Here is a 57671-nt window from a genome sequence, read left to right as displayed (position 1 = left end):
GCGTTTCACATCTTCGTTGGCTCCAAGGCGCCCTGGCACCAGATTGGCGACGACTGCCCGCAATTTGATACCCGCCCGCCGGTCTGATACCCGGTCAAACAGGCCAGGGCCACCGCAACGGAGTCAGGAGGCTATCTCGCCGGCAAACAGATAGCCTTCACCATGGACGGTGACAAACAGCTGGGGATCCCGTGGATCCGCTTCCATCTTGCCGCGCAGCCGCCGGATCAACACATCTATGGTGCGATCGCTCGGGCCATCGCCGCGATGGCTGATGAGGGTCAGGATCCGCTCCCGACTGAGCACCCGCCCGGCATGGGCGACAAAGGCCACCAGCACTTCATATTCGGCCTTGGTCAGGCGCACCGGCACTCCGTCCTTGCTGAGCTGGCGACGGGGGATGTCAAAACGCCAGGGGCCAAAGCGCACCGCATCGTCAGCCACCGCAGGCTCGCTCGACGCAGCGGCCGCCAGCGAGATCCGCCACAGCAGATTCTTGACCCGCACCAGCAACTCCCGTAGCTCGAACGGCTTGGTGACATAGTCGTCGGCCCCCATCTCGAGGCCGACAATCCGGTCCACCGCATCGCTGCGGCCGGTGACCAGAATGATCCCCACCGTGCTGCGCGCCCGCAGTTCACGGGTCAGCAGCAGACCATCTTCCCCCGGCAGGTTGATATCCAGCATCACCAGATCGACCGGCTGCTCCGCCAGCACGGCGCGCATCTCCTGGCCATTTTCGACCGCCGTCACCCGATAGCCCTCCCGCTCGAAATAGCCGGTCAGCTTCTCGCGGGTAACCGCATCATCTTCAACAACCAGAATGTGGTAGCTCATGGGCAGGGTTCACGATGGTCGACAAGGGAGGATTATTCTATTCACATTTTGTCATAAATACCCCTATTTCATTAATTTGTGGCGGCAGCCCTGTTCACAACGCCTCCCTATCATGGCTCCCATCAAAAAAGTGATGTGAGAGAGCATGATGAAAAAACTGTGGCACTTCCTGCGCACCCCCAGCCGCCGCTGGTCGGTACTGGCGCTGCTTCTGGTGGGCGTCGGCGTCACCCTAGCGGGCACCGTCGGCCTGCACTATGGCTTTGAGAAAACCAGCAGCCTCGAATTCTGTATCTCCTGCCACTCCATGAAAGACACCGTCTATCCGGAGTACAAGGAGTCCATCCACTTCAAGAATGCCTCAGGGGTACAGGCGGTCTGTACCGACTGTCACCAGCCGAAGGATTTCGTCGGCAAGGTGGCCCGCAAGATGGAGGCAGCCAACGACCTCTATCAGGAGTACATAGGCCACAGCATCGACACCCAGGAGAAGTTCGAAGACAGGCGCCTGCATCTGGCCGAGAAGGTGTGGGCGCGGATGAGCAGCCAGAACTCCAAGACCTGCAAGTCCTGCCACAGCTACGACAACATGGATCACGCCAAGCAGTCCCCGGCGGCAGCGCTGGCGATGAAAGATGCGGCGGCGAAGAACATGAACTGCATCGAGTGCCACAAGGGCATCGCCCACGAACTGCCCAACATGGCGGGCGGCTTCCGGGCCACTTACGCCACCCTGGTCAACGACGCGCAAGAGGCGCCAGCCGCCGAGACCCTCTACAACCTGGGTGAAAAAGATCTCTATGCCAGCGAACAGAGCACCGACCCGGTCGGCAAACTGCTACCTGCCTCCCGCATCGACGTCGTAGACCGCAGCGGCGATCGCCTCAAGGTGACCATCGAAGGGTGGCGCGAGAGCGATGGCAAGGGCCGGGTGCTGAGTGAATACATGGGCAAGCGGGTCTTCGTCGCCACCATCCGTGATGAACTGAAAGCGAGCGAGAAAGTGCTCAAGCAGGAGACCGACAGCGCCACCCATATCAAGTGGGAGCAGGTTCAGGTGCAGGCCTGGGTCGATGGCAAGGGCTTTGAGTCTTCACTTAAGCCGATCTGGGATTACGCCGGCGAGATGTACAAATCCACCTGCAACTCCTGCCACGGCGCACCGGATCCCGCTCACTTCACTGCCAACGGCTGGATTTCGGGACTCAAGGCGATGTCTGCCTATTACCGTCTGAGCAAGGAAGAGGAGCGCACCCTGCTCAAATACCTGCAAAACCATGCCGCCGATACCGGTGGTCAGGGCAGCCACTAAGTCCGGATTCGAAAGAGGAATAACAAGATGATCAATATTTCCCGTCGTGGTTTTCTGGGTGGCTTGCTGGCCAGCGGTGCCTCTGCCCTGATCGGCCCCTCTCTGCTCGGTCGCGCCGTGATGGCCGCCGAGTCCGGCGACAAGCTGGTGCAGTCCGGCTCCCACTGGGGCGCCTTCCGTGCCCGGGTGGTCGATGGCCGCTGGGTCGAGACCCTGCCGTTCGAGCATGACAAGCACCCCACCGACATGCTCAAAGCCTTGAGTGAGGTGGTCTACAACCCCTCCCGCATCCGCTACCCCATGGTGCGGCTGGACTGGCTGCGCAAGGGGCACCAGTCCGACACCAGCGAACGCGGCCAGAACCGCTTCGTGCGGGTCACCTGGTCCCAGGCGCTCGATTTTTTCTATCACGAGCTGGAGCGGGTGCAGAAAACCTATGGCCCGAGCGCCCTCTATGCCGGCCACTCCGGCTGGCAGTCAGTGGGCAAGCTGCACTCTGCTGGCGCCATGTTGGGGCGTGCCATGAACCTGCACGGCACCTATCTGGCCAAGGCCGGTGACTACTCCACCGGTGCCGCCCAGGTGATCCTGCCCCACGTGGCCGGCGCCATGGAGGTGTATGAACAGCAGACCTCCTGGCCGCTGGTGCTGGAGCACAGCAAGACCATCGTTATCTGGGGCTCCGATCCCATCAAGAACCTGCAGGTTGGCTGGCTGGTGCCGGATCACAGCGTCTACGACTACTGGGCACAGCTGAAAGAGAAGGTGGCCAAGGGCGAGATCCGGGTGATCAGTGTCGATCCGGTCAAATCCAAGACCCAGAAGTACCTCAATTGCGATCAGGTGACCCTGAATCCGCAAACCGACGTGCCGCTGATGCTGGGCATCGCCCACACCCTCTACAGCGAGAAGCGCCACGATGAGGCGTTCCTGAAGAACTACACCACCGGTTTTGACAAGTTCCTGCCCTATCTGCTGGGTACCAGCGACGGTCAGGTGAAGGATGCCGAGTGGGCCGCGGCCATCTGTGGCGTACCAGCCGAGACCATCCGCGAGCTGGCCCGCGCCATGAGCAGCGGCCGCACCCAGCTTATCGGCGGCTGGTGTGTGCAGCGCATGCACCACGGCGAGCAGTACGCCTGGATGCTGGTGGTACTGGCCTCCATGCTTGGCCAGATCGGCCTGCCGGGGGGCGGTTACGGCTTTGGCTGGCACTACAACGGAGCGGGCACCATCACCTCCAGCGGCCCCATCATGTCCGGTTTCAGCTCGGTCATTCCCGGCGTTAAACCACTCCATGACGGCGACTGGAAGGGCTACTCCAAGTACATTCCGGTGGCCCGTTTCGTCGACTGCATCCTCAATCCGGGCAAGCAGATCGCCTTCAACGGCCAGACCATCACCTACCCCCACATGAAGATGGCGGTGTTCTGCGGCAACAACCCGTTCCACCACCAGCAGGATCGCAACAAGATGGTCGCCGCATGGCGCAAGCTGGAAACCGTGGTCAGCATCGATCACCAGTGGACCGCCAGCTGCCGTTTCGCCGATATCGTGCTGCCCGCCACCACCACCTATGAGCGGGACGACATAGAGCAGTGGGGCTCCCACTCCAACGCGGGCATTCTGGCCATGTACAAGGTGGTTGAGCCGCTGTTCGAGGCGCGGGATGACTACGACATCTTCGCCGATCTCTGCCGTCGCTTCGGTCGCGAGGCCGAGTTCACCGGTGGCAAAAGCAAGCTGGAGTGGATCCAGAGCATCTATGACGATGCCCGCCTGCAGGGTCGCGGCATCGGCATCCGTCTGCCCCGTTTCAGCCAGTTCTGGCACGGCGAGGGCTTCGTCACCTTCCCGGCAGGCCAACCCTGGGTGCGCCACGAGTCGTTCCGTCAGGAGCCGGATCTGGAACCACTGGGTACCCCGTCCGGTCTCATCGAGATCTACTCCAAGACCATCGCCGACTACGGCTATGGGGATTGCCCGGGCCACCCGGTCTGGATCGAGCCCTACGAGCGCTCTCACGGCGGGCCGGGCAGCAAACAGTACCCGCTGCACTTGCAATCCTGCCACCCGGACAAGCGGCTGCACAGCCAGCTCTGCTCCTCCGACAACTACCGCGCCACCTACACGGTGCAGGGTCGCGAACCTGTCTATATGAATCCGCAGGATGCCAAATCCCGCGGCCTCAAGGACGGCGATCTGGTGCGGGTGTTCAACGGCCGCGGTCAGGTATTGGCCGGTCTGGTGGTGAGCGATGACTACGCTCCCGGCGTGGTGCGCATTCAGGAAGGAGCCTGGTATGGCCCGCAAGAAGGTGGCAAGGTGGGCACTCTCTGTACCTACGGCGATCCCAACGTGCTGACCGCCGACATCGGCTCCTCCAGCCTGGCGCAGGCTACCACGGCCCATACCGCGCTGGTGGAGATCGAGAAGTTCCGCGGGCAGGCACCTGCCGTCACTGCCTTCGGCGCGCCGGAATCGGCCAAAGGCATCGACCCCATGTTCCCGGCACTCTGACCCTGGGGGGATGAAAGCGCCCCCTTGAGTTTCCTTTATTTTTAAAGTCGTTAGAATCGGGAGCCATCAAGGCTCCCGATTGCCATCCACGGAGGAAAAATGCAGGAATTTATGGCTACCAGCGAACGCCGGGCCGAACTCTACTGGTGGTTCTCCACCCTGTTCGCCGCCGAACTCAGTGATGAGCAGATCGCCGAATATGACACCTATGATGTGCGAAGCTTCCTGAAAAGCCTCTCCACCCTGGATCCGATGCGCGAAGCCGTGGCCGAACTCAACGAGGCCATCGCCCGCCTGCTGGTGCGCCCGGATCGCCAACTGGAACTCGCCGCCGACTTCGCCGGCCTGTTTCTGGTGGATCCCAAACAGGGCGCCCTGCCCTACGAATCGCTCTATCGTGGCGAGGCAAAGCTACTGATGCAGGCCCCGATGGCCGAGATGCAGGCCCGCCTCGATCGCCTTGGTATCAATGTCAGCGATAAATACAAAGAGCCTGCCGACCATCTGGCCATCGAGCTGGATCTGATGGGCAATCTCATCATCCGCGCGGCGGAAGCCAAGAGCGCGGCCGAACGGGAACGCTGGCTCGACGAGCAGGAAGCGCTGCTGCACGGCCATCTGCTGGGCTGGTTTGACAAGTTCGAAAGCGCCTGTCGCGCCGCCGACCGGTTTGGCTTCTACGGCGCCAGTGCCCGTCTGCTGGGGGTCTTCCTCAAGATGGATGCCAACTACCTCTCTCTGGTCAAACCGGCACCGTCTGCCGACTGAGGCCGCGATGAAGACAGCCCTGCTTCTGATTGCATGCTGGCTGCTGGCCCTGATCCCGCTGGATCAGGGCATTACTCCCCTGATTGCGCTGCTGTTCAACCCGGATCGCGAGCTCTACGGCACCGCCCAGCTCACCGGATTTGCCGGCATCCTGCTCACCCTCTACCTTGCCAATCTCGGCGTCGAGGTGGTGTTGCGCCGCCGCTTCCAGATTGCCGGCATGCTGGCGCTGCTGGCCGCCTGGATCGACTTCATCAACAGCAGCGGCAGCGAGTCGCACTTCCTGCTGCTCTATCTGCTTGCCCTCCCGTTCCATCTGCTCGGCTGGCTGGTACTGGTGCGCGGTATTCAGGCATTTGGCCGAGAGAAAGGCTAAAAAATAGCCAATAATATTGCAAATCATGACAGCCAGGTCAGGCACTTCCCAGTCATTACAAGCACATCGGTACAGCTCCCCGTAATATTTGCTTACATTCAGCTCCCGTTCAGTTTTACAAAAGCCGATATAGTGCCGCTCCTTTCGCCACACTACACAGGAGCAATCGTATGCCTCCACAGGATGCGCGCATCACAGGCCTCGATCTGTTGCGCGGGCTTGTCATCTTCATGGCCGTCTTCGAGCACTACACCGGTTACCTCAACTACTGGTACATCGATTTCTTCAATCGGGAACATGCCTTGTGGGACAGCTTCTATGTATCACACAAGGCAATGGCGGGACACCTGCTCCCCATGGATCAGCTGACAGCACACGCATCAGCCTGGTTAATCCCCTGGGTCAGCCAGATCTACCTGGCCTTGGCCGCATTCAACCTGAGCCGCCGCGATCAGGCCAGCTTCAAGCCGCAGCTGGGCAGCAAGCTGGCCCTGTTTGCCAGCATCATACTGATGCTCTATGTCGAAGGGTTGGTCATTGCCCCCAACTTCGGCGAGGCCATCTCGTTCTACCCGGTCATGCTCTGGATGTGCCTGCTGGCGCTCTTCTCCATGGTGTATGCCTGGTTCGGCATCCGCGGCATGCTCCTGCTGACCCTTCTAAGCCTGCTACTGGATCAACTCGGCGTACAGGATCTGCTCGGCCATATCGACAGCTGGATGAAGCTGCACGTTCACCCAGACTATGAGCTGGATGCCCGTCTCGACCTCTTCATGGCCAGTGGCTGTTTCGGCTTTCTCTATGGCTGGTGCTGGCATCAGCGCCCACAATGGCGAGATCGCCTCAACCGTCTGGTACTGACGCTGTCGCTGGTGGCGCTGGCCATCTATCTCATGTTCGGCGAGACAAGCACGGTCGAGCTCAACGACATCTACGCCAACGAACACGAACTGGCGCTGGACATGATCGGCCGAGCCGGGATCTGGGGTATGGAGTTTCTGGTGATCGGTACCGTGCTCTGGCTACACCAACACAATATCCGTCTCTGCTGGCGACCACTCAACTGGATCGGCATGTACTCGCTGACCGTCTTCATCTTCCACAAGAGCATCTTCGTGCACCTGTGGGGCCCCTTGCTACTGTGGTGGACCGCCCGTCAGGGCACCATACTGCCCAACAGTTTTGGCCTTATCATGTTGCTCTGCACCGCCAGCATACTGCTTATTTATGCTTTCCAGCGCTCCGGCATCATCTGTCATCTGATGGGAATGCATCAGGATCGGGACTGGGCGCGGCTATATGGCAAATAAGTATTGGCTGTCGCTGCTAATACTGGTGACGCTACCATTGCAAGCAAAGGAGTTGTTACTGGGCAGCAGCTGGCAACTGGATAGTAACCAGGCCAGTAGTAACGCAACCCAGCACAGCCAACTCTGGTGGGGTTATGAACGGGAGACCCAGGTTGGGCTCCTTTTCACTAACGGAAGCAGTGCCGGGCTGGCACTACCTCTCTATGAAAAGAGTTTTATCGCCTTGGGAGTTGGATCCATGCCAGTGGTTGATAGTACCCGTTTCAGTGCTATGTGGCGCCTGGGATGGCAGCTGGATGATGACCATCAATTGACGTTGTCCCAGCTCGTCGACCTCACTGGCCGTTATGGCCAGCTCTGGTACATGGAGCACAGCCTGCCGCTGCCGGCCGGGCTCTCCCTCAACCTCTGGCTGACCCGGGGCAGTCAGGCACACATGGCCGCTTATGATGCTCATGAAGGTTGGCGAGACTGGGGGCTAACCCTGGAGCACAGTTGGGCTTGGCAAAAGTGGCAACTCGACGCAGAAGCGGGTGCCAAGCAGTGGCTCATCAAGGATCGCGATTGGCAACCCGTCGTGAACCTGACCCTGAGCTATCGCTTCAGCTGGTAACACTCACACCACAGGCAACTTCCACGTTTACCAGCGCCCACCTATCTTGGGTCCAGCCAAATGAAAACGCACAGACAGTCAAACCCATCGCATCATTAGGCTCTACAATGCAACTGCTTCCTGCAATCAGGGGGATATCCTGTTGCTGCGCACTCCAGGTTTCCTGACCAAATGGCAACATGCCAACCATGTTGCCAAATTCCATTACAACAGAGTCAATCATCGTCAGCCCTCTTTGCCAGCAAGCCGCACAGCTCAAGCACTAACGCTCTGATCGCGCATGATAAACATCCTCTGTTAGCGACATAACGCTCTCTCGGGATGTCAAAAGGACCACGGTAGCAAGGGCTTGCAACTCAGGCTGAACATCTGTGCCCACAAGCCCTTAACAGGGGAAAAAGGGATTATCTATTGGTACGCAACGTCAGGTCGACTGCGTTCATCAAAGGATGATGATGTCATTGGTGCCGCAGGGGAAAATCCCCTGGCGATAGATATGACTATCTGCCAAACGTCAGGGTGGGAACACCACCATCATCCCGCTCATTGAGCATGCGTGTGAGCGGTGAGTCGCCAGAGTAACGGGATCCAGGCTCACTGAGGGAAAATTTGGCCCCCGGTTTTTTTGCCTGCCATGCGTTGCCAAGCTGATCGGCAACCCGATCCCGCACGGTCTGTGACGGCTCCTGATGCGTAATCGCAAACTCTTTGGGGGGCTTGTCTGCCAGTACAGGCACATCAAACTGCCAGAGGGATGCACAGAGCAATAGAGAGAACATAACTACCTCCATCCATCAAAGTCCTCCTTTTTACTCACTCACCACCTGAGTGTCACCCATTACCCTGTAACCAAATGTTGCAGTCTATCCAAAAGTCTAATTGCCCCCATCAGCCAAAGGTATAAGTTGTTACTTAATTATTAAAAGTATGTATTCAAAGGAGTGAGTGATGAGCGAGAGCAAGGTCTATCCGGTCAAACCCCATATCAGCAACAGCGCCCTGCTCGACAAGGGCGACTACGCCGCCATGTACCAGGCCTCCGTCGAGGATCCCGATACCTTCTGGGGTGAACAGGGCAAAATCCTCGACTGGATAAAGCCCTACACCAAGGTAAAAAACACCTCCTACGATCCGGGCCATGTCTCCATCAAATGGTTTGAGGATGGCCAGCTCAACGTCTCCGCCAACTGCCTCGATCGCCACTTGGCAGAGCGTGGCGACAAGGTCGCCATCATCTGGGAAGGGGACAACCCTGCCGAAGATCGCAAACTCACTTATCGCGAATTGCACGCCGAAGTGTGCAAGTTTGCCAACGTCTTGAAAGCACAAGGGGTTCACCGCGGCGACGTGGTCTGCCTTTATATGCCCATGGTGCCCGAAGCCGCCATCGCCATGCTGGCCTGTACCCGCATCGGCGCGGTACACAGCATCGTCTTCGGCGGCTTCTCGCCGGAAGCGCTGGCCGGCCGCATCATCGACTCGGGCTCGCGCATCGTCATCACCGCCGACGAGGGACTGCGTGGCGGCCGTCCGGTGCCACTCAAGAAGAATGTGGATGAAGCGCTCACCAACCCGGATACCCAGGTCAACAAGGTTATCGTGCTCAAGCGCACCGGCGGCAATGTCGCCTGGCACAACCACCGCGACATCTGGTGGCATGAAGCAACCGCCGCCGTCAGCAGCGACTGCCCGCCCGAGGCGATGAACGCCGAAGATCCGCTCTTTATCCTCTATACCTCCGGCTCCACCGGCAAACCCAAGGGGGTGCTGCACACCACCGGCGGCTATCTGGTCTATGCCACCCTCACCTTCAAATATGTGTTCGACTACCACGAAGAGGACATCTACTGGTGTACCGCCGATGTGGGCTGGGTCACTGGTCACTCCTATCTGGTCTACGGGCCGCTTGCCAACGGCGCCACTACCATCATGTTCGAAGGGGTGCCCAACTACCCGGCCACCAACCGCATGAGTCAGGTGGTGGACAAGCACCAGGTCACCATTCTCTATACCGCCCCTACTGCCATCCGCGCCCTGATGGCCAAGGGCAACGAAGCGGTCACCGGCACCTCGCGCCAGAGCCTGCGCATCATGGGCTCGGTGGGTGAACCCATCAACCCGGAAGCCTGGGAGTGGTACTACCGCACCATCGGCGACGAACGCTGCCCCATTGTCGATACCTGGTGGCAGACCGAGACCGGCGGCATCCTGATTACGCCGCTGCCCGGCGTCACCGACCTGAAACCCGGCTCAGCCACCAAACCCTTCTTCGGGGTGCAACCTGCGCTGGTCGACAACATGGGCGAACCGCTGGAGGGGGCCACCGAGGGCAATCTGGTGATCACCGACTCCTGGCCGGGTCAGATGCGCACCGTATTCGGCGATCACGAGCGGTTCGAGCAGACCTACTTCTCCACCTTCCCCGGCCGCTACTTCACTGGCGACGGTGCCCGTCGCGATGCCGATGGCTACTACTGGATCACCGGACGGGTGGATGATGTACTGAACGTCTCCGGCCACCGCATGGGTACCGCCGAAATTGAATCGGCGCTGGTGGCCCATCCCAAGATCGCCGAAGCCGCGGTGGTGGGGGTTCCTCACGAGATCAAGGGTCAGGGCATCTATGCCTATGTCACCCTGATCGCCGGGGAAGAGCCGAGCCGTGAGCTGCACAAAGAGGTGAAGGAGTGGGTGCGCAAGGAGATCGGTGCCATCGCCACGCCAGATGTCATTCACTGGGCGGAGGGGCTGCCGAAGACCCGTTCCGGCAAGATCATGCGGCGAATTCTGCGCAAGATCGCCACCGGCGAGACCGACAGCCTGGGGGATATCTCCACCTTGGCGGATCCGGGCGTAGTAGACAAACTCATCCGCGAGAAGTCGGAAGCAGCCTGATCCCGCTTCGTTTGTTGCTCGACAAAGCCGGCCCTGTGCCGGCTTTGCTGTTTCTACAGCGGTACAAACGGCCTGAGCGGCTGAAACTGGGTGCACAGGGAGGTGGAGCTCAATAAATAGCCAGATGTAGAGATTAGACCAGTAAAATGCTGCTAATTTTCACGAAATCAATATAATTGCGAAATCTGTGTGCCAGGGCACACCGATTTGCGCAGAAAATGGCTAGATTTCAGGTAGTCCACAAGATAGCTGACAGATAGCAGCATGATCATCGAGGATGCACTCAATATGTCGCAACATCGCCGAATTCTCCTGCTCAACGGTCCAAACCTGAATCTGCTGGGCAAACGGGAACCGGGTATCTACGGCAGCAAGACGCTCGATGAGATCGTCGCCGATCTGAAGCTCAACGCCAGCGAACTCGGTGTCACTCTGGAACATCTGCAATCCAACGCCGAACATGAGTTGGTCAGCCGCATCCATCAGGCCATGGGTCAGGTGGATTTCATCATCATCAATCCGGCCGCCTTCACCCACACCAGCGTCGCCATCCGCGATGCGCTGCTGGGTGTCGCCATCCCCTTTATCGAGGTTCACCTGTCAAACGTTCATGCCAGGGAGCCGTTTCGTCATCACTCCTATCTGTCTGATGTCGCCAAAGGGGTCATTTGTGGTCTGGGGGCCGATGGCTATCAATTCGCTTTAACCGCGGCCGTGCGCCATCTGCACGCGGCTTGATAATCACTGATCAGATAAAGAAGAAAGAGAATGCTAATGGATATCCGCAAAATCAAGAAGCTGATTGAACTGGTTGAAGAGTCCGGCATCGCCGAACTGGAGATCTCCGAAGGTGAAGAGTCCGTTCGCATCAGCCGCAACTTCGCAGGCCAGGTCACTGCCGCACCGCAGATGATCATGCAGCAAGCAGCCGCTCCGGTTGCCGCTCCAGCCGCCGCCCCGGTTGCCGCTGCGCCGGCCGCAGATGCCGCACCGAGCGGTCACCTGATGCGCTCTCCCATGGTTGGCTCCTTCTACCGCTCCTCCAGCCCGGAAGCCAAGCCGTTCGTGGAAGTGGGTCAGCAAGTCAATGTCGGCGATACCCTGTGCATCGTCGAAGCCATGAAAATGATGAACCAAATCGAGTCTGACAAGGCCGGTGTGATCAAAGCGATCCTGGTTGAAAATGGTCAGGCCGTCGAATTTGACGAGCCGCTGTTCATCATCGAATAAGGGAAATCGCCACCCATGTTGGACAAAGTAGTCATCGCCAACCGCGGTGAAATTGCCCTGCGGATCCTGCGCGCCTGCAAAGAGCTCGGGATCAAGACAGTGGCCGTTCACTCCACCGCCGACCGGGAGCTCAAACATGTGCTGCTGGCCGACGAATCCATCTGTATCGGCAAACCAGCCAGTACCGACTCCTACCTCAACGTTCCGGCCATCATCGCCGCCGCCGAGGTGACCGGTGCCGTGGCCATCCACCCGGGTTACGGCTTCCTTTCCGAGAACGCCGATTTTGCCGAAGTGGTCGAAAAATCCGGCTTCATCTTCATCGGCCCGCGCGCCGAGACCATCCGCCTGATGGGTGACAAAGTCTCCGCCATCGAAGCGATGAAGAAGGCAGGCGTACCGTGTGTACCGGGCTCTGACGGTCCGGTGGACAACGACACCAAGCGCAATGCCGCTATTGCCAAGCGCATCGGCTATCCGGTGATCATCAAGGCTGCCGGTGGCGGCGGTGGTCGTGGCATGCGCGTGGTACGCAGCGAGGCCGAGCTAGCCTCCGCCATTGCCCTAACCAAATCCGAAGCAGGCCAGTTCTTCAAGAACGACATGGTTTACATGGAGAAGTACCTGGAAAACCCGCGCCACATCGAAATTCAGGTGTTGGCAGACGGCCAGGGCAACGCCCTCTATCTGGGCGAGCGTGACTGCTCCATGCAGCGTCGCCACCAGAAAGTGGTGGAAGAGGCGCCGGCGCCCGGCATCACCGCCGAAATGCGCAAGTTCATCGGCGAGCGCTGTGTGCGCGCCTGTATCGAGATCGGCTACCGCGGTGCGGGTACTTTCGAGTTCCTGTACGAGAACGGCGAGTTCTATTTCATTGAAATGAACACCCGTATCCAGGTTGAGCACCCGGTCACCGAGATGGTCACCGGTATCGATCTGATCAAGGAGCAGCTGCGCATCGCCGCCGGTCAGCCCCTGTCGATCACCCAGCAGGATATCCGCATCCGTGGCCATGCCATCGAGTGCCGGATCAACGCCGAAGATCCGGCCACCTTCATGCCCTCTCCGGGTCTGGTGCAGCGCTTCCACGCGCCGGGTGGACTGGGCGTGCGTTGGGACTCCCACATCTATGCCGGTTACAAGGTACCACCCCACTACGATTCGATGATCGGCAAGCTGATCTGCTACGGCGAGAATCGTGACATTGCTATCGCCCGCATGCGTCATGCGCTGGACGAGCTGGTGGTGGAAGGGATCAAGACCAACGTACCGCTGCAAAAAGAGATCATGAAAGACGAAAACTTCCAGCACGGTGGCACCAATATCCACTACCTGCACAAGAAGTTGGGTCTGTAAGGATCGCTGATAGTGACCGGACTTCCGGTGGAAGTCTGCTCCGCAAGGAGCCTCTGCTGAAAAAGGGCCATGGCGACATGGCCCTTTTTTGTTATCCTTGCGCCCCTCAAATTTGTCGGAGGCCAAGGTGAACCGTTTTGCTCTCGCCCGCCGGGAAGCAGCTTTCTGCCTGCTGCTGACCCTGTTCTACTTCTTTGCCTGGTATGGCACCGCCTATTTTATCCCGCCCCAGCTGGAGTTGTGGGGGCTGCCGCTGTGGTTCCTGCTCAGTTGCATGGTGATGCCGCTGCTGTTCATTCTGCTCTGCGCCCTGATGGTGAACCGGCTGTTTGTGGAGATCCCCCTCGATACCCACTCCCCTTCCGGCAAGGAGTCATCCCATGAATCTTGAGTTGATGCTGCCGCTCGTCATCTATCTGGTGCTGGTGCTAGGGGTGGGTTTCTGGGCCAGCCGCCATCGCGCGCAAGGCAACTTCGTGCAGGAGTACTTCATCGGCAACCGCAGCATGGGCGGGCTGGTGCTGGCGATGACGCTAGTGGCCACCTACACCTCGGCCTCCTCCTTTATCGGTGGGCCGGGCGCGGCCTACAAGATCGGTCTGGGCTGGGTGTTGCTGGCGATGATCCAGCTGCCCACCGTCTGGCTGACCCTGGGGGTGCTTGGCAAGAAGTTCGCCATCATCGCCCGCCGGGTCAATGCGGTGACCATCAACGACATGCTGTGGGCCCGCTATCAGAGCAAGGCGGTGGTGATCCTCGGCTCCGTTACTATCATCCTCGCCTTTATCGCGACCATGGTGGTGCAGTTTATCGGCGGCGCCCGCCTGCTGGAGACCGCTACCGGCCTCTCCTACCAGCAGGGATTGATGCTGTTTGCCAGCTGCGTACTGCTCTACACCATCATCGGCGGCTTCCGCGCCGTGGTAATGACCGATGCTCTGCAGGGGATCATCATGCTGATCGGCACCGGTGCCCTGCTGGCGGGCATTCTGGTCGCCGGTGACGGCTTGCCAAACCTCATCCACCAGCTCAGGGAGATCGATCCCAAGCTGGTGAGCCCGCAGGGAGCCGGCGACATGCTGACCCAGCCCTTTATGCTGAGTTTCTGGATCCTGGTCTGTGTCGGAGTGGTAGGGCTGCCCCACTCGGCGCTGCGCTGCTTTGGCTATCGCGACAGCAAGGCGCTCCATCGCGGCATTCTGATCGGCACCGTGGTCAGCGCCCTGCTGATGTTCGGCATGCATCTGGCGGGCGCTCTGGGTCGCGCCATCCTGCCGGGCATGGACAGCCCGGACAAGATCATGCCCTCCCTGATGATGGAAGTGCTGCCCCCCTGGCTGGCCGGGGTCTTTCTGGCGGCGCCGATGGCGGCCATCATGTCCACCATCGACTCCCAGCTGATCCAGGCTTCCGCCACTCTGGTGAAGGATCTCTATCTCAACTATCTGAGTCCAAAGCAGGAGAAACTGGAAGTGCGCATCCCCCGCCTCTCCCTGCTCTGTACCCTGATCCTCGGCACTCTGGTGCTGCTGGCGGCGTTGCAACCGCCCGAGATGATCATCTGGCTCAACCTGCTCGCCTTTGGCGGATTGCAAGCGGTGTTCCTCTGGCCACTGGTGCTCGGCCTCTACTGGTCGCGGGCCAACGGCCCGGGCGCACTGGCCAGCATGGTCAGCGGCATCGTCAGTTATGGGGTACTGAGTCAGTGGGGGATCAAGCTGGCTGGCCTGCACGCCATAGTGCCAAGCCTCACGCTGGCGCTGGTGGTCTTTATCACGGTCAGCCTGCTGACGGCACCGCCCTCGCGGGAAGTGCGCGACCTTTTCGGGCAGAAATAATAAAAATATAAATTATGGGTTCCAAAACTATCCCCAAATAGGTGTTTTCCGGTTAAACTGTGCGCCAAGTCACAGAACGTAGCCGCTGTATGCCCGTTAAAGCCACTCGACAAGTCGTTACTCAAGCCCTGCAGCGGCTCGGTTATGCCCTGCTGCTGCCCGTCTCCATCCTGCCGATGGCGGCGCTGATCTACCGGCTTGGGCAACCCGACGTGCTCGATTTGGCGGTGCTCTCCCTCACCGGTCAGGCGATCTTCAGCCAGATGCCGCTCATCTATGCGGTGGCGATCGCCTTTGGCCTGAGTCGGCAGGAGCTGGGCGGACAGACGTTGGCGGGGGCGGTCAACTTCCTGCTGCTCAGCACCGCCTTCAATACGCTGGCCCCCAACCTGCACGCCGACATGATCTGCGGTCTGCTGGCGGGGCTCACCACTGCCATCATCTATCCATGGGTTCACCAGCAAACGCTGCCCCGCTGGCTGCAGATCGCCAGGGGGGAGTTTCCCAGCCTGCTGGTGTCGGCCTTGGCCTGCCTGCTGATCGCCATCCCCCTCTCGCTGCTGTGGCCACCGCTGGAGCGCGGGCTGACCCTGCTCACCTCGGAGCTGCTTACCACGCCGTTTGGCGCCTTCTGCTACGGCACCCTCAACCGCTTGTTAATCCCGCTCGGGCTGCATCAGGTATTGGGCAGCGTCATCGGCCTTGGCGAGAGCAACCTGCAGGCGCTGGCCACCGCCCAGCCCCTTCATGAAGGATATGTAGCCGGTCTTTACCCCATCATAATGTTCGGCCTGCCGGGCGCCTGTTTTGCCATCTGGCTGCACCGCCAGCGGATGCAGCGGCTGCCACAGGGCGGGCTGCTGCTCACCCTTGCGCTCACCTCGGCACTGGTGGGTATCACAGAGCCTATCGAATTTCTGTTCGCCTTTACCGCCCCCTGGCTGTTTCTCGCCCACGCCCTGCTGACCGGACTGTCGCTGGCGGTCTGTAGCGGGCTGGGGATCAAGGTGGGCAGTTACTTCTCCGCCGGTCTGCTGGATCTGGTGCTGAGCTATCAGGCAGGGGAGCACAGCTTCTGGCTCATCCCGGTCGGTATCCTGTTCTTCGTCGCCTACACCCTGCTGTTCTATCAGCTGCTGGAGCGTGCCCCCCTCAGCATGCCGAGCAAGCCCATCGCGGTGGAGCATCCGCGCCTTGCCAGCGTTGCCCCCTCAGACCCGCAGATGCTGGCGATCCAGTACCTCAAGGTGCTGGGCGGGATGGACAATCTGGTGGCGATGAGTGTCTGTATCACCCGCCTCAGCCTGCGGGTGCGCGATATTTCACTGGTGGATGAATCCCGCCTGCTGGGTCTGGGCTGCCTCTCCTGGATCCAGCTCAACGACCACCAGCTGGTGCTGGTGCTGGGCCCCAGCGCCAGCCTGATTGAAGGGCAGATCCGCATGCTGGCGGAGCGCCAGTCGGTCCCCCTCGGCCTCAAACCCAATCAGGAGTCGGCCAGCCAGAGCAGCTGGTAACTCAGGCGAACGGCAACCGCTCGGCCACGAAATCCATCAGGGTGCGCAGAGCGGGGGCCAGATGCTCCCGACTCGGATAGATTAGGTAGAACGGGTTGGCCGGAATGGGCTGATCCGGCAACACCTTCTGCAGCCGCCCCGCCGCCAAATCCCCTTCACAGACATGGTGGGGCAACAGGGCAATCCCCCCGTCATGAAGCGCCATCTCCCGCAGCGCCAGCAAGCTGTTGCTGACACAGGCCCCCTGCGGCCGCCAGCCCCCCTCCTGCAATGGCCACACCGGCATGGCCGAGTGCACCAGACAGGCATAACGGCCCAGCTCGCTCAACTGCTGCGGCATGCCGTGGGCCGCCAGATAGGCGGGCGCAGCCACCAGATGACGCGCCACCTGACCGATACGCCGACAGATGAGGCTGGAGTCTTTCAGCGGCGCCGCCCGCAGCGCCAAATCATAACCTTCCCCCACCAGATCGAGCTGTTCATCGCTCAGGGTCAGTTCCAGCACCACCTCGGGATAGAGGGCGCGAAACTCGGCGAGGATCCGGCCAAGCAATAGAGTACCGGTCGCCTCGGGGGCAGTGATCCGCACCCGCCCCGCCGGGGCCGAGCGCAGCCGTGCCATCGCCAGATTGGCACTGCGGGCCAGTGCCAGCAGCCCCTGACAGTGCTCCACATAGAGCTCCCCCTGCGGGGTCAGGCTCAACCTGCGGGTGGTGCGCTGCAACAGCCGCACCCCGAGCTGGGATTCGAGCCGCGAGATCTTCTGGCTCACCGATGACTTGGGCATACCGAGCAGCTCGGCGGCCCGGGTAAAGCTTCCCTGCTCCACCACGGTGGCAAACAGCCCCATCAACTCCAGATCGACATTGTTCATATATTCAAACAGTCTTTACCGATTACCCATCTCAATCTTGATAATCAACCAGACTAGAGTGAGTGGCAATCCCGAACACAGCGATTTGAAAGGAAAAACCATGAAAGCCATTGCCCTGACTCACTATCTGCCAAGCGACCACCCCGACTGCTTTATCGCCGCCAACCTGCCCGATCCGGTTCCGGGCCCGCGGGACCTGCTGGTGCGGGTTAGCGCTACCTCCGTCAATCCGGTGGATACCAAGGTGCGCTCCCCCAAGGCCAAAATTGAAAGCTCGCCCCGGGTGCTGGGCTGGGATGCGGTGGGGGAAGTGATCGCCACCGGCAGCGAAATTACCCTGTTCAAGGCGGGCGACCGGGTCTGGTATGCCGGCGACATCAGCCGTCCGGGCAGCAACAGCGCCCTGCAACTGGTGGATGAGCGCATCGCCGCCATCGCCCCCACCAGCTTGAGCGATGTGGAGGCCGCCGCCCTGCCGCTCACCGCCATCACCGCTTGGGAGACCCTGTTCGAGCGCTTCGCTCTTACCCGCGAAAGCCGTGGCAAACTGCTGATCATCGGCGGCGCCGGTGGCGTGGGCTCCATCGCCATCCAGCTGGCCCGCCAGCTCACCGGCATGGAGGTGATTGCGACCGCCTCCCGCCCCGAGAGCCGCGAGTGGTGCCTCGAGATGGGCGCCCATCAGGTCGTAAACCACCACAAGTTGCAGGAGGAGCTGACCGCCCTTGGCATCACTCAGGTCGATGCCATCTTCTGCACCAACGCCACCGCCGAACACTGGGCCACCATGGCAGGGCTGATCCGCCCGTTTGGCCATATCTGTACCATCGCCGAATCGAGCGAGCCGTGGGATCTCTCCCTGCTCAAGAGCAAGAGTGTCACCTTCAGCCAGGAGTTCATGTTCACCCGCTCCCTGTTCCAGACGCCGGACATGATCGAACAGCACCGCCTGCTCGGCCGGGTAGCGGCACTGGTCGATGAAGGAGTACTGCAGACCACTCTGACCAGAACCATCCCGTCGCTGACCCCGGTCACGCTGGCTCAGGCCCATGCCGAGGTGGAGGCGGGACGCATGGTAGGCAAGCTGGTGATCGACATGAGCGGCTTTGCCAACTAAGCCCTCAAACGCACCATGATGGGATAAGTTCACCAAGGAGATGCCCCAAACGGGCACAACCAGCGGCACTCATGACTGCCTGTGGCAGGCCAACGTCCGACAATCAGCCAAAAAAGAGGCCATTTCGCGAGAAATGGCCTGAATACCTGAACATTGGGGTAACAATCACACACATATCCTTATGCAGGACAATCTAGTCTTTGCATCTGGCGTGCCAACAGCAGCATGAATGCGCCAAAACGGCGTCAGCCCGTCCTTGAGCAAGGTGCCGACCTTGCTCTTTTTTTATCTGGCAGACTGTTTACCAGGCAAACAAGTGCAGATAAAAAAATGCCACCCGAGGGTGGCAGTGAAAGATGACGGAACTTGAGCAAAGCGTTCAGCGAAAACCGGTCGTCTTCGCCTGCATAGAGCAATACAGGAACCGTGCCAATCCGGCAAAAGCCCCCGAATCCCTCCACGTCATGGGCAAACCACGACAGCACTGCCCCATGATGGTAGAATCTCGCGGTTTCACATTTATGAAGAGTCAACGCCATGCCCTGGATACAAATTCGAATCAACGCCACTGCCAAGACCGCAGACAAGGTGAGCAACATGCTGCTGGGGCGTGGAGCCCAGGCGGTGACCTTTATGGATGCCAAGGATGTGCCCGTCTACGAACCCATGCCCGGTGAAACCCCGCTCTGGGGCGAGACCGAAGTGATGGGTCTGTTTGATGCCGAAACCGATCCGGCCCCCACCATCGCCTTCTTCCAGCAGATCTTCGGCGAAAACGTCGGCTACAAGGTCGAGCAGCTGGAAGACAAGGACTGGGTGCGCGAGTGGATGGATCACTTCCACCCGATGCAGTTTGGCGAGCGCCTCTGGATCTGCCCGAGCTGGCGCGATGTGCCGAACCCCGATGCGGTCAACGTCATGCTGGATCCGGGTCTGGCCTTCGGTACCGGTACCCACCCCACCACAGCTCTCTGCCTGCAGTGGCTGGATGGGCTGGATCTGACCGGTAAAACCGTGGTCGACTTTGGCTGTGGCTCCGGCATTCTCGGCATCGCCGCCCTGAAACTGGGTGCTGCCCGCGTCATCGGCATCGACATCGACCCGCAAGCCATTCAGGCCAGCCGCGATAACGCCGCGCGCAACGGCGTCGCCGACCAGATTGAGCTCTACCTGCCGGCCGACCAGCCGCAAGATGTCGAAGCGGACGTGGTGGTCGCCAATATCCTGGCAGGCCCGCTGCGCGAACTGGCTCCGCTGATCGCCGGCCACGGCAAGCCGGGCAGCCTGATGGCCCTCTCCGGCGTGCTGGAGAGCCAGGCCCCGGAACTGGAAACTATCTACGGCCAGTGGTTCGAGATGGACCCGACCGCAGTCAAGGAGGAGTGGTGCCGCCTCTCCGGCCGCAAGCACGGCTAAACATAGCTCCCACTCTCAAGGCGGCAAGTCAGCATCTTTATTAAACAAGAGCACCCACGGGTGCTCTTGTTGTTTCTCCCCCCTTTCCTACTCTGGGGGACGGTTCACGCTTCTCTGGCCAATAAGGGATTAACATCGTTCTTCCACATCATTGAGGCCCTGCCATGAGCGAATACCAGAAGATGATTAGCAGCCAACCGTACAACTGCATGACACCCGAGCTGGCCCAGTTGCGCCGGGAGGCGGCACGGCGCTATCGCCGTTTCAATCTGGCGGAAGAGGAGACAGAGCAGCGGGCACTACTGGCGGAGCTGATTGGCGAACTGGCAGAGAATGCCTTCATCTGCCCGCCCCTCTACTGCACCTATGGCCGCCACATCCACCTGGGCAAGGACTCCTACATCAATATGGGAGCGACCCTGCTGGACAATGCCCCCATTCGCATCGGCGCCCATGTGATGATTGGGCCAAACGTGCAGATCTATACCGCGGCCCATGCACTGGAGGCCGACGAACGAATTCAGGGAACAGAGACGGCGCTGCCGGTCACCATTGAAGACAAGGTCTGGATTGGGGGCGGTGCCATCTTGCTGCCCGGCGTAACCATAGGGCGGGAGGCGATCGTCGGCGCGGGCGCCGTAGTCACCAGAGATGTACCGGCCGGTGCTCGGGTAGTCGGCAACCCGGCCCGGATCCTGCCAGCCAAAAACAGGTCATAAGGCTGCCAACCGGGCTGCATCTTGATGCCGCCATCAGTTCACAACAGCCCCTACACCCCATAAAAATAAAGCCCAATGTCACGAAGACGTTGGGCTGTTAAAAGGTGCTACGGAATTGCGACTCTCATCGCAGAAAAATTAGAAGGAGTGCCCTTCTAAACTGGCAGGGAGATATTAGCGAATGCGCAAACGTTTTACATAGTGAAATACAACAGGATTGCGAGGTACATCGCACTATTTAAATAATTACCTGCTATGGCGCGCGAAGCCTCTTTGACCCATTTATTTTCCCCAATTTCTCTGGTTACTATTCACGGTTAAACAGAAAAGCCCCGATTTCTCGAGGCTTTGCTTCTCTCAACCGCAACGTGGCCGAAAAGTCAGAAACGGCGGACAAACTCATCGAGCGGCAGCTCGCGCAGTTTGCGTGCTTCCAGCATGGGGGTGCCGAGATAGAGGAAACCCACCAGCTGATCCTCTGCCGCCAGTCCCAGTCCCTTGTTGATCTGCTCATCAAAGATAAACCAGCCGGAGCGCCAGATGCCGTTGAAACCCTGCGCCTGTGCCGCCATCTGCATCGCCATCAAGGCACAACCGGCAGAGAGCTCCTGCTCCAGTTTCGGCACCTTGGGGTGATCCTGATAACGGGTTGCCACGGCGACGACCAAGGGCGCCCGCAGTGGCGCTTCGCTGCACTTCTTGATGCTCTCTTCATCTTCGCCACGGGCACGGGCCGCCTCGGCTAGCAGCTTGCCCAGCCGCTCACGCCCCTCCCCTTCAAACAGAATGAACTGCCAGGGGGTCAGGGTGCCGTGATCCGGCGCGCGCAGGCCCGCCTTGAGGATATTGTCGAGCACCTCACCGCTCGGGGCGGGATCGGCGAGACGGCCACAGGAGTGGCGATTGAGCAACAGGGTGAGGGCATCCATGGGCAATTCCTTCTCTGGGGCAATGATGGCGCTACCTTAGCACAGCACCGAATGAAGAAAACCCCTGAGGCTCAGGGGTTTATCGCACTATAAAGGACAAGAGGGCACGGTTGGCTAGATGACCGCAGCCAGTTCGGCGCCCTGTCTGATCGCTCGCTTGGCATCCAGCTCGGCTGCCACGTCGGCACCACCGATGATGTGCACCGGCTTGCCTGCTGCCTGCAAACCCGCCTGCAGTTCTTTAAGGGGCTCCTGCCCGGCGCAGACGATAACCTGATCCACCGGCAGACACTGCTTGGTCTCGCCCACCTGAATGTGCAAGCCCTCGTCATCGATCCCCAGATATTGCACCCCGGAGAGCATCTGCACCTTGCGGTTCTTGAGCACGGTACGGTGGATCCAGCCGGTGGTCTTGCCAAGTCCGTCACCCACCTTGCTCTCCTTGCGCTGGAGCAGCCAGATCTGGCGCTCGGGGGCGTCGATTTCAGGAGCCGTGAGGCCACCGCGCTCGCCAAGCTGTTTGTCGATGCCCCACTCCTTGAGCCAGTGATCACGGTGCCCATCGGCATCCATCTCCACCTTCTTCTCGACCAGATACTCGGCTACATCGAAGCCGATGCCGCCGGCACCGATCACCGCCACCTTCTGGCCGACCGGTTTGTGATCCCGCAATACATCGAGATAACTCATCACCTTGGGATGTTCGATGCCCGGAATATTGGGGGTGCGCGGACGAATACCGGTAGCGAGGATCACCTCGTCAAAACCGCCGCCGAGCAGGCTCTCGGCACTCTGGCGCTGGCCGAGATAGAGCTCGACGCCGCACTTCTCCAGCCGTTTGGCAAAATAGCGCAGGGTTTCGTGAAACTCCTCCTTGCCCGGGATCTGCTTGGCGAAGTTGAACTGGCCGCCGATTTCGCTGGCCTGATCGAACAGGCTCACCTGATGACCGCGCTCGGCAGCGTAGCAAGCAAAGGCCAGCCCGGCGGGGCCAGCCCCCACCACCGCCAGCTTCTTGGGCTGGGGCACGCGGCCAAAGGTCAGTTCGGTCTCGAAACAGGCTCGAGGATTGACCAGACAGGAGGCGCGCTTCTGCTTGAACACATGGTCAAGGCAGGCCTGGTTGCAGGCGATGCAGGTGTTGATCTCATCCGCCCGGTTCTCGGCCGCCTTGATGACAAATTCGGGATCCGCCAGGAAGGGGCGCGCCATGGAGACCATGTCCGCCTCGCCCCCCGCCAGAATCCGCTCGGCCACCTCGGGGGTGTTAATCCGGTTGGTGGTGATAAGCGGCACCTTGAGGTGTTTTTTCAGCTCGGCAGTCACCCAGCTGAAGGCGCCGCGCGGCACACTGGTGGCAATGGTGGGAATGCGCGCCTCATGCCAACCGATGCCGGTGTTGATGAGGGTCACCCCCACCGCTTCCAGCGCCTTGCCGAGCGCAATCACCTCTTCCAGGGTCGAGCCCTGCTCCACCAGATCCAGCATGGAGAGGCGGAAGATAATGATGAAGTCGGTGCCGACCCGCTCGCGGATGGCGCGGACAATCTCCACCGGAAAGCGCATCCGGTTTTCGCTGCTGCCGCCCCAGCCATCGGTCCGTTTGTTGGTGCGCTCGCAGATGAACTGGTTGATGAGATAGCCTTCCGAGCCCATCACCTCGACGCCGTCATAACCGGCCGCCTTGGCCAACGCTGCTGTAGCCGCGAAGTCGCGAATAGTGCCGCAGATCTGCCGCTCGCTCATGGCGCGCGGTTTGAATGGGGAGATGGGGGCTTTGAGGGCACTCGGCGCCAGACTAAACGGATGATAGGCGTAACGACCGGCATGGAGGATCTGCAGCGCAATCTTGCCCCCCTCCTGATGCACGGCGTTGGTCACCTTCTTGTGCTTGCTCACCTGCCAGGGAAAGCTCAGCTGGGAGCCGTGAGGCACCAGCCGACCGCGCAGATTGGGGGCAATGCCGCCGGTGACGATAAGGCCAACGCCACCACGGGCGCGCTCGGCGTAAAAGGCGGCCAGCTTGTCAAAACCGCCCTTCTCCTCTTCGAGGCCGGTATGCATGGAGCCCATCAACACGCGGTTGCGCAGCTGGGTAAAACCAAGGTCGAGCGGGGTCAGCAGGGTCGGATAGCGGCTCACGATGCCTCCAGTTAATTTTTTGTTATCAAACTGAGGCTAGAGTAAAGAATCGAAAATTCTTTTTCAAACAAATGTTTGGACAATTTTTCAGCGAACAGCCGTGCCCTGAACGAAGATAGGCGGGATCCGCCAGTCGGAAATGGCAATTTCGCCCGCAACTGGTTAATAATGGCTCTTCTCTACCCATTAACAGGGCGATAACGCGACTATGTCTATTTTCAAAGGTCTGGGTTGGTTGTTCCGCAGCCTGTGGCGCCTGCTCAATTTCACCCGGCTGATGCTGGTCAATCTGCTGTTTCTCATCGTAGTGCTGGTCATCGTCTTCAGCGTCAGCCAGAAAGAGGCCCCCAAGGCGCCCATCGAAGGGGCGCTGACCCTCAATCTCAACGGCGTGCTGGTGGAGCAACGCTCCCAGACAGACCCCACCGTACAACTGCTGCGTCAGATGGACAGCAGCGACGAGCAGCCGAGCGAGATCGTCCTCTCCGACCTGCTATGGGCCATCAAGAATGCCAAGGATGACGAGCGCATCAAGGCGCTGGTGATCAAGCCGCAAGGGCTGCAGGGAGCCAACTTCACCAAACTGCAGGAGGTGGCGAGTGCCATCGACTCCTTCCGGGAGAGCGGCAAACCGGTGATTGCCATGGCCGACTTCTACACTCAAGGCCAGTACCTGCTGGCGGCCCACGCCGATCACGTGCTGCTCAACCAGAGCGGCGCCGTGGTGATCGAGGGGCTTGGTGTCTACCAGACCTACTTCAAGTCGGCGCTGGAGAAGCTCAACATCACCCCGCATGTATTCAAGGTCGGCACCTACAAATCCTTCGTCGAACCCTATACCCGCGACGAGATGTCCCCCGAGAGCAAAGAAGCGAACCAGCGCTGGCTGGATCAGCTGTGGCAATCCTATGTGGCTGACGTAGCCGAGCAGCGGGAGATCGAACCCGATGCGGTCGCACCGGGCAAGGAGCGCTTCCTCGAGCTGCTGCGCAAAGCCGGTGGCAATGCCGCCAACTACGCCCTCGACAACGGGCTGGTGGATCAGCTGGCCACCCGCGACGAGATGACCCAGGCGGTCATTAAAGAGGTGGGTGAAGCGGACGACCACGGCTGGAAAGGGGTCGGCCTGAAAGAGTATCTGGCTGCCATTCCGGAACAATATCCCCAGAGCGGCAAGGATGAGGTGGGTCTGGTGGTCGCCAGCGGCGCCATCATGGATGGCGTCCAGCCTGCCGGCACCATCGGCGGCGACAGCCTCTCCGACCTGCTGGCCGATGCCCGCCGCGATGACAAGGTCAAAGCCGTGGTCCTGCGGGTCGACAGCCCGGGCGGCAGCGCCTTCGCCGCCGAGCAGATCCGCGCCGAGCTACTGGCCCTGAAACAGGCAGGCAAACCGGTAGTGGTCTCTATGGGCAGCTATGCCGCCTCCGGTGGCTACTGGATCTCCGCCGATGCGGACAAGATCTTCGCTTCCCCGACCACACTCACCGGCTCCATCGGGGTATTCGGCATGTTCGCCACCATCGACAAGGCGTTGGCCCAGTTCGGTGTCCATACCGACGGGGTTGGCACCACAGATTACGTCGGTGTCGGCCCGACCCGCGCCCTGCCGGATCACGTCGGTCAGGCCATCCAGCTGAGCGTGGAGGATACCTACCAGCGCTTCATCGGTCTGGTGAGCAAGGGCCGTGGTCTGAGCCCGGAAGAGGCCGAAAAAGCGGCCGAAGGCCGAGTCTGGACCGGCGAAGATGCCAAGGCCCTGGGTCTGGTGGACGAGTTCGGCAATCTGGATGACGCCATCAAGGCCGCCGCCGAACTGGCCAACCTCAAGGAGTGGCAGGTCACCCCCATCGAGCAGGAGGAGTCCACCAAGGACAAGTTCCTGCGCCAGCTGTTTGACAGCAGTGCCCAAGTGCTGGCCCCCCAGTTGCAAAGCTGGCTGCCGGCTGGATTTGGCAAGGCATTGGTGGAAGTGAACCGCAGTCTTGACCCGCTCACCCGCTTCAACGATCCGCAAGGCACCTACGCCTTCTGCCCGGTCTGCGTGCAGTGAGCAAGCGGTGACTCACCCATAAAAAACGGCGACCAGATGGTCGCCGTTTTCTTTATTCAGCCAGTGCGCGCGGCACCGCCAACTTGCTCAATCAGGGATTGAGGCGGGTCGGCATACCGGTACGCTGTTCCAGCACCTGCTTGACCACGTTGGAGTCAGACTCGGCGTGAGCGATGAAGCGGGTGATGGCCGGTGTCATCGGGAGCGGCACGGAGGCGGTGGAGTTGAACTCCTCCTCGGTGCGTGACAGCGGCTCGTGTACTTCCATGTAGCGACCGCCATCCGGCTCGACCGTGGTCTTGACCGGCTGGTTGACGAACTGGACGCGGGTGCCGACCGGCACGTTGTCGAACAGATACTTGATGTCGTCAGCGCGCAGACGCACGCAACCGCTGCTCACCCGCAGACCGATACCGAAGGTGGCGTTGGTTCCGTGGATGGCATAGAGGTTGCCGATGTAAAGGGCGTGCAGACCCATGGGGTTATCCGGACCGGCTGGCCATACTGCCGGCAGGGTCTTGCCCTGGGCGGCATAGCGACGACGGATGTTCTCGGTCGGGGTCCAGGTCGGATTGGCGCGCTTGCGCTCTACCTTGGTGATCCAGTTCTCCGGGGTGTTCACCCCCAGCTGACCGATGCCGATGGGCAATACCTGTACCACGTTCTTCCCTTTCGGATAGTAGTAGAGGCGCATCTCGGCAACGTTGATGACGATCCCTTCGCGGGGCGCGTTGGGCAGGATCAACTGGTGAGGGATGATCAGGGTGCTGCCCGCTTTGGGCAGATAGGGATCAACGCCCGGGTTGGCTTCCATGATATTGGTCAAACCCAACTGAAACTCGGAGGCAATCTGCTCCAGCGGACGATTGTCCGCAGGCACCACATATTCCAGATTCTCACCGATCAGACGGCTGTTGGCCGCAGGCAGACGGTACTCGACGGCGGCAGCCTGCTGGCTGATCAGCGCAAGTGTGCATAAAAGGGCCGAAGCGGCAGTGCGAAGGGGGCTCATAAAATTCCTGTGTGGTTTCCTGTACCAAATGGGCCGGAGGCCATCTTATCTTCGGTCTGCCGGTGGCGGGTCAACCTGCACCACGGCGCCAAATAACCGAGCGCGCATTCTTTCCCGAGTCGGCCAAAATTTCAACTTCCATATGTTGCTTTTCTTGTTAAAAGTGGCCGTTTTCGGTGTGATGCTTATCAACAGAGCAAAAGCCCCCTTGGCAAGTCGCCATTGAAAGAGAGATGTACAGCATAGCCCCCTCTCTGCGGACCAACCCCGCCCCCTTAGACCACAGCGCTGTGCCACCTGGTGTCACGGTTGCAGCCCTGGCTGAAACGTTTGTCACCTCGGAGGAGATAGGCCAATGTTGACTGTGGCACTTTCATTGGAGCGAAAAGGTGGAAAATAGCGCTTCGACTACAGCAGGGACTGGCTGCCACCATAAAAAAACCGCTCCGAAGAGCGGTTAATGGAGCCACCAGGCAACCATAAAAGGGACTTCAAGCGTTGTCATTGGAATTACTGGACGGCCGCCTCCCCCGCCGCACCACTCTGCTCTTTGAGGAAGCTGATCCAGGGGGATGCCCGACCGCTGACGTTGCCATTCTGAGCCGCCTGGGTGAAGGCGTTGAGGGCCTCCTTCGGCTTTTGTTGCTCAAAATAGGCGACCCCGGTCAGGAACTTGAGATCCGCCCGCTGTTCACCATTTGCATTGGCTGCCGGTTTGGCGGCCAGCGCCACCAGATCCTGATAGCGTTTGCTCTGGATCATCATGCGCGCCATTTTCAGCTGCAATTCGGCGCTCGGGGCCAGCTGGTAGGACTTGGCCAGGGTGTCGATGGCCGGATCCAGCTCCTTGGCCTGATGCCAGTAGTTGGCCAGGGTCTTGTAGTTGCCAGCGCTCTGCTCAATCACCCCGTCCTTCATCCCCTTCTCCATCACCCGTGCGGCGCGATGGGGAATGCCGGTGAAGGCGAGGTAGTTGGCGAGACGCTGCAGCTCGGCAGCCTCGGTCAACATGCCGAGGTTGTAGGCCGACTCCAGCGCCGCCAGCGCCTTGCCATCGTTGCCTGCCTGCATATGCATGGCCGACAGCTGGGTCCAGTACTTCTTCTTCTCCGGGAACATATTGACCAGAGAGGTCAGCACCTCGGTCGCCGGTTTGTACTGTTTCAGCTCGTAGTGAGCGCCCATCTTCAGCAGATACCAGGACTCCGGCGCTTTACCTGCCGACAGCTTGATCGCCTGATCCACCGCCGGGATCGCGTCACGGTACTGCTTGAGCTGCACGTGGGCGTTGGCCAGCGTGATATAGGCATGGGAGTTGGGCTTGTCATCCTTGCCCTGGTTGGCAAACCACTCCTTCATGGTCTTGATCGAGCCCTGATAATTACCCTCAGCCATATAGAGCTGGGCCAGGTTGTAGCGCACCTGCTGGGCCACCGGTGGCGGCAGGCCGCCTGTCGCGATGGCATCGGCAAAGTACTTGGTCGCCTGACCGTATTTCTCCTGCTGGGCGGCTACGAAACCGAGAGTCTGCAATATGACCCCCTTGTCGTAGACCCGATCACCCACGCTGGAGAGTGCCTCCTGCAATCTGGCATTCGCCAGACCGTATTGCTTGTCAGTGATCAGCTCCTGCGCCTTGTTGACCGCCCGATAGGCCCGATCCGACAGGGCCGGCTGCTCGGCGGCCCAACTGGCGGTGCTGAGCAGCACCGCCATGGCGACCGGGGCGAGGATCATCTTGTGTAACTTGTTCATCGCCACCTTCCTTAGTTGACCGCAAACTCGATCTCTTGCTGCATACGGCTCGCCTGCGGCTTGCCATCCACCATGGCCGGTTTGAACGTCCACTTGGCGATGGTTTTGCGCGCCTCTTTGCCGAGGTCATAGCTGCGCGGCTCTTCCTTGACGATCCGCACGTTGCTGACGGTGCCGCGCTCGGTGACGGTGAACTCCACCAGCACCTTGCCGGAGGCCAGGCCCGCCAGCGCCGCCTTGCGGGGCATCATGGGCTCGAAGGTTGCCAGCGGAATGGCGCCGTTGTTGCCACCGACTCCGCCACCACCGCCGCCGGTGCTGTAGGCCCCCAGCGCGTTGCCACCACCGATGTTGACCGGGATGTCGAGCTTGGGCATGTCCATCGGCGCGCTCTCCATCTTAGGCCGATCCGTGCTGGCCACTTCCATCTCGGGAGGCGGTGGCGGACGCTTGGGCAGCGGCGGTTTGGGCAGCTCCCGCTGTTTCTCTTGCAGGGTCTCCTGGGGCTTGAGGCGGATGAAATCGGTCATGCTGACGTCTTCCTTCTCCACCAGCTCCCGGTGATCCGGTGTGATCAGCTTGTTCATTCCCAGAAACAGAAAGAACACCACCACACAGGAGACCGCCAACGATATCAGGTATCTCATAGGTCTCTCTCCGGCATCAGCTGCTCTTGTCTGCCGCGATGGAGATGTTCTGGACACCGGCCATGCGGATCTGATCCATGACCTGCACCACCAGACCGGAACGGGATTCGTTATCGGCCTGGATCACCACGGCGCTCTCCGGGTTTTCGGCCCGCAGCCGCTCGATGTTGGCGCGTACCGCCCCCACCTCGACCACCCGCTTGTCGACCCAGACCTGACCGTTTTCGCGCACCGCGACCATGATATTGCCCTTCTTCACCGTCTCGGCCGTGCTGGCACTGGGACGGTTGATCTCGACACCGGACTCCTTGACGAAGGAGGTGGTGACGATGAAGAAGATCAGCATGATGAACACTATGTCCAGCATGGGGGTCAAATCGATAGCCGCCTCGTCAGCACCGCTGTCGCTGTAACGTTTTCTCATAGCAGAAACTCCTTGCTTGTTCTGTGCCCCCGGCAGGCCATGCCTCGCCGGGGGTATGCATCCTGCATCAACCGTGTTTCAGGTTGTCTTCCAGCTTTTGCACCGCCAGTTTGGCCTTGTGATCGAGCTGGTTGACAAAAAACAGGCCGGAAAGGGCGGCGATCATGCCCGCCATGGTCGGTACCGTTGCCTTGGAGATCCCCGATGCCATCGCCCGCGGCGAACCGGTGCCGGTGATGGCCAGGGTGTCAAACACCTGCACCATCCCCACCACAGTGCCGAGCAGCCCCATCAACGGGCAGAGAGCGATCAGCACCTTGATGACCGGCATCCCCTTGTCCACCGCCATGGCAACCCGTGAGACCAGCTCGCGCCGGATCTGCTTGGCAGACCAGGAGAGATGATCGGTACGGGCCAGCCAGGTGGCCTTGGTCTGCTTCACCTGCTTGGGGTAGACCGCCATGAAGTAGAACCAGCGCTCCAGCAACAGGGCCCACATCATCAGAGTCAGGAAGAACAGGGCGACCAGTACATCGCCCCCCAATCCCAAAAACCGGCGGACCGACTCGACTTCTTCAATCAACCAGAACCACATGGGTGACTCCTTACGCTGCGGCTTTGGAGGCGTGCAGACGTTCCTGATAACGGGCAACGAAACCGGCGCTCTGCTCTTCCAGCACCTGGATCAGACGACGGCTCTGGGTCTGCACAATGGTGTAGAGGAACAGCATGGGCACCGCGACGACCAGACCCTGCATGGTGGTCACCAGCGCCTCCGAGATACCGCCCGCCATCAGCTTGGGATCGCCGGTACCGAACAATGTGATGGCCTGGAAGGTGGCAATCATCCCCACTACAGTACCGAGCAGGCCCAGCAGCGGCGCGACGGAAGCGATCAGCTTGATGATGCTGATGCCCTTCTCGAACTTGGGCACGTTGCGCAGGATGATCTCGTCGAGCTTGGACTCCAGATCCTCGATGTTGTCACCGCGATGGCTCTGGTAGGCCCCCAGCATGTCACCAATGGGGTTGCCCTTGATGATCTGATCAGATTTCAGCTGCTTGCGCATGGACGAGCCGATCAGCGACAGGCGGATACCGCAGAAGATGGCCAGCAGGGTACCGAGCACGCCGAGCACCATGATGACGTAACCCACTTCACCACCCTGATCGATCCGCTCCTTGAGAGTCGGTGACTGCACCAGCAGAGAGAGGATCACGCCGCGAGACGGGTCGATAAAGATGGGCTTGACCCCGTCACCGCCCTGTTCAAACTCGGCGATCGGTGCCAGCACCCCCTTGTCAGGTTGACGGGAAAGCTGCTCGAACTTGCCGGTCTCCGGCACGAAGGTGAGGTACTTGCCTTCGGAGACAGTGTTGAACTCACCGATCTGGGTGACCGTCTTCTCGGCCTGGTTGCCTTCGCCGTAGACCACAGTCGCCGGGATCTGGCTCACCTTGCCACCGTCCACCATGCGGCTGAGGGTGGTGGTCCAGAACGCTTCCAGATCGTCGCTGGAGGGGAGCTCTTTACTCTCGGCCAGACGGGTCAGCAGCGCGGTCTGTTCCGGATGCTCGACCCGACGGGCGGAGGCGTTGAAGATCCCCTTGAACTCACCGGCGAACTGACGCAGTACGCCGAACATCTCACCCATGTTGCCGGAACGCTGGCGCAGGGTTTCAGTCAGCTCGGTCAGCTGCTTGTCATTGGCATCGAAGGTCGCCTTGAGCTGCTCGCCCTTGGCGGTTTCGGCAGCCAGCTCGGCCTTGGCCTTGGCCAGCAGCGCCCCCTGCTCGTTCTTGTCAGCCAGGAAGCGGGCTTCCCGCTCCTTGTTGAGTTGGGATTCGCTCAGGCTGGAGGCCTTGACCTGATTCAGCAGCGCATTGAGATCCACCGGTTTTTCGGCGGCGGTCACCGGCAGGGTGACCAGGGTTGCTCCCGCAATCAGGGAGGCAATCGCAAGTTTGATTCCTTTCATGATGCTTTCTCCGCAGTTTGAACCGGCAGCTTGATCAGAGCGGGAGGCGCCTGCTTCTTGGCGATGCGAAGGCCCTGTTCAACCGCACTGCGATACTCCTGGGGCAACTCTTCCCACTGGCGAGTCTTCTTGTTCCACATCCCGGTCTCATTGCCATCCGGGGATTGATAAAGCAGCGCGATGCGGCCAACCCGCAGGAACTCGTAGGTCTTCTCGCTACCATCCTTGTCCAGGCTCGCCTTGTAGGATTCGATGGTGCGGCTGAAGCCCTCCTCGATCTGGTAGGCCTCTAGGATCTTGCGGTACTTCTCGGAGATGGTGACATCGGCACGGTTCATCAGGTCGGTCAGGGCTGCTACGCGGTCCTCGCGCTCGACCTTCTGGAACGGCAGATCCAGCGCCACAAACTGCTCGAGGGAGTCGATCATCTTGAGCATCAGGGGGACAACTTCGGTGCTGGTCTGATCAATCTGGGCGATCTGCTTTTGCATCGACGCCAGCTCGGCACTCTGGGACTCGACCATCTTGCTCACCTGCTCGTTGTAGGTGCGCAGACTGTCGACCTGACGCAGGGCTGCCTTGTACTGAGCCAGTGCGGATTCGGCAGATTCGGCATAGCTGTCGATCTTCTGCTGGGAAACTTTGGATGCGTTGTCGGTGGCGGCTTGAGCGTCCACGGCCTGACCGGCAGTGGCGGCACTCAGATTGAAGCTGGTCAACAAGGCGGCCGAAACCAGGCTGCCAAGGAGCGCTTTCTTCATTGTAATGGTCCTTGTCTTCATAGGATTACCCTATCTCCGTAACTTCCTTGGACGTTGGGCACAGCCGGCCCGACCGGGCCGACTGAGGTTGTATATCAACGGGGTTGATTAGAACTTCTGGGTGTAGTCGATGTAGTAGACCCGTCCGTCAATGCTGTAGAGGTATTCATCGTAGGTGTAACCATCATTTGACAGGGAAGGTCCACGGTTGAACATGTTCTTCACGCCGGTCTGGATCTTGGCATTCCAGCTGGTATCGACCGCAACGTTCAGATTCCAGATGGTGTTGGAAGCAATATGGCCCTCTTCCTTGTCATCCACATAGTCCTGGCTCTGGGAGTCGATATAGTTGGTGCTCAGGTAGGTATCCAGATTCCACAGCTGTGGGAAGTTGGCACCGATCCCGGAGTTGAAACGGAAATCGGGTTTGCCATTCCAGCCCTTCTTGTCAACCATTGGGCCACCAGCAAACAGACCTTCCTCATATTTCAGGATGTAGCTGCTGCCAAAGTCGTAACGCAGGGTGAAGGAGTTGAAGTCGTACTTGTAGTCCGCCTTGAAGTCGATACCACTGGTCTTGAGTTGCCCCAAGTTGACCATGCCGGCATAGACCTTCTCGACATCGCCGTTGGCGTCACGAATGACGTTCGGGTTGCTGCCGGTATTGAGCTCCTGATAGAACTGGGTCTGGGTGGTAGCCAACTGGATCACGTCATCAATCTTGATGTAGTAGTAATCGAGCGACAGGTTCAGATTGTCCAGCGGATTGTAGGCCGCCCCGATAGTGAAGGTATTGGCGGTCTCTTCCTTCAGGTTCTTGTTGGATTGGCGCGTTGTCTCGTACTGCTCTTCGGAACAGTTTGCAATACCATTGGCCTGGCAGTAGACATAGTCCTTGGCAAAGTCCGCTGACTGGGCATCCGCCGCATAGAGATCATTCAGACCCGGCGCGCGGAAAGACTGGGACCAGGAGGTACGGAACATCAGCTGGTCGAGTGGCTGATAACGCAGACTCGCTTTGGGCGAGAAGGCGCTGCCAAAGTCGCTGTACTTGTCGTAACGACCCGCCAGGTTCAGCTCGATCTGCTCGGTGATGGGGATCAGGCTCTCGATGTAGGTGGCAAACACATCGCGCACACCGCTACCGGAGTTGCCGGATGAACCCAGTACGTTACCCGCTTCGGACTGGCTGTCGTAGGTGTCGGAGTAAACCCAATCGTTATACTCGGCACCCAGATACCAGCTGACCGGGCCAGCAGGCAGTTCGCCCATCTCCCAACCCAGACCGCCATACCACTGGAAGAAATCCATCTTGGAGTTGCGGCTGGTGGTATAAGAGAGATCCTTGGTGGCATCAGCGGAGAAGCTGCCGTTGACGAAGTTTCCACTGTTTACCTGAGTCTGAACCGCCGGCTCCAATACATAGCCATTACCAATACTCTGGTTATCTGTCTTGGAGTACATGTAACCGGCGTTCCACTCCAGATCGCCAACCGCCTCGGTCGGAACCACCCCTTCAAAACCCAGGTTCAGAGTACCGGTCAAGTCGGTCACTTCGTTGTCACGGGGACCGACGTTGTTGAAGCGGTAGTAAACCGTCGCAGCCTTGGCGGTGCTGAAGTTGTTGGCAGACAGGACTGCAGCGCTTTCAGGGGTGGAGCCATCCACGGTGAAGGCACCTGCAGCAGGGGCGAAACGACCAAAACTGGTGACCCGGGAACCAATCATCTGTGGCACGAAATCCACATTGTCGTTGATATGGTAGCGGCCGTTGACATAGACGGTGTCGCGAGTACGCGAGGCGGTCTTGGCTGCGACCTGGGCAAAGTCGAAGCGGCAAGCCGTACCCTTGGTGACAAAACCGGCGCCGGTGCTTTCACAGTCGACCCCATTCAGAGTACGGGTTACGGTCTTGCCAGTTGCCGCGTCTACTCCCTTGATATTGCGACCATAGAGGCTAGGAGACTCAGCCCCCTGCTTGGCCAGATAGTCACGATCCTTGTAATAGATCTCGTCTTTCACATCATGCTCGTAGACCATCATCAGGGAACCTTTCTCACCCGAAATACCGCTGACGATGGAACCACTCTGTTCGTCACCACCTTCCTCGGTCGGTGAACCGACGCGCCCCTGGAATGACAAACCTTCAAAACCCTCTTTGAGGATCACGTTGATAACGCCACCGATGGCATCAGAACCATACAGGGCAGAGCCACCGTCCAGGTTCACTTCCACCCGCTCAACGGCCGCCATGGGGATGGTGTTGAGGTTGATGGCGGTGCCCCCCATGGAGGGAGAACCGGCGATACGCTTGCCATTGAGCAGCACCAGTGTGCGATCTTCACCAAGGCCACGCAGCCCTACGGTGGCTTGTGACTGGGCTGAGCTACCGGAGGATGGAGAGAAACCACCAAAGGAGTTGTAGGAGGCCTGTTTCAGATAATCAGCCACAGTCTGCTGGCCAGACTGTTCAATTTGGGCCTTGCTGACAGAGACAACCGGAGTCGCCCCCTCAACATCAACACGAGAGATACGGGAGCCAGTGACTTTGATTTTCTGCAGTTTTTCGACGTTCTGCCCTTCTTCGGCAGATACGGATGGGGCCGCCGCAAGGCTCGCCAAGGCGAACGCAATCGCAGCAGAGATTCTGCTCTTCCTAAGCATCGCTTATATCCTTCCTGGTTGTTTATTGTTTGCTTCCTGATACCGCCCTCTTTGGAGCGATGCGTAAGGCTTATCAATCTTTGACTGGCGACGTCAATGGAGTGGGGGGATCGGGAGGGTGAGATGTGGAATAAGCGGAGTGTATTAATTTTGACCGGCATAATTAGTGAATAATTCTGCCAAAAACATCCCGCGCAATGTGAAATCGTTGTTAAAACATGTAAAAGACGCTGAATTAAAAGTTGATGAACTTATTTGTTTACGTGTTGTCTCTTTATATCTTATTTCGATTTATTGGCAAAAATAAGAATAAAACTCTATTTTAATTATTATTGTGACTGACCACTCCGATGGGGGAGATAGATAAATTTGTCGAGATGATATCGTTTTCCCTTCTTTGACAGCAGAAATAAAAGCACTTAAAATTCAATCACATAAACAAAAACAAGATTCAAACAAACAGCTGTTTATATTTTTTAAAATAATGTTGAGCAGTAGCGTTTTGTTTTGATTTTCACTTTTCAGATAAAAAACGTCATTTTTCGGTGCTTTTGGTCTCAGCGGGTCATTTGTCCCAGTTTTCCATTTCCTTGTACTTGATTTTTGTTGCAGAGCTTTTACAGTGGCCAAGCGGATTGTCTGCTGTTTGGCAACCAATCCAGCGCGTAATGCCAGGAAGGACAGGCCCGTCACCGGATTTGACTGGCCGCAAAAAAGAACAACAAGGACGAGGTTCCACCATGCTGTCGTATTTCCTACGCCGGATGCTTTTGATCATCCCGACGTTTCTCGGTATCACCCTGCTCGTCTTCACCATCACCCGTTTCGTGCCGGGCGGACCGGTCGAACGCATGCTGCTGCAAGCCCAGGTTTCCCAGAATGAATCTGGCCGCTCCAGTGGCAGCAAGGGGGCGCAGGCCCTCTCCGATGAACAGATCGAGGAGCTCAAGGCCTTCTATGGCCTCGACAAGCCCATGCTGGTCGCCTACTGGGAGTGGCTGCAGAAGCTGGCGGTACTCGATCTGGGCGAATCGACCCGCTACTACGAGCCGGTGTGGGATCTCATCAAGGATCGGCTCCCGGTCACCGCCTTCTTCGGGCTGGCGACCTTTCTGCTGAGCTATGCGGTCTCCATTCCACTGGGGGTGGCGAAGGCGCTCAGGCACAACAGCCGCTTCGACTCGTTGAGCTCCATGCTTATCTACATGGCCTATGCCTTGCCCGCCTACGTGGTGGGGATCTTCCTCATCACCGTCTTCGCCTTCCATCTGGAATGGCTGCCAATGGGCGGTTTTCCGGGAGACGACTTTGAGTACATGGAGAGCAGCTGGGATCAGATCCGCACTGTCTTTGCCCACGCCCTGCTGCCGCTTATCGCCTACGCCATCGGCGATTTCGCCATCCTCACCATGACCATGAAAAACAGCCTGATGGAGAACCTGTCGGCCGATTATGTGCGTACCGCCGTGGCCAAGGGACTGCCGTTTCGCAAGGCGGTCACCGACCACGCCATGCGCAACAGCCTGATCCCCATCGCCAGCCACCTGGGGTCTGTGCTTACCGTTTTCTTTGGCGGCTCCTTCCTCATCGAGACCATCTTCAACATCGACGGCATCGGCCTGCTCGGTTACGAGGCGATCGTCGAACGGGATTACCCCACCGTCATGGGCATTCTGGCCATCACCTCCATGCTGATGCTGATTGGCAATATCGTCTCCGATATCTGCGTTGCCCTGGTTGATCCGCGTGTGCGGTTTGGAGATTGACCATGAACCAGACCTCTATTGCCATGCCGATGCTGATATCACGCCATATCGTCTCCGATATCTGTGTTGCCCTTGTTGATCCCCGCGTGCGGTTTGGAGACTGACCATGAAGCTCAATCCGGTTACCTTGAAAAAACTCAAGCGCTTCAAATCGATCAAGCGCGGTTACTACTCCTTCATCATCTTCACCACCCTGGTGCTGCTCTCCCTGCTGGCGGAGCTGCTGGTCAACAGCCGGGCGCTGATAGTGAGCTATCAGGGCCAGCTGCACTTCCCCACCTATGGCGATGTGATCCCCGGTCAGCAGTTCGGGCTCGATTACGAATACGAGACCAACTACCGCCAGCTCAAGGCCAAATTTGCCGCAGAGGGCCAGGGCGACTGGGTGCTGCTGCCGCCGGTGCCCTGGAACCCCTACGAGCAGGATTTCAAGGAGGATGCCTACCCGCCTTACGCCCCCAGCGCGGCCGAGCGCCACTTCCTCGGCACCGACACCAGCGGCCGCGACGTGCTGGCGCGACTGGTTTACGGCTTTCGCATCGCCATCGGCTTTGCCTTTATCGCGCTGGCGGCCAGTTACGCCATCGGGGTCACCATCGGCTGTCTGATGGGCTTTCTCGGCGGCCGCTTTGACCTCATTCTGCAACGCTTTATAGAGATCTGGTCCCAGGTGCCGTTTCTCTACGTCATCATGATCCTGGTGTCGCTGGCCAAGCCCAACTTCGGCCTGTTTGTCGCCATCAACGTGCTGTTCGGCTGGATGGGGATCACCTGGTATATGCGCACCCTCACCTACAAGGAGCGGGCGCGAGACTATGTGATGGCGGCGCGAGCGCAAGGGGCGACCACCGGGCGGATCATCTTCAACCACATCCTGCCCAACACCCTGATGATGATCGTTACCCTGGCGCCATTCGCCGTGGTGGGCAATATCTCCACCCTCACGGCCCTCGACTATCTGGGCTTCGGGCTGGCACCGCCGACCCCGAGCTGGGGGGAGCTGCTCTCCCAGGGCATCAACAATCTGGATGCCATCTGGATCGTCAGCTCGGTGGTGGCCGCGGTGAGTCTGGTGCTGATCATGGTCTCCTTTATCGGTGAGGCGATCCGCGAGGCGTTCGATCCGCGCATATTTACCCGTTACCAATAAGCCAGCCGATGCCAGCGCATCGGCAGGTGCCGGGTAACGAACAGTGATTAATGAAGGACGGGCCGCCGCCATCGGCGGTCCCGGGAGCAAGGGATAATCCCGTTATCAATCAAGACCCCCAGTGCAGGGGCCAGACCTGGAAGTCAAACATGAAAAATAAAATCAAATGGATAGGTGCTCTCTTTGTGCTGGTAAACGGATCCTGGGTCTGGGCGGCCAGCCTGCCCGCGGATCTCAAATGGGAGACCAACGACACGGATCCTGTGTTCGCCTCCCCCAAGGCGCTGTCGGGCGGCAGCCTCAATATGTTTGTGGAGAGCTTTCCGCTGACGTTTCGCACCGTGGGGCCTGACTCCAACGGATCGTTCCGCTCCTTTATTCTCGATAACCAGTTGCGACTCATCAGCTTCCACCCCAATACCGGCAACCCCATCCCCTCGCTGGCGACCCACTGGGCCATCGCGCCAGACAGCCAGACCGTCTACTTCAAGCTGGATCCGCGAGCCAAATGGTCGGATGGCAAGCCGGTCAATGCTGACGACTACACCTTCGGCTACGAGATGATGCGCTCCAAACACATCAAGGGGCCCTGGTTCAACAACTACTACACCACTGAAGTGGTAGCGGTAGAGAAGATCGATGATCACACCATTATGGTCAAAGCGGGCAACCGCAAGGCCAAGATGGACCTGCTCAACACCACCGAGCTGTGGCCCCAGCCCAAACACTACTACAAGCTGACCCCCAACTGGGTGAAGCAGTACAACTGGGCCGTGGTGCCCACCACAGGTCCCTACGTGATCAGCGACGTCAAGAAGGGCAAGTCGGTCACCTTCAGCAAGCAGAAGGATTGGTGGGCAAAGGATGATCGCTACAACCAGTACAGATTCAACATCGACACCATCAAGGTGCAGGTGATCCGCGACCACAACATCGCCTTCCGCCACTTCCTGAAAGGGGAGATCGATACCTTCGAGATGATCCTGCCCAACTGGTGGCATGAAAAAGCGGTCACCCCGGAGTACAAAAAAGGCTACGTGCAGAAGGTGATGGCCATGACCGACACCAAACAGGGCGGTCAGGGGGTGCACCTCAATGTGGCCAACCCCAAGCTGGCGGACGTAAACGTGCGCCTCGGCATCCAGCACGCCTTCAACATCGACAAGATGATCGAGACCGTGCTGCGCGGCGACTATGACAGAGCCACCACCTTTGACTCGGGCTTTGGCGAATTCACCGACATCACGTTGCCGGAGCGGGCTTATGACATCGGTAAGGCGCGGGAGTACTTTGCCAAGGGCGGCTACAACAAGCCGGGGCCGGACGGCATCCTGCAAAATGAGAAGGGTGAGCGGCTGACACTAGCGCTCACCTACACCAGTCAGGAGCACTCCAAGCGACTGACTGTGCTGAAAGAAGAGGCCAAGAAAGCGGGTCTCGATCTGGAGCTTAACCTAGTGGATGGCGCCACCGGCTTCAAGGTGATGCTGGAGAAGAAACACGAGGCGGCCTGGCTCGGTTGGGGCGGCGGCGGTCTCTATCCGCAATATTGGGAATTTTTCCACTCCGCCAACGCCAACAAACCGCAGACCAACAACCTGTTCAACGTAGCGGACAAGGAGCTCGACGCGCTGATCGATGCCTACAACGTCGAATTCGACATGGCCAAACGGGCCAAGCTCTCCCAGCAGATCCAGCAGCGCATCTATGATCTCGCCATCTTCGTGCCTGGGGTGCAGCTCAACTATGTGCGGGCCAGCAGCTGGCGTTATGTGATGCTGCCGGAGGTGCCTGCCACCAAGAACACACCGGATCTGCTCTACTGGCCGATGGACGGTTATCCTCACAGTAGCGGCGGTTTGCTCTGGCTCGATCCCAAGGTGAAGGAAGAGACCCGCAACGCCAAGGAGGCAGGGGAGGCGCTGGCGCCCATCAACCTGCTCGACAAGACCTATGCACGTCATTGATATTCAGGCCATTGCGAAGGGAGCAGCAGTTATGCCCAACACCCAGGCCCCCATTCTTGACGTACCGGATAACGGGGGGGAGTTCGCCGTTGATCACGGCCAGCACCAAGCCCCAATCCTCGAAGTACGCGATCTCGAGGTGGAGTTCGCCGTCGATGACGGCAAGATCAAGGTGCTCGACGGGGTCAGCTTCAAGGTGGCACCGGGTCAGACGCTGGGGATCGTCGGCGAGTCCGGCTGTGGCAAGAGCGTTACCTCGCTCGCCATCATGGGGCTCTTGCCCAAACCCCACGGTCAGGTGGTAGCCGGTTCTATCCGCTTTCAGGGGGAAGAGCTGCTGTCGCTTGCGCCGGATCAGATGTACAAGGTGCGCGGCAACCGCATCTCGATGATCTTTCAGGAGCCGATGACGGCCCTCAACCCGGTGCAGACGGTCGGTGAGCAGCTGATGGAGGTGTTTCGCCTTCATCGCCCCGAGTACGACAAGGCCCAGCGCAAAACCGCGGCCATCGCCATGCTGCAGAAGGTGGGGATCCCGGAACCGGCCCAGCGCTTTGCTGTCTATCCCCACAACCTCTCCGGCGGTATGCGCCAGCGGGTGATGATCGCCATGGCGCTCTCCTGCGAGCCAGACCTGCTTATCTGCGACGAGCCGACCACGGCGCTGGATGTCACCATTCAGGCCCAGATCCTCGAACTGATGAAAGAGCTGCAGGCCCAGACCGGGATGGCCATCATCTTTATCACCCACGATCTGGGGGTGGTTGCAGAGCTGTGCGACGAAGTGGTGGTGATGTACGCCGGGCGGGCGGTGGAGCAGGCCGATGTGTTCGAACTGTTTGACCATCCCCGTCACCCCTATACCCACGGCCTGATGAGCTCGATCCCGCGCCTGGAGGATGAGCCCAAGAGCCTGCTCAAGACCATCAAGGGACAGGTGCCAGCCCTGCACGAGATGCCCGCAGGCTGCCGCTTCTCCAACCGCTGCCCCCATGCGACCGATCTCTGCATCAGCGCCATTCCGGCGGTGGAGCAACTCAATCCGCGCCACCATGTCGCCTGTCACTACTGGAAGGAGTTGACCCCATGAGCACTCTGTTATCGGTCAGGGATCTGAAACAGCACTTCCGGCTGGGAGGCGGCTTCCTGCGCAAGCAATATAAGGTTCACGCGGTGGATGGCATCAGCTTCGATCTCAAGCAGGGGGAGACGCTGGGGCTGGTGGGTGAGTCGGGCTGCGGCAAGTCCACCCTCGGGCGCAGCCTGCTCAAGCTGTTCGAGCCGACCGCAGGCACCATCACCTTCGAGGGGCGCGACATCACCGTCCTCAGCCCGAAGGAGATGCGCTCCCTGCGTCAGGAGATGCAGATGGTGTTTCAGGACCCTGCAGAATCCCTCAACAGCCGCCACACCGTGGGCCAGATTTTGGAGGAGCCCTTTATCATCCACGGTAAAGGCAACACTGAGCAGCGCCGCGGCTGGGTGCAGGAGTTGCTGGCAAAAGTGGGCCTGCCGGGCAGTGCGGTGGATCGCTACCCCCACGAGTTTTCCGGCGGTCAGCGCCAGCGGATCGGCATCGCCCGCGCCATCGCCCTCAAGCCCAAGCTGCTGGTGTGCGACGAGGCAGTCTCGGCCCTCGATGTCTCGGTGCAGTCGCAGATCGTCAACCTGCTGCTCAGCCTGCAGCGGGAGATGAACCTCTCCATCATCTTCATCGCCCACGATCTGTCGGTGGTCAAACACATCTCGGATCGCATCGCGGTGATGTATCTGGGACGGATCGTCGAGCTGGCGGATGCCCAGTCGCTCTATCTGGCGCCGCGCCACCCTTACACCCAGGCGCTGATCTCTGCCATTCCGGTACCGGACCCGCGCAGGCGCAGTCAGCGCATTCTGCTGACCGGCGATGTGCCCTCCCCCATCTCGCCGCCAAGCGGCTGCCACTTCCACCAGCGCTGCCCCCATGCGACCGAGTTGTGCAAAAGCAAGGCACCCAAGCTTGAGGCGTGTGATGAGGCCCATCATCAAGTGGCCTGCCACACCCCGCTCGCCGTCGGTGGTCACGCTATCAGCGGCAACGCCATGAGCGGCGACAGCAGGCTGGAACAGGCGAGCTAGGCGCAGCGAACAAACACCAGGGGAGAAACAGACGAGGCGGCCATCAGGCCGCCTCGTGCTATCGGGTCACTCTTGTCTTATCGGGTCACGGCTACCGCTTGTCAGGCAATCTGGTAACGGCCCGGCTTGTGGTTGAGTGTCAACACCAGATTACAGATAACCGCCGCCACGATGGAAAGCGCCAGGATCCAGGGCTGCACCACGAAAAACGAGGCGACAACAATGGCGCAATCGAGCCCCATCTGCAGCTTGCCCGCCCGGATGCCAAAGCGATCCTGAATAAAGAGCGCCAGAATGTTGAAGCCCCCCAGACTCGACTTGTGACGGAACATGATGAGCAGCCCCATGCCAATCAAGGTACCGCCGATCAGCGCCGCATAGAGGGGCTCTATCTTGCCGATCTGCAACACCCCGTTGAGGTGATCTGTCATGTAGGAGACCGCCGCCACCGAGACAAAGGTGTTGAAGGTAAAACGTGGCCCCATCCGCAGCCATGCCAGCGCATAGAAGGGCAGGTTGATGCCGAAAAACAGCAGGCCGAAGCTGATGCCGGTCACCTTTTGCAGCAGCAGCGCCAGCCCGGCAGTCCCGCCGGTGAGCAGGCCAACCTGATGAAACAGAAAGATGCCGAGGGAAACAAAGCCGGCCGCCGTCAGCAGGGCCAGCACATCCTCATAAATAGGATGAGCAGTGCGAATCGAGGTGTTGTCCATAACCTGTATCCAAGCGAAGTAAAGAGAGAGTGTCTGTCGCCTGCCGTTGCGGGCGGGCTGCGAGCCCTGTCCACAGGGCTTCGTTATGGGGTCCAGTCTATTTTTTGTGAAAAGGATCACAACAGTCAGGCTGAACGCCCCATTCTGGTGCCTGTCATCTGGCATTGACACCCGCTGCACCAAGATGCAGCATGCCGCGCCGACAGAGGCGGTTTGCCATGGCGCAAACGCGCCGGCTCTGCTACAAAGCGCGCAACCCCCTTTTCTCATCACTGTCAGGAGCCCCATGATCTGCACAGGACCCCAACCATGACCTATCTGGTCACCGGTGTTGCCGGCTTTATCGGTTTTCATGTGGCCAGCCGGCTCTGCGCGGCGGGTCATCAGGTGGTGGGCATCGACAACCTTAACGACTACTACGAGGTGAGTCTGAAAGAGGCGCGGCTGGCACAATTGGCCAGTTATCCCCATTTCCACTTCGAACGGGTCGATCTGGCGGATCGCGAAGCGATGGCTACTCTCTTTGCCCGTCATGGTTTCGAGCGCGTGATCCATCTGGGGGCTCAGGCGGGGGTACGCTACTCGCTGGAGAATCCGTTTGCCTACGCCGACAGCAACCTCACCGGCATGCTGACGGTGCTGGAGGGGTGTCGCCAGCACGGGATCCAGCACCTCATCTACGCCTCTTCCAGCTCGGTCTATGGCATGGGGGATCAGATGCCTTACTCCACCGCGCAGCAGGTGGATCATCCGGTCTCCCTCTACGCTGCGACCAAAAAGAGCGGCGAGCTGATGGCCCACGCCTACTCGGCGCTCTATGGCCTGCCCACCACAGGGTTGCGCTTCTTTACCGTCTACGGCCCCTGGGGCCGTCCCGACATGGCCATAATCAAGTTCACTCGCGCCATCCTCGCGGGAGAGCCTATCGACGTATACAACCACGGCGATCTCAGCCGCGACTTCACCTTTATCGACGACATCGTCGCGGGGATCCTAGCCGTGGCCGACCAGCCGCCCCGCCCCAATTCCGATTGGCACGCCAGCGAGCAGAGCGCGGCCGAGAGCGCAGCTCCCTACCGCATCCTCAATATCGGCAACGGCCAGCCGGTGCGGCTGCTCGATTTTATCGAGGCACTGGAAGAGGCCATCGGCAAGCCCGCCATCAAGCGGATGCTGCCGATGCAGGCAGGTGACATGCACACCACCTGGGCCGACAGCGAACCGCTACACACCCTCACCGGCCTGCGCCCCACTACGCCCCTCAAGCAAGGTGTTGCCGAGTTTGTCCGCTGGTATCTCGACTACTACCGGCCCGCCCGCTGACGAGCGCGATAGCCCCTCGGTCATTGATGAGTTAATCAGATACCACTGATGCCCCGCGGGTTTTAGGATGGCTGAACGCACTGTCTGCGCACCATAGCGAGGATTTGAGATGCAATCACAGGAACAGGGTCTGATCGATGGACTGTTCGACCGCCTCAAGCAAGCGCAAGCCAGGGATAGCAAGCGAGACCCACAAGCGGATCAGCTGATCCGCCAGCATCTGGCCCAGCAGCCCGATGCCCCCTACTACATGGCCCAGGCGCTGCTAATTCAGCAGGCAGCCCTTACCCGCCTCAACGATCGAGTCAAGGAGCTGGAGGCCAGCCAGAACAGTTCGAGCGGCGGCAGTTTTCTCTCCGGCCTGTTTGGTAGCGAGAGCAGCACGCCCCCGCGCTTTACGCCGCCACCGGCAACCGCGCCTGCCCAGCCCGCGTCCCGTGCCAGCTCCTTTTTAGGGGGCGCCCTGCAAACCGCAGCCGGGGTTGCCGGTGGCGTGATGCTGGCCGATATGATCGGCGGACTGTTTCACAGCAACCGGCCCGAGGAGATCATCGACATAATAGAGCCAGCGCCCATCGCCAATCCGGTCGATGCGGAACCGGTACGCTGGGACGGCTGGGATTCACCTCCCGATGTTGGCAGCAGTTTTCTCGACGACGATAACCTGAGTGGCGGCTGGGCCGACAGTGACGATAACAACGGCGGTTTCTTCTGACCGTCAAACCATTACTGGCCCCGCATCTGGCGGGGCTCAACTCGATACGAAACCCATGACTATGGAAAGTGTGATGACACCACGGATCGGCAGCGGCATGACGCGATATACTCAGCGCGCTTCGTGCCACCCGGGAACAACTCCCGACCCCAGGCGCTCTGTCCGTGGCCACGCAACACCCCCATGACGACAAGGAGCCACCTCATGATCCGAACCCTGCTTTTGACCGGTGCCGCCATTGCGGCCTATGCCCTGACCCAGAGCCACTCTCTGCTTCCCCTGCTCAGCCTGCTGGCCCTGCTTTCGCTCTGGGTTGTCAGTGAAATTGGCAGCTTCTATCGCACGCTTCCTCCCGCCGTGCTGGATGAGCAGGAGTATCACCACGACTTCTAACCGGATGAAAAATGGTGTGAAACTGTCGAGATGCCGTTAGTTCCATACCGTTTTGCTCTCTGAAATCAACCGGCTATAACAACAGGATCCACTGGGTTCGTGGCGATAGCAGCCATGTTCCTCTATATCTTCTGTACTCAAACAGGAGATAACCCATGGGGCACATCAGCGAAAACGGACTGTTTTTGCTGCTTTTTTTGTCGTTGTTACTGGCAGGTACGCCGCGGGCGATGGCACAAGGCAGGGATTTCAGACAGGCTCCCAAGGCGCTAACAGCGATCAAGCAGGGTCAAGTTGCCCAGCAACACGGTCATCTGCAAAAAGCCATCGCCCTCTATTGCGTGGCCGCCAGTACCGGCAACCCGGAAGGATATTTCCGGATCGGTCGCCTGCTCGCCACCGGCCCAGCCTCGGTGCGCAGCGCCAAGCTGGCTAACAGTTATCTCGCCATGGCAATGCGCCTTGGCAACCAGCAGGCCAGCCGCTACTACAACCCGCGGGTCGGCAATGCCCCCATGGGCGATCAGTGCGGTGTCGGCATGCGCGGCGGACAAGGGAGTTATTCCGCCTTGCCCAGCACACCGTTCAATGTCGAGGCATATCTGGCACGCCAGTCACCGGGCAAACAGAAGCTGGTCACCATGCTGCGTCACGCCGCCAAACACCATAAGGTGGATGCCCGGCTGGTACTAGCGATTGCCATCGCCGAATCCAATCTCAACAGCCGTGCCGTTTCCCCCAAGAATGCCCAAGGGCTGATGCAGCTGATCCCCGAAACCCAGCAACGGTTCGGGGTAACCCGGCCATTCGATCCAGCCCAGAACATCAAGGGTGGCGTCAGTTATCTCAAATGGCTGGATCGCCGCTTCGATGGCGACTGGGTACTGATCTCGGCAGCCTACAATGCCGGGGAAAAAGCGGTGGAACGCTATGGCGGGATCCCACCCTATGACGAAACACAGGAGTATGTAAAACGGGTGCTCTACTTCGCTGGCCACAAGCAGCCCTGAGGCCATTCATCAGCATGTCCGTTACTGACAAAACACGCACCAACATTGCGCAACCGTTTTCCTTTCGGTAGGATCCGGCGCTTTCTCGCCAGCCCTACATGTATCCCATGAATATCATCAAACGCTGTTCGCGCCTGCTCACCCTCTTTGCCCTCCTCTCCTCCAGCGTGATGGCGGCCACCCCGGCCCCCATCCTGATCCAGGGGGCGATGGACGTCGAAGTCGAAACTCTCGTTGCCGCACTGAAAGACAAGACGGAGCTGACTGTGGGGGCCTGGACATACTGGCAGGGTACTATCTCGGACTATCCGGTGGTCATCTCCCGCACCGAGGTGGGTCTGGCCAATGCCGCTGCCGCCACCACGTTGGCGATTGAGCGTTTCAAGCCGCGTCTCATCATCAATCAGGGTACGGCAGGAGGCCATGATCCGGCACTGCACCGGGGCGATATCGTTATCGGCACCAAGAGCTTCAACATGGGAGCCTATCGCAGTGACCTGATGCCCGCCGAGCAAGGCGTCGATCCGAGCAAATGGCACAACTTCGAGGTCACCATGCGTCTGCGCGATAACGGCAAGCTGGTGGAGCACAGCTCGTTCGCTGGCGATCCCGAGCTGATTGGCCGCGCCCTCGGTATGGCCGATCGCTATCGCCACGGCCGAGTAGTAGGCGGCATCATTGGCACCGCCGATGAGTGGAACCGACAGGTAGCGCGCATCAACTGGCTGCATCAGACCTACCAGACCGCCGCGGAAGAGATGGAAACCTCCTCCGCCGCCCTAGTGGCTGAGGCCTACAAGGTACCCTTTGTCGGCATCCGGGTACTCTCCAATACCGATCTCCACGGTGAAGAGTTTGACCCGCAGACTGCCATCCACTGCCAGCAATTTGTCATTGATTACGCAAACGCTCTGATCAACAGTTTCCACAAGGCATAAGGCCCTATAAGAGGCCGTCATGACAGGCGGCCTATCTTCCCCATCTTTGCCCCCCCTTGCCCATTGGTTTACAATCGGAACGTTTTTTGGAACCGGGTTGACCTGTGTCGACCAGGCCCCACCACGACATCAGTCTGTTAATGCCAAGACATTAACCTGCTGAAAAGGAAGAGAATTAGCCAATGGCTCAATTTATTTACACCATGAACCGGGTCGGCAAGGTAGTGCCGCCCAAGCGTCATATTCTCAAGAACATCTCCTTGAGCTTCTTCCCGGGCGCCAAGATTGGCGTGCTGGGTCTGAACGGCGCCGGTAAATCGACCTTGCTGCGCATCATGGCGGGCATCGACACCGAGATCGAAGGGGAAGCCCGTCCGCAGCCCGGCATCAAGATCGGCTACCTGCCGCAGGAGCCGAAGCTGGAGCCGGAGCAGACCGTACGCGAAGCAGTCGAAGAGGCCGTTGGCGAGGTGAAGCGCGCCATGGCCCGTCTGGACGAGGTCTATGCGGCCTACGCCGACCCGGATGCCGACTTTGACAAGCTGGCCCGCGAACAGGGCGAGCTGGAAGCCATCATCCAGGCCCAGGGCGGCCACAACATGGAAAACCAGCTGGAGCGCGCGGCCGATGCCCTGCGCCTGCCGGCCTGGGATGCCAAGATCAAACACCTCTCCGGTGGTGAGCGCCGCCGTGTGGCGCTCTGCCGTCTGCTGCTGGAAAAGCCGGACATGCTGCTGCTGGACGAACCGACCAACCACCTGGATGCGGAATCCGTGGCCTGGCTGGAGCGCTTCCTGCACGACTATGAAGGCACTGTTGTGGCCATCACCCACGACCGTTACTTCCTCGACAATGTGGCAGGCTGGATCCTGGAGCTGGACCGCGGCGAGGGTATCCCGTGGGAAGGCAACTACTCCTCCTGGCTGGAGCAGAAGGACGCCCGTCTGGCGCAGGAAGCCAGTTCCGAAGCGGCCCGTCGCAAGTCCATCGAGAAAGAGCTGGAGTGGGTTCGTCAAAATCCGAAAGGGCGTCAGGCCAAGTCCAAGGCCCGTATGGCTCGCTTCGAAGAGCTCAACACCAACGACTACCAGAAGCGCAACGAGACCAACGAGCTGTTCATTCCGCCCGGACCGCGCCTCGGCGACAAGGTGGTGGAAGTGGCCAACCTGCGCAAATCCTACGGTGATCGGGTGCTGATCGACGATCTGTCGTTTGCCATTCCGAAGGGTGCCATCGTCGGCATCATCGGCCCGAACGGTGCCGGTAAGTCGACCCTGTTCCGCATGATGTCGGGTCAGGAGCAGCCGGATTCCGGCGCCATCACCCTGGGTGAAACCGTGGTGCTGGCCTCTGTCGATCAGTTCCGCGACAGCATGGATGACAAGAAGACGGTCTTCGAAGAGGTCGCTGACGGTCAGGATATCCTGCGCATCGGCAACTACGAGTTCCCGAGCCGCGCCTATATCGGCCGCTTCAACTTCAAGGGTTCCGACCAGCAGAAGCGGGTTGGCGAACTCTCCGGTGGTGAGCGCGGTCGTCTGCACCTAGCCAAGCTGCTGCAGACCGGCGGCAACGTGCTGCTGCTGGATGAACCGACCAACGATCTGGATATCGAAACCCTGCGCGCCCTCGAGAACGCCCTGCTGGAGTTCCCGGGTTGTGCCATGGTCATCTCCCACGACCGCTGGTTCCTCGACCGTATCGCCACTCACATCCTGGACTATCAGGATGAGGGCAAGATCGAGTTCTTCGAAGGTAACTTTACCGAATACGAAGAGTGGAAGAAGAAGACCTACGGCGCCGAGGCGATCCAGCCCCATCGCGCCAAGTACAAGCGCATCGCCAAATAAGGCTGACTGCGTGTTGAGGGGAGCTCCGGCTCCCCTTTCTGTTGTCTTTTGGCTTACAATCCTAGACGGATGCCTTTGCATGGATGTAGCACGATGACGACCCCCATAGAGAAAAAACTCACCATCCAGATCCGGGTTGAACCGGGTTGTCTCGGGCCGGATGGCAAGACACATATAGAGACCTTCTGTGCCGCTGCTGCCAAGATTTTTGCCGCCGTGGAGCCCGAGCTGGTGAGCTGGGTGCTGATCCCCCGCTATGACAAGCAGCTGCCGGAGCAAGAGTTCTTTATCGAGGGGCGCAAGCTGACCGAAGAGCAGGCAAGCCTGTTTCTGCGCCGCTTCGGCCGTGAACTGGGTGAAGTGCAAGACCGGCTCGACTCGGTGCTGGCCCAGCTGGTCGAGCGCTACTTCAAAACCCTTTAAGCCTCCAATTTTCGATAAAAGGTTCTCTGCTGAGAACCTTTTTTCATGCTCAAAAAGCAAACGTTTGAATTTTTACTCTATTCATTGATCTGCTTCGCAGATCCGGGGTTTGTAAACGGCGCCGCCTGTGTAAAAATGTGCGCGCTGTCACGGTATCAGGACGAGTCTGGTTACTTAACCGCCAGAAACAGGGCAATTTACCCCGCATGGATGGGATAGCCCGTTCCCCTGCTGCTTATTTCACGTCACCTATTGGAATCCAACATGAATCAACAACACCAAGCTGCCAATCAGGCCGCCGGGCAAGGATTGCTTGAGCGCCTGTTTGCCCTGCAAGGCCATGGCACTACCGCCCGCACCGAAGTGATCGCCGGTATCACCACCTTCCTGACCATGGTCTATATCGTGTTCGTCAACCCGCAGATCCTCTCTGCTGCGGGCATGGACACCCAGGCCGTGTTCGTCACCACCTGCCTCATCGCCGGTATCGGCAGCATCCTGATGGGCCTGTTGGCCAACCTGCCGATCGCGCTGGCCCCCGCCATGGGCCTCAATGCCTTCTTCGCCTTCGTGGTGGTCGCGGGCATGGGTTACTCTTGGCAAGTGGGCATGGGCACCATCTTCTGGGGCGCCATGGGTCTGTTGATCCTCACCCTGCTGCGGGTGCGCTACTGGCTGATCGGCAACATCCCGCTTACTCTGCGGGTCGGCATCACCGCCGGTATCGGTCTGCTGATCGCCCTGCTCGGCCTGCACAACGCAGGGATCGTCGTGGCCAACCCCGCGACTATGGTGACAGTGGGCAATCTCACCTCCCTGCCCTGCCTGCTGGGGCTGCTCGGTTTCTTCCTGATCTGCATCTTCTCCGCCCGCGGCGTCCACTCCGCCGTGCTGATCGCCATCGTGGTCACCACGGGTCTGGGCTGGCTGTTTGGCGATGTCACCTTCAAGGGCTTTGTCTCCATGCCTCCCAGCATCGAGCCGGTGTTCGGCCAGCTGGATCTGATGGGATCGCTCGATATCAGCCTCGCCGGGATCATCTTCTCCTTTATGCTGGTCAACCTGTTCGACTCCTCCGGCACCCTGATCGGCGTCACCAACCGCGCCAAGCTGGCCGATGACAAGGGCCACTTCCCGCGCATGAAACAGGCGCTGATGGTCGATAGCGTCAGCTCCGTCGGCGGCGCTTTCATGGGCACCTCCTCGGTCACCGCCTTTATCGAGAGCAGCTCCGGCGTTGCCGTCGGCGGCCGTACCGGTCTGACTGCCATCGTGGTCGGCATCCTGTTCCTGCTGGCTATCTTCTTCTCTCCGGTCGCCGCCATGGTGCCGGCCTACGCCGCCGCTGGCGCCCTCATTTATGTGGGCGTGCTGATGTGCTCCGAGCTGACCCGGGTGAAGTGGGAAGATCTGACCGAAGCGGTACCAGCCTTCATGACCGCGGTGATGATGCCGTTCAGCTTCTCCATCACCGAGGGGATCGCCGTGGGCTTCATCTCCTACTGCGTGATGAAGGCAGGTACCGGCCGCTGGCGCGAGATCAACCCCTGCGTGCTGGTGGTTGCCCTGCTGTTCGTGCTCAAGTTCGTCTGGGTAGACGGCCACTGATAATGACCAGCGCAATCCGATGGGCTCCCGACAGGGAGCCCATTTTTATTTGCCGGATCATGCTTCTCGCCCCTGCGCTGTGACGCGGGGGCCTGACAGTGCTAGATTGGCAGCCACCATTTTGAACCGGCAGTTTCGTTAACCCCATGTCGTTAACCACCTGTCGTGAACCACAAGGACGGCAACCGTGGCCCAGCATTTTGCTTCTCCCTCAGCATCAATCTCCGCATCAATCTCCCCATCACTCACCGCTTTCCCGCCCTTGCTGCAAGAACAGGCCGAGCGCCAGTGGCAGCGGCTGGTCGAGCTGGCCCCCGACTATGGCTCGCTGCCCGAGCCCGTTCGCCAGCCCCTGCTGACCCTGCTCGGCCTCTCCGATTTTGTCGCCGACTCCCTCTTCAAACAGCCGGAGTTGCTGACCGAACTGCTCGCCTCCGGGGATCTGGAGCGCTCCGAGCGCTGGCCCGCCTACCAGAGCGATCTGACCGCCCTGCTCGCCGAGGTGAGTGATGAAGAGGCGCTCAAGCGCATCCTGCGCCAGTTCCGCCGCAGCCGCATGCTGGTGATCGCCTGGCGCGAGCTGCTGGGCCACGCTGAAGTAGAAGAGAGCTTTATCCACCTCACCAAGCTGGCAGATACGCTGATCTGCTCTGCCCGCGACTGGCTCTACGCCAAACAGTGCGGCGAGCTGGGCACCCCGATGGATGGCAATGGCAACCCGCAACCGCTGCTGATCCTCGGTATGGGCAAGCTGGGGGGCGGCGAGCTGAACTTCTCCTCGGACATCGACCTTATCTTCACCTTCCCCGAGAACGGCTACACGGTTGGCGGGCGACGCGAGCTCGCCAACCAGCAGTTCTTTATCAAGCTGGGCCAGCGCATCATCAACGCCCTCCACCAGCCCACCCAGGATGGTCAGGTGTTCCGGGTCGATATGCGCTTACGCCCCTTTGGCGATGCGGGGCCGCTCGCCATCTCCTTCGCCGCCATGGAGGATTACTACCAGCACCACGGCCGCAACTGGGAGCGCTACGCCATGGTCAAGGCGCGGGTACTGGGGCCCCAGTGCGAGCACGCGGTGGAGCTGGCCGAGATGCTTCGCCCCTTCGTGTTTCGCCGCTATATCGACTTTGGCGTTATCGACGGCCTGCGCCAGATGAAGGCGATGATCGCCGCCGAGGTGCGCCGCAAGGGGCTGGAGGGCAACATCAAGCTGGGGGCTGGCGGCATCCGTGAAGTGGAGTTTATCGCCCAGGCGCTGCAACTGATCCGAGGCGGGCGCGAGCCGGCGCTGCGGGTGCGTCACCTGCCCGAAGCGCTGGCCGCCATCGCCCAATGTGGCGCCCTCGAATCCGCCCATTGCGACCGCTTGCTGACGGCCTACCGCTTCCTGCGCCGGGTCGAGAACATCTTGCAGGAGATCGGCGATCAACAGACCCAGACCCTGCCCACCGAGGAGCGGGATCGCCAGCGGCTGATCGCCGCCCTCGGCTTTGCCGACTGGGGCACCTTTATGGCTTATCTGGATGAGGAGATGGCCGCCGTCCATCAGGAGTTCGCCGCCGTGGTGGGGGAAGAGAAAGAGGCACCCGCCCATCTGGAGCAGCTCTGGCTCGATCTCTGGCGCACCGAGCTCGACGCCGCCGAGCTGGAAAAATTGCTGACTGCTCAAGGGGTCGTCGAGCCAGCCCCGCTCTGCGGTGCCCTGCTGCGTTTCAAGGAGGAGTACAAGCGCCGTCAGGTGGGGCCGCAGGGGCGCATCGCGCTGGACTGGCTGATGCCGGAGCTGCTGCGGCTGGTGGTCGCCAGTGAGCAACCCGCCCGCCTGTTCGAGCGGGTATGCGAGCTGCTGACCCGCATCTTCACCCGCAGCGCCTATCTGCAACTGCTGGCGGAAAATCCGGGCGCCCTGCGCCAGCTGGTGCGGCTGTGCGACGCCAGCCATCTGGTGAGCGAACAGCTGGCCCGCTACCCTATCCTGCTGGATGAGCTGCTCGATCCCCAGCACCTCTACCACCCCACCCCGCTCGATCAGTACAAGCCCCAGCTGCGCCAGTTCCTGCTGCGCATCCCCGAAGAGGACGTGGAGCAGCAGATGGAAGCGCTGCGCCAGTTCAAGCAGGTGCAGCTGCTGCGCATCGTGGCGGCCGACATCGCCGGCGCCCTGCCGCTGATGAAGGTGAGCGACCACCTCACCTGGCTGGCGGAGGCGATCACCGAAGAGGTGGTCAATCAGGCATGGGCCCAGATGAGCGAGCGCTACGGGGTGCCGCCCGAGGTGGCAACCAGCGGCCAGCGCGGTTTCGCGGTGGTGGCCTATGGCAAGCTGGGCGGCATCGAGCTCGGCTACGGCTCGGATCTCGATCTGGTGTTCCTGCACGGCGGTGACCCCAACAGCTACACCGATGGCCGCAAACCCATCGACAGCCGCCAGTTCTACCTGCGTCTGGCACAGCGGATCCTGCACCTGTTCAGCACCCGCACCCCGTCCGGCATTCTTTACGAGATCGATATGCGGCTGCGCCCCTCCGGCGACTCCGGCCTGCTGGTCTCGTCCCTCTCGGCCTATGAGCAGTATCAGCAAAACGAGGCCTGGACCTGGGAGCATCAGGCACTGGTGCGGGCCCGCCCCATCTATGGCGATGACGCCATCGTTGCCGAGTTTGCCCGCATCCGCCGCGCCGTGCTGGCCAAGGAGCGCGAACTGCCGACCCTGGCCCGCGAGGTGCGCGAGATGCGCCACAAGATGCGGGATCACCTGCTCAAGGCGGGCGCCGGCGAGTTCGACCTCAAGCAGTCCCCCGGCGGCATGGTGGACATCGAGTTCATCGCCCAGTACCTGGTGCTGGCCCACGCCTGCGGTGAACCCGAGGCGCTCACCCGCTGGTCCGATAACGTGCGCATCTTCGATGAGTGCGTGCTGGCGGGGGTACTCACGCTGGAGCAGGCGGAGGGGCTCAAGCACGCCTATCTGGAGATCCGCAACCTCGGCCATCGCCTCAACCTCTCGGAGATCTCCCGCAAGGTGAGCGACGATCAGCTGCAGAGTGAGCGCAGCCATGTCCTCGGCGTCTGGCAAACCCTGCTGGGGGAGTAATTCCCGCCAGCGGCAATGAAAAAGGGCCCGCCTGAAGCAATTCAGGCGGGCCCTTCCCTATAGAGTTGCCAGGCAAATGCCTAGTCCGATACGACACTCACAGAACGGTCTCCACAATAAGAAAGAGCCCGCACGGGGCGGGCTCTGCATGGGGATAAAACGAAAGGCTGGGGCTATTTGAACAATCCCTTGAGCAGCTGGTCAGCCACACCTTTGACGGCTTCATTGTCGGCCTTGTCCCCCAGCAGCTTCTTGAGGCCGCGTTCGGCCTCCTTGCGCGCCTTATCCTCCAGCAGCTTGTTGTTGCTAAGCAGCGCCTTCACATCGAGCTGGTAGCTGGGGGCTTGCCAGTGACCGCCGATCCGCACCGGAATGGTGATCTCCTTCAGCTCATCCACATCCTTGCCCCCCTGCCCCTTGCTGCTCTCGACAATGGAGGTGAGGAACAGGAAGTCGAGGCTCTCCAGCACCAGCGCCGTCTGCCCCTCGCCCTTGACCCGCAAGGCGGGGGCAAAGAGCTGGATGTCGTTGCTACGGGCGATGCCGTCGGCAATCTGGAAGCTGGCGGTGAGGGCGCTGAAGTCGGTCTTGCGCGCCTCCTTCACCTGCTCGGCCCCCTTGCCGGTGAGGGTGGCCCGCGCCTCGCGGATCATTTCCGCTAGGTTGATGCCGTGCAGGGCGCCGTCGCTCAGCTTCAAGGTCACCTTGCCCTGCATTCCGTTGCGCAGTGCCAGAGGAGAGAGACCACGCCCCTGCACCTGCACATCGAGATCGCCCTTACCCTCCAGCAGATCGCTCTGGGCCAGAGTCTGCAGCAAGGGACGAATGTTCACTCCGGCCACCTGCTTGTGCACCTTGTAGGTGGCGGGTTGCTGGCGTGCGTCGAGAACCCCTTTCGCGCTTACCTGACCGCCCGCCACGGTCGCGCTGAACTGTTTGAGCGTCAGCAGTCCCTTGGCCAAAACCACCTGCAGATCGACAGTACCGAGATCCAGCCCTTTCAGGCGCAGGCTACCGAGTTGCAACCGACCATCCAGATCCACACCTTTGAGCGCGCCCAGATCCGGTTCAACCGCGGAGAGGGCTTCGCTCTTGCCGGTTGCTTCTTTATCGCCAGTTGCAGCGGTATTGGAAGCACCGACCGTTGGTTTGTCCTCTCTCGCCTGCGCTGGTGTGGTCGGTGCCGATCTGGCGAGCCATTTGTCGAGATCCAGCTTCTCCCCCTTGAGATCGAAGCTGATCGAGGGAACAGCGCCAAGCTGCACGGTTCCATCACCACTCAGCAGCGCCTCATCAGCACTCATCACCAGCTTGCTCAGGGTAATCAACTCCTTGTCGAGCTCGGCACGGGCAAACCCGGCCAGTTTCAGCTTCATCTGCGGGCGCGGCAGCGCATCACCTTCCAGCGCAGCCGTCAGCAGCACATCGGAGAGCTCGGCCAGCTTCATCTCTTTATCGAGCCGTCCCTTGAGCGTTCCTTCCAGCGAACCAGCCAGTGAAGCTTGCTGCCCCTCACCCTTGGCTCCTTTCAGCGCCAACGTGAGGTTGCTCCACTCACCAAGGGCCAGTCGGTCTCCCTTGATGGAGAAACTGTCGAGTCGCAGAGACGGGTCACTCAGGCTGCCGCTGAGGCTCAGATCTTTCAGCTCACTCGCCATCACCTCCTGCGCCAGCTTGATCTGGGTCTGCCCTTTAACGTCGAAAGCGAGCTTGTCGGCACTCCCCTTGGCGGCCAGCGTCACGGGTACCCACTGACCGGTGGCCAGTTGCCCCATATCGAGATCGAGGCGATCCAGTCGCAGCGACGTGCCGCTGCGATCATCCTGTACCAGCGCACTGGCCTGGGAGAGCGCGACACCCTGCAAGCTGATCTGCCAGGGCTTGCTATCAGCGGTTGGCGCTGGGGCTGCGGGAACGACCGGTTCGCTTGCATCAGCAGTGGCATCTTTGAGCAGTCCGCTCAGATTGGAGCTGCCATCCGCCTTGGTCTGGATAAAGAGATGGGCGCCACTCAGGGTCACCTTGCCGATCTCCAGACGATGGGAGAGCAGCGGCAACAGGGCCACCGAGGCCTCGCCCTGCTCGAAACGAACCAGATCCGGCTCGGCAAAACCGGCCGGATTGCGCAGAGCGACCTTCTCCAGCGAGAGGCCGAGACTCGGCCAGAAACGCCAGTCAATCTCCCCCGCCATCACCAGCTCCCGACCCGTGCTCTTGCGCACCTGTTCAGCCAGTTGGGGCTTGAATTGATTGGGGTCGATAAGGCTTATCAACGTCACTATGGCCAGCAAGGCTGCCACGGCGATGCCGAGCAAGATGAGAACTATCTTCTTCACGATATGCTCCTTGAATCCGGATCCACTGCTGACTATACCACTCACCGTCTGACGAATGGCGTCTGCGGGACAAAAGTGGACAAGGATGAGACAGGGATGGTCGCTGCCAATCCCCATCGTCATCAGCAGGGATCAGGCTTGCAAAGAGGATTGCTGCAGCCGCGCCACCGCGGTGCGCGTCGATTCGAAAGCAAAGCGGGGCAAGGGAATATCGCTGATCTTCAGCCACTGACAGGCGGCCACATCGTCAGCCGGCTGGATGAACGGTTTTTCACTCAGCTTGATAGCGAAAAAGGTGTCACAGGTGTGATAGGTGATGCCATCGTAGAGATAGATATTGGGAAAGGAACCGAGATAGGTACAAGGATGAGCGCTGACATCGAGCCCCAGCTCCTCCTGCAACTCGCGCACAAGTGCCCCCTCCAGCGACTCGCCGGGATCGACAAATCCGCCAGGCAGATCCAGCAACCCCTTGCCCGGATCTCGGGCACGCACCGCAACCAGCACCTCATCCTGCCAGCAAAGCGCTACCATCACCGCCGTCGCCACATTTTGGAAAAAATGAAAACCGCAGCCACAGCGAAACTCTTTGGGGCTGATGCTCTGCAAGGTTTGACAACCACATTTTGGACAAAACATGGGCTATCTCCGACCAGATAAAGCACCATTTTACGCAGCCAGGGCCGTTTTTTATGAGTAAAACTGATGGGATGATCAGGAATTCAGGGGAAGGAGGGGATAACACTGGCCAATTTTCAGGCTACTTTCTGATTTCCAGGCAATAAAAAACCCCGCTCATTGAGCGGGGTTCTTAAATTGGGTGCCTGGCAGTGTCCTACTCTCGCATGGCGAATGCCACACTACCATCGGCGCTACCGCGTTTCACTTCTGAGTTCGGCATGGGATCAGGTGGTTCCACGGCGCTATGGCCGCCAGGCAAATTCTTAATCCAGAAAGCTGACGTGAGTAACGACTTGGCTAGTTTGCTTTGTCATTACCACTGAATTTGAGTAGTTCGTTCATTCGCTACAAGCCTTAGAACACTTCTTGGGTGTTGTATGGTTAAGCCTCACGGGTAATTAGTATGGGTTAGCTCAACACGTCGCCGCGCTTACACACCCCACCTATCAACGTTGTGGTCTCCAACGGCCCTTTAGGACCCTCAAGGGGTCAGGGATGACTCATCTCAGGGCTCGCTTC

49 protein-coding genes and 2 rRNA genes (1 of these 51 running past the window's edge) are annotated in these 57671 nt (G+C 59.8%); 32 read left to right on the top strand and 19 right to left on the bottom strand.

Features of this window, described 5'->3' with window-relative positions:
- Nucleotides 1-87, top strand: the 3' portion of a protein-coding gene (locus G5533_RS08395; RefSeq protein ID WP_005338893.1) for a GFA family protein. Its footprint begins 318 nt before the window's first position; 87 of the gene's 405 nt are visible here — the last part of the coding sequence; the start codon falls outside the window, past its left edge; its stop codon occupies nt 85-87.
- A 36-nt stretch (nt 88-123) separates the two neighbouring features.
- Here G5533_RS08395 and torR read toward each other — a convergent pair whose 3' ends face one another.
- A complete protein-coding gene (gene torR / locus G5533_RS08390) occupies nt 124-837 on the bottom strand; it encodes a two-component system response regulator TorR (protein ID WP_266134180.1) in 714 nt (237 codons plus the stop codon).
- 145 nt (nt 838-982) lie between these two features.
- Between torR and torC the strand changes: the two genes are divergently transcribed.
- From torC to G5533_RS08360, 6 genes are all read left to right on the top strand, one after another.
- Nucleotides 983-2149 (top strand): pentaheme c-type cytochrome TorC, encoded by a 1167-nt coding sequence (gene torC / locus G5533_RS08385; protein WP_005343495.1) that lies wholly within the window; start codon nt 983-985, stop codon nt 2147-2149.
- 27 nt (nt 2150-2176) lie between these two features.
- A complete protein-coding gene (gene torA, locus G5533_RS08380) occupies nt 2177-4669 on the top strand; it encodes a trimethylamine-N-oxide reductase TorA (protein WP_005338899.1) in 2493 nt (830 codons plus the stop codon).
- 99 nt (nt 4670-4768) lie between these two features.
- Nucleotides 4769-5437, top strand: coding sequence for a molecular chaperone TorD (torD, locus tag G5533_RS08375; RefSeq protein ID WP_021230390.1), 669 nt, complete (start codon nt 4769-4771; stop codon nt 5435-5437).
- 7 nt (nt 5438-5444) lie between these two features.
- Nucleotides 5445-5813, top strand: a complete 369-nt coding sequence (locus G5533_RS08370) for a hypothetical protein (protein WP_216951965.1) — start codon at nt 5445-5447, stop codon at nt 5811-5813.
- Nucleotides 5814-5983: 170 nt separating this feature from the next.
- Nucleotides 5984-7123, top strand: a complete 1140-nt coding sequence (locus G5533_RS08365; RefSeq protein ID WP_421222387.1) for a hypothetical protein — start codon at nt 5984-5986, stop codon at nt 7121-7123.
- Nucleotides 7113-7736 (top strand): MipA/OmpV family protein, encoded by a 624-nt coding sequence (locus G5533_RS08360; RefSeq protein WP_216951967.1) that lies wholly within the window; start codon nt 7113-7115, stop codon nt 7734-7736. The genes G5533_RS08365 and G5533_RS08360 overlap by 11 nt, the downstream gene beginning before the upstream one ends.
- On the opposite strand, the gene G5533_RS08355 is transcribed toward G5533_RS08360, so the two are convergent.
- The gene (locus G5533_RS08355; protein ID WP_216951968.1) at nt 7726-7959 is read right to left on the bottom strand and encodes a hypothetical protein; all 234 of its coding nucleotides are present in this window, start codon (nt 7957-7959) and stop codon (nt 7726-7728) included. The genes G5533_RS08360 and G5533_RS08355 overlap by 11 nt on opposite strands.
- Before the next feature lie 277 nt (nt 7960-8236).
- Nucleotides 8237-8515 carry a hypothetical protein gene (locus G5533_RS08350; protein ID WP_216951969.1) on the bottom strand — a complete coding sequence of 93 codons (279 nt, stop codon included), beginning with the start codon at nt 8513-8515 and terminating at the stop codon, nt 8237-8239.
- A 169-nt stretch (nt 8516-8684) separates the two neighbouring features.
- Here G5533_RS08350 and acs point away from each other — a divergent pair, with 169 nt between their 5' ends.
- The 7 genes from acs to G5533_RS08315 all read left to right on the top strand — a co-directional run bounded on the left by acs (nt 8685) and on the right by G5533_RS08315 (nt 16572).
- Nucleotides 8685-10631, top strand: a complete 1947-nt coding sequence (gene acs / locus G5533_RS08345; RefSeq protein ID WP_421255682.1) for an acetate--CoA ligase — start codon at nt 8685-8687, stop codon at nt 10629-10631.
- Nucleotides 10632-10919: 288 nt separating this feature from the next.
- Nucleotides 10920-11369 carry a type II 3-dehydroquinate dehydratase gene (gene aroQ, locus G5533_RS08340; protein ID WP_139743401.1) on the top strand — a complete coding sequence of 150 codons (450 nt, stop codon included), beginning with the start codon at nt 10920-10922 and terminating at the stop codon, nt 11367-11369.
- 36 nt (nt 11370-11405) lie between these two features.
- Nucleotides 11406-11861: an acetyl-CoA carboxylase biotin carboxyl carrier protein gene (gene accB / locus G5533_RS08335; RefSeq protein ID WP_216951971.1), complete on the top strand. Its 456-nt coding sequence runs from the start codon at nt 11406-11408 to the stop codon at nt 11859-11861.
- Nucleotides 11862-11876: 15 nt separating this feature from the next.
- Complete coding sequence (accC, locus tag G5533_RS08330) at nt 11877-13217, top strand: acetyl-CoA carboxylase biotin carboxylase subunit (protein ID WP_216951972.1); 1341 nt, start codon at nt 11877-11879, stop codon at nt 13215-13217.
- A gap of 127 nt (nt 13218-13344) precedes the next feature.
- On the top strand, nt 13345-13608 hold the full coding sequence (locus G5533_RS08325; RefSeq protein ID WP_047438157.1) for a YhdT family protein: 264 nt from the start codon (nt 13345-13347) through the stop codon (nt 13606-13608).
- The gene (gene panF, locus G5533_RS08320) at nt 13598-15055 is read left to right on the top strand and encodes a sodium/pantothenate symporter (protein ID WP_257696664.1); all 1458 of its coding nucleotides are present in this window, start codon (nt 13598-13600) and stop codon (nt 15053-15055) included. Before G5533_RS08325 ends, panF begins: the two co-directional genes overlap by 11 nt.
- Nucleotides 15056-15144: 89 nt before the next feature.
- A complete protein-coding gene (locus G5533_RS08315) occupies nt 15145-16572 on the top strand; it encodes a PTS transporter subunit EIIC (RefSeq protein WP_042080616.1) in 1428 nt (475 codons plus the stop codon).
- Between the two features lies 1 nt (nt 16573).
- Here G5533_RS08315 and G5533_RS08310 read toward each other — a convergent pair whose 3' ends face one another.
- The gene (locus G5533_RS08310; protein ID WP_005358412.1) at nt 16574-17446 is read right to left on the bottom strand and encodes a LysR family transcriptional regulator; all 873 of its coding nucleotides are present in this window, start codon (nt 17444-17446) and stop codon (nt 16574-16576) included.
- A gap of 100 nt (nt 17447-17546) precedes the next feature.
- Here G5533_RS08310 and G5533_RS08305 point away from each other — a divergent pair, with 100 nt between their 5' ends.
- The 3 genes from G5533_RS08305 (at nt 17547) to G5533_RS08295 (ending at nt 20698) form a co-directional block, all read left to right on the top strand.
- Nucleotides 17547-18563: a zinc-binding alcohol dehydrogenase family protein gene (locus G5533_RS08305; protein ID WP_421205870.1), complete on the top strand. Its 1017-nt coding sequence runs from the start codon at nt 17547-17549 to the stop codon at nt 18561-18563.
- Nucleotides 18564-19100: 537 nt separating this feature from the next.
- A complete protein-coding gene (gene prmA, locus G5533_RS08300) occupies nt 19101-19979 on the top strand; it encodes a 50S ribosomal protein L11 methyltransferase (protein ID WP_005358410.1) in 879 nt (292 codons plus the stop codon).
- 164 nt (nt 19980-20143) lie between these two features.
- Nucleotides 20144-20698, top strand: a complete 555-nt coding sequence (locus G5533_RS08295) for a sugar O-acetyltransferase (protein WP_421205869.1) — start codon at nt 20144-20146, stop codon at nt 20696-20698.
- A 380-nt stretch (nt 20699-21078) separates the two neighbouring features.
- On the opposite strand, the gene G5533_RS08290 is transcribed toward G5533_RS08295, so the two are convergent.
- Entirely contained in the window at nt 21079-21627 is a 549-nt protein-coding gene (locus tag G5533_RS08290) for an NAD(P)H nitroreductase (RefSeq protein WP_005338924.1), read from the bottom strand.
- 114 nt (nt 21628-21741) lie between these two features.
- Complete coding sequence (locus G5533_RS08285; RefSeq protein WP_216951977.1) at nt 21742-23769, bottom strand: NADPH-dependent 2,4-dienoyl-CoA reductase; 2028 nt, start codon at nt 23767-23769, stop codon at nt 21742-21744.
- Between the two features lie 208 nt (nt 23770-23977).
- Here G5533_RS08285 and sppA point away from each other — a divergent pair, with 208 nt between their 5' ends.
- Nucleotides 23978-25822 carry a signal peptide peptidase SppA gene (gene sppA / locus G5533_RS08280; protein WP_421205867.1) on the top strand — a complete coding sequence of 615 codons (1845 nt, stop codon included), beginning with the start codon at nt 23978-23980 and terminating at the stop codon, nt 25820-25822.
- A gap of 91 nt (nt 25823-25913) precedes the next feature.
- Here sppA and G5533_RS08275 read toward each other — a convergent pair whose 3' ends face one another.
- The 8 genes from G5533_RS08275 to G5533_RS08240 form a co-directional block, all read right to left on the bottom strand.
- Nucleotides 25914-26834 carry a L,D-transpeptidase family protein gene (locus tag G5533_RS08275; protein ID WP_227341312.1) on the bottom strand — a complete coding sequence of 307 codons (921 nt, stop codon included), beginning with the start codon at nt 26832-26834 and terminating at the stop codon, nt 25914-25916.
- A 510-nt stretch (nt 26835-27344) separates the two neighbouring features.
- Nucleotides 27345-28589, bottom strand: coding sequence for a tetratricopeptide repeat protein (locus tag G5533_RS08270; RefSeq protein WP_216951981.1), 1245 nt, complete (start codon nt 28587-28589; stop codon nt 27345-27347).
- An 11-nt stretch (nt 28590-28600) separates the two neighbouring features.
- Nucleotides 28601-29236 carry an energy transducer TonB gene (locus G5533_RS08265; protein WP_441254695.1) on the bottom strand — a complete coding sequence of 212 codons (636 nt, stop codon included), beginning with the start codon at nt 29234-29236 and terminating at the stop codon, nt 28601-28603.
- Nucleotides 29237-29252: 16 nt separating this feature from the next.
- Nucleotides 29253-29660 (bottom strand): ExbD/TolR family protein, encoded by a 408-nt coding sequence (locus tag G5533_RS08260; protein WP_005338933.1) that lies wholly within the window; start codon nt 29658-29660, stop codon nt 29253-29255.
- Between the two features lie 67 nt (nt 29661-29727).
- Entirely contained in the window at nt 29728-30255 is a 528-nt protein-coding gene (locus tag G5533_RS08255; RefSeq protein WP_005338936.1) for a MotA/TolQ/ExbB proton channel family protein, read from the bottom strand.
- A 10-nt stretch (nt 30256-30265) separates the two neighbouring features.
- Nucleotides 30266-31639, bottom strand: a complete 1374-nt coding sequence (locus G5533_RS08250) for a MotA/TolQ/ExbB proton channel family protein (RefSeq protein WP_110303404.1) — start codon at nt 31637-31639, stop codon at nt 30266-30268.
- Nucleotides 31636-32400 (bottom strand): DUF3450 domain-containing protein, encoded by a 765-nt coding sequence (locus G5533_RS08245; RefSeq protein ID WP_005343435.1) that lies wholly within the window; start codon nt 32398-32400, stop codon nt 31636-31638. Before G5533_RS08245 ends, G5533_RS08250 begins: the two co-directional genes overlap by 4 nt.
- 108 nt (nt 32401-32508) lie before the next feature.
- Entirely contained in the window at nt 32509-35064 is a 2556-nt protein-coding gene (locus G5533_RS08240; protein ID WP_216951982.1) for a TonB-dependent receptor, read from the bottom strand.
- A gap of 740 nt (nt 35065-35804) precedes the next feature.
- Here G5533_RS08240 and G5533_RS08235 point away from each other — a divergent pair.
- The 5 genes from G5533_RS08235 (at nt 35805) to G5533_RS08215 (ending at nt 42065) form a co-directional block, all read left to right on the top strand.
- Nucleotides 35805-36830 (top strand): ABC transporter permease subunit, encoded by a 1026-nt coding sequence (locus G5533_RS08235; protein ID WP_005349436.1) that lies wholly within the window; start codon nt 35805-35807, stop codon nt 36828-36830.
- Nucleotides 36831-36936: 106 nt separating this feature from the next.
- Complete coding sequence (locus G5533_RS08230) at nt 36937-37980, top strand: ABC transporter permease (protein WP_421255686.1); 1044 nt, start codon at nt 36937-36939, stop codon at nt 37978-37980.
- A 149-nt stretch (nt 37981-38129) separates the two neighbouring features.
- Entirely contained in the window at nt 38130-39947 is a 1818-nt protein-coding gene (locus G5533_RS08225; RefSeq protein WP_421255687.1) for an extracellular solute-binding protein, read from the top strand.
- A 31-nt stretch (nt 39948-39978) separates the two neighbouring features.
- Nucleotides 39979-41037 carry an ABC transporter ATP-binding protein gene (locus tag G5533_RS08220; protein ID WP_441254694.1) on the top strand — a complete coding sequence of 353 codons (1059 nt, stop codon included), beginning with the start codon at nt 39979-39981 and terminating at the stop codon, nt 41035-41037.
- A complete protein-coding gene (locus G5533_RS08215; protein WP_441254693.1) occupies nt 41034-42065 on the top strand; it encodes an ABC transporter ATP-binding protein in 1032 nt (343 codons plus the stop codon). Before G5533_RS08220 ends, G5533_RS08215 begins: the two co-directional genes overlap by 4 nt.
- Nucleotides 42066-42166: 101 nt before the next feature.
- On the opposite strand, the gene G5533_RS08210 is transcribed toward G5533_RS08215, so the two are convergent.
- Nucleotides 42167-42778: a YitT family protein gene (locus G5533_RS08210; RefSeq protein WP_005349421.1), complete on the bottom strand. Its 612-nt coding sequence runs from the start codon at nt 42776-42778 to the stop codon at nt 42167-42169.
- Between the two features lie 309 nt (nt 42779-43087).
- On the opposite strand from G5533_RS08210, the gene G5533_RS08205 reads away from it, so the two are divergent.
- From G5533_RS08205 to glnE, 9 genes are all read left to right on the top strand, one after another.
- Nucleotides 43088-44101, top strand: coding sequence for an NAD-dependent epimerase (locus G5533_RS08205; RefSeq protein WP_441254692.1), 1014 nt, complete (start codon nt 43088-43090; stop codon nt 44099-44101).
- A gap of 109 nt (nt 44102-44210) precedes the next feature.
- Nucleotides 44211-44816, top strand: coding sequence for a DUF2076 domain-containing protein (locus tag G5533_RS08200; RefSeq protein ID WP_421173205.1), 606 nt, complete (start codon nt 44211-44213; stop codon nt 44814-44816).
- 204 nt (nt 44817-45020) lie between these two features.
- Nucleotides 45021-45209, top strand: coding sequence for a hypothetical protein (locus tag G5533_RS08195; RefSeq protein WP_042054915.1), 189 nt, complete (start codon nt 45021-45023; stop codon nt 45207-45209).
- Nucleotides 45210-45364: 155 nt separating this feature from the next.
- Complete coding sequence (locus G5533_RS08190; protein WP_441254691.1) at nt 45365-46219, top strand: lytic transglycosylase domain-containing protein; 855 nt, start codon at nt 45365-45367, stop codon at nt 46217-46219.
- A gap of 107 nt (nt 46220-46326) precedes the next feature.
- Entirely contained in the window at nt 46327-47157 is an 831-nt protein-coding gene (locus G5533_RS08185) for a phosphorylase family protein (protein ID WP_216951989.1), read from the top strand.
- 182 nt (nt 47158-47339) lie between these two features.
- A complete protein-coding gene (gene ettA / locus G5533_RS08180; protein WP_005338959.1) occupies nt 47340-49007 on the top strand; it encodes an energy-dependent translational throttle protein EttA in 1668 nt (555 codons plus the stop codon).
- Between the two features lie 93 nt (nt 49008-49100).
- Nucleotides 49101-49430 carry a hypothetical protein gene (locus G5533_RS08175; RefSeq protein WP_216951990.1) on the top strand — a complete coding sequence of 110 codons (330 nt, stop codon included), beginning with the start codon at nt 49101-49103 and terminating at the stop codon, nt 49428-49430.
- 264 nt (nt 49431-49694) lie between these two features.
- The gene (locus G5533_RS08170) at nt 49695-51038 is read left to right on the top strand and encodes an NCS2 family permease (protein ID WP_441254690.1); all 1344 of its coding nucleotides are present in this window, start codon (nt 49695-49697) and stop codon (nt 51036-51038) included.
- A gap of 187 nt (nt 51039-51225) precedes the next feature.
- Nucleotides 51226-54135, top strand: coding sequence for a bifunctional [glutamate--ammonia ligase]-adenylyl-L-tyrosine phosphorylase/[glutamate--ammonia-ligase] adenylyltransferase (gene glnE, locus G5533_RS08165; protein WP_441254689.1), 2910 nt, complete (start codon nt 51226-51228; stop codon nt 54133-54135).
- A gap of 173 nt (nt 54136-54308) precedes the next feature.
- Here the strand turns inward: glnE and G5533_RS08160 are convergent, their stop codons facing one another.
- The 4 genes from G5533_RS08160 to G5533_RS08145 form a co-directional block, all read right to left on the bottom strand.
- Entirely contained in the window at nt 54309-56471 is a 2163-nt protein-coding gene (locus G5533_RS08160; RefSeq protein ID WP_421255693.1) for an AsmA family protein, read from the bottom strand.
- 132 nt (nt 56472-56603) lie between these two features.
- Complete coding sequence (locus tag G5533_RS08155) at nt 56604-57110, bottom strand: NUDIX hydrolase (RefSeq protein WP_128815396.1); 507 nt, start codon at nt 57108-57110, stop codon at nt 56604-56606.
- A 183-nt stretch (nt 57111-57293) separates the two neighbouring features.
- Nucleotides 57294-57408: ribosomal RNA gene (gene rrf / locus G5533_RS08150) — 5S ribosomal RNA — on the bottom strand.
- 121 nt (nt 57409-57529) lie between these two features.
- Nucleotides 57530-57671, bottom strand: a 23S ribosomal RNA gene (locus G5533_RS08145); the annotation flags it as partial.

The organism is Aeromonas sp. A600620, assembly GCF_029479985.1.
GTDB lineage: Bacteria > Pseudomonadota > Gammaproteobacteria > Enterobacterales > Aeromonadaceae > Aeromonas > Aeromonas veronii_A.
This window is presented reverse-complemented; position numbering and strand designations above follow the sequence as displayed.

Bases quoted from the DNA above. Each gene is read 5' to 3' on its own strand.
- G5533_RS08305 (WP_421205870.1), top strand. From the start codon at position 17,547: ATGAAAGCCATTGCCCTGACTCACTATCTGCCAAGCGACCACCCCGAC.
- G5533_RS08360 (WP_216951967.1), top strand. From the start codon at position 7,113: ATGGCAAATAAGTATTGGCTGTCGCTGCTAATACTGGTGACGCTACCA.
- G5533_RS08190 (WP_441254691.1), top strand. From the start codon at position 45,365: ATGGGGCACATCAGCGAAAACGGACTGTTTTTGCTGCTTTTTTTGTCG.
- G5533_RS08370 (WP_216951965.1), top strand. From the start codon at position 5,445: ATGAAGACAGCCCTGCTTCTGATTGCATGCTGGCTGCTGGCCCTGATC.
- G5533_RS08365 (WP_421222387.1), top strand. From the start codon at position 5,984: ATGCCTCCACAGGATGCGCGCATCACAGGCCTCGATCTGTTGCGCGGG.
- G5533_RS08260 (WP_005338933.1), bottom strand. From the start codon at position 29,660: ATGAGAAAACGTTACAGCGACAGCGGTGCTGACGAGGCGGCTATCGAT.
- torC (WP_005343495.1), top strand. From the start codon at position 983: ATGATGAAAAAACTGTGGCACTTCCTGCGCACCCCCAGCCGCCGCTGG.
- aroQ (WP_139743401.1), top strand. From the start codon at position 10,920: ATGTCGCAACATCGCCGAATTCTCCTGCTCAACGGTCCAAACCTGAAT.
- G5533_RS08200 (WP_421173205.1), top strand. From the start codon at position 44,211: ATGCAATCACAGGAACAGGGTCTGATCGATGGACTGTTCGACCGCCTC.
- G5533_RS08205 (WP_441254692.1), top strand. From the start codon at position 43,088: ATGACCTATCTGGTCACCGGTGTTGCCGGCTTTATCGGTTTTCATGTG.
- G5533_RS08310 (WP_005358412.1), bottom strand. From the start codon at position 17,446: ATGAACAATGTCGATCTGGAGTTGATGGGGCTGTTTGCCACCGTGGTG.
- G5533_RS08245 (WP_005343435.1), bottom strand. From the start codon at position 32,400: ATGAAGAAAGCGCTCCTTGGCAGCCTGGTTTCGGCCGCCTTGTTGACC.
- G5533_RS08235 (WP_005349436.1), top strand. From the start codon at position 35,805: ATGCTGTCGTATTTCCTACGCCGGATGCTTTTGATCATCCCGACGTTT.
- G5533_RS08210 (WP_005349421.1), bottom strand. From the start codon at position 42,778: ATGGACAACACCTCGATTCGCACTGCTCATCCTATTTATGAGGATGTG.
- panF (WP_257696664.1), top strand. From the start codon at position 13,598: ATGAATCTTGAGTTGATGCTGCCGCTCGTCATCTATCTGGTGCTGGTG.
- G5533_RS08290 (WP_005338924.1), bottom strand. From the start codon at position 21,627: ATGGATGCCCTCACCCTGTTGCTCAATCGCCACTCCTGTGGCCGTCTC.
- torR (WP_266134180.1), bottom strand. From the start codon at position 837: ATGAGCTACCACATTCTGGTTGTTGAAGATGATGCGGTTACCCGCGAG.
- G5533_RS08315 (WP_042080616.1), top strand. From the start codon at position 15,145: ATGCCCGTTAAAGCCACTCGACAAGTCGTTACTCAAGCCCTGCAGCGG.
- G5533_RS08220 (WP_441254694.1), top strand. From the start codon at position 39,979: ATGCCCAACACCCAGGCCCCCATTCTTGACGTACCGGATAACGGGGGG.
- G5533_RS08240 (WP_216951982.1), bottom strand. From the start codon at position 35,064: ATGCTTAGGAAGAGCAGAATCTCTGCTGCGATTGCGTTCGCCTTGGCG.
- sppA (WP_421205867.1), top strand. From the start codon at position 23,978: ATGTCTATTTTCAAAGGTCTGGGTTGGTTGTTCCGCAGCCTGTGGCGC.
- torA (WP_005338899.1), top strand. From the start codon at position 2,177: ATGATCAATATTTCCCGTCGTGGTTTTCTGGGTGGCTTGCTGGCCAGC.
- G5533_RS08175 (WP_216951990.1), top strand. From the start codon at position 49,101: ATGACGACCCCCATAGAGAAAAAACTCACCATCCAGATCCGGGTTGAA.
- G5533_RS08185 (WP_216951989.1), top strand. From the start codon at position 46,327: ATGAATATCATCAAACGCTGTTCGCGCCTGCTCACCCTCTTTGCCCTC.
- accC (WP_216951972.1), top strand. From the start codon at position 11,877: ATGTTGGACAAAGTAGTCATCGCCAACCGCGGTGAAATTGCCCTGCGG.
- acs (WP_421255682.1), top strand. From the start codon at position 8,685: ATGAGCGAGAGCAAGGTCTATCCGGTCAAACCCCATATCAGCAACAGC.
- G5533_RS08215 (WP_441254693.1), top strand. From the start codon at position 41,034: ATGAGCACTCTGTTATCGGTCAGGGATCTGAAACAGCACTTCCGGCTG.
- G5533_RS08230 (WP_421255686.1), top strand. From the start codon at position 36,937: ATGAAGCTCAATCCGGTTACCTTGAAAAAACTCAAGCGCTTCAAATCG.
- G5533_RS08265 (WP_441254695.1), bottom strand. From the start codon at position 29,236: ATGAGATACCTGATATCGTTGGCGGTCTCCTGTGTGGTGGTGTTCTTT.
- prmA (WP_005358410.1), top strand. From the start codon at position 19,101: ATGCCCTGGATACAAATTCGAATCAACGCCACTGCCAAGACCGCAGAC.
- G5533_RS08170 (WP_441254690.1), top strand. From the start codon at position 49,695: ATGAATCAACAACACCAAGCTGCCAATCAGGCCGCCGGGCAAGGATTG.
- G5533_RS08225 (WP_421255687.1), top strand. From the start codon at position 38,130: ATGAAAAATAAAATCAAATGGATAGGTGCTCTCTTTGTGCTGGTAAAC.
- G5533_RS08155 (WP_128815396.1), bottom strand. From the start codon at position 57,110: ATGTTTTGTCCAAAATGTGGTTGTCAAACCTTGCAGAGCATCAGCCCC.
- G5533_RS08295 (WP_421205869.1), top strand. From the start codon at position 20,144: ATGAGCGAATACCAGAAGATGATTAGCAGCCAACCGTACAACTGCATG.
- accB (WP_216951971.1), top strand. From the start codon at position 11,406: ATGGATATCCGCAAAATCAAGAAGCTGATTGAACTGGTTGAAGAGTCC.
- G5533_RS08350 (WP_216951969.1), bottom strand. From the start codon at position 8,515: ATGTTCTCTCTATTGCTCTGTGCATCCCTCTGGCAGTTTGATGTGCCT.
- ettA (WP_005338959.1), top strand. From the start codon at position 47,340: ATGGCTCAATTTATTTACACCATGAACCGGGTCGGCAAGGTAGTGCCG.
- G5533_RS08250 (WP_110303404.1), bottom strand. From the start codon at position 31,639: ATGAAAGGAATCAAACTTGCGATTGCCTCCCTGATTGCGGGAGCAACC.
- G5533_RS08270 (WP_216951981.1), bottom strand. From the start codon at position 28,589: ATGAACAAGTTACACAAGATGATCCTCGCCCCGGTCGCCATGGCGGTG.
- G5533_RS08355 (WP_216951968.1), bottom strand. From the start codon at position 7,959: ATGATTGACTCTGTTGTAATGGAATTTGGCAACATGGTTGGCATGTTG.
- G5533_RS08255 (WP_005338936.1), bottom strand. From the start codon at position 30,255: ATGTGGTTCTGGTTGATTGAAGAAGTCGAGTCGGTCCGCCGGTTTTTG.
- torD (WP_021230390.1), top strand. From the start codon at position 4,769: ATGCAGGAATTTATGGCTACCAGCGAACGCCGGGCCGAACTCTACTGG.
- G5533_RS08275 (WP_227341312.1), bottom strand. From the start codon at position 26,834: ATGAGCCCCCTTCGCACTGCCGCTTCGGCCCTTTTATGCACACTTGCG.
- G5533_RS08195 (WP_042054915.1), top strand. From the start codon at position 45,021: ATGATCCGAACCCTGCTTTTGACCGGTGCCGCCATTGCGGCCTATGCC.